This window comes from Hyphomicrobium zavarzinii ATCC 27496, from assembly GCF_000383415.1.
In the GTDB taxonomy this organism is placed as follows: domain Bacteria; phylum Pseudomonadota; class Alphaproteobacteria; order Rhizobiales; family Hyphomicrobiaceae; genus Hyphomicrobium_C; species Hyphomicrobium_C zavarzinii.
The window spans coordinates 1-54,977 of sequence record NZ_KB911256.1 but is presented as its reverse complement, the minus strand read 5'-3'; the positions used below and the strand labels follow the sequence as shown (position 1 = coordinate 54,977).

The 54,977-nt window shown below is 64.5% G+C and carries 55 protein-coding genes, 2 tRNA genes and 2 pseudogenes (1 of these 59 running past the window's edge); 32 read left to right on the top strand and 27 right to left on the bottom strand.

Features of this window, described 5'->3' with window-relative positions; genetic code table 11:
* Positions 1 to 831, bottom strand: the 5' portion of a protein-coding gene (locus tag F812_RS0104270) for a P-loop NTPase (RefSeq protein ID WP_020084721.1). It extends 687 nt beyond the left edge of the window; only the first 831 of its 1,518 coding nucleotides appear in the window; it begins with the start codon at positions 829 to 831; its stop codon lies beyond the left edge, outside the window.
* Positions 832 to 1,015: 184 nt separating this feature from the next.
* Between F812_RS0104270 and F812_RS0104265 the strand changes: the two genes are divergently transcribed.
* The 3 genes from F812_RS0104265 (at position 1,016) to F812_RS0104255 (ending at position 4,820) form a co-directional block, all read left to right on the top strand.
* The gene (locus F812_RS0104265; protein ID WP_245257630.1) at positions 1,016 to 1,633 is read left to right on the top strand and encodes a TRAP transporter small permease subunit; all 618 of its coding nucleotides are present in this window, start codon (positions 1,016 to 1,018) and stop codon (positions 1,631 to 1,633) included.
* 63 nt (positions 1,634 to 1,696) lie between these two features.
* On the top strand, positions 1,697 to 3,625 hold the full coding sequence (locus F812_RS0104260) for a TRAP transporter large permease (protein ID WP_020084719.1): 1,929 nt from the start codon (positions 1,697 to 1,699) through the stop codon (positions 3,623 to 3,625).
* A 445-nt stretch (positions 3,626 to 4,070) separates the two neighbouring features.
* Positions 4,071 to 4,820 (top strand): M48 family metallopeptidase, encoded by a 750-nt coding sequence (locus F812_RS0104255; protein WP_020084718.1) that lies wholly within the window; start codon positions 4,071 to 4,073, stop codon positions 4,818 to 4,820.
* Between the two features lie 17 nt (positions 4,821 to 4,837).
* Here the strand turns inward: F812_RS0104255 and F812_RS0104250 are convergent, their stop codons facing one another.
* Positions 4,838 to 6,610, bottom strand: a complete 1,773-nt coding sequence (locus F812_RS0104250; RefSeq protein ID WP_020084717.1) for a hypothetical protein — start codon at positions 6,608 to 6,610, stop codon at positions 4,838 to 4,840.
* 499 nt (positions 6,611 to 7,109) lie between these two features.
* On the opposite strand from F812_RS0104250, the gene F812_RS0104245 reads away from it, so the two are divergent.
* Positions 7,110 to 7,328, top strand: coding sequence for a DUF6894 family protein (locus tag F812_RS0104245; RefSeq protein ID WP_020084716.1), 219 nt, complete (start codon positions 7,110 to 7,112; stop codon positions 7,326 to 7,328).
* Between the two features lie 55 nt (positions 7,329 to 7,383).
* On the opposite strand, the gene F812_RS22525 is transcribed toward F812_RS0104245, so the two are convergent.
* Both F812_RS22525 and F812_RS0104235 read right to left on the bottom strand, forming a co-directional pair.
* On the bottom strand, positions 7,384 to 9,474 hold the full coding sequence (locus tag F812_RS22525) for a transglycosylase domain-containing protein (RefSeq protein WP_020084715.1): 2,091 nt from the start codon (positions 9,472 to 9,474) through the stop codon (positions 7,384 to 7,386).
* Positions 9,475 to 9,597: 123 nt separating this feature from the next.
* A complete protein-coding gene (locus tag F812_RS0104235; RefSeq protein WP_020084714.1) occupies positions 9,598 to 9,879 on the bottom strand; it encodes a hypothetical protein in 282 nt (93 codons plus the stop codon).
* A gap of 164 nt (positions 9,880 to 10,043) precedes the next feature.
* Here F812_RS0104235 and F812_RS0104230 point away from each other — a divergent pair, with 164 nt between their 5' ends.
* The gene (locus F812_RS0104230; RefSeq protein ID WP_020084713.1) at positions 10,044 to 10,481 is read left to right on the top strand and encodes a DUF4112 domain-containing protein; all 438 of its coding nucleotides are present in this window, start codon (positions 10,044 to 10,046) and stop codon (positions 10,479 to 10,481) included.
* A gap of 191 nt (positions 10,482 to 10,672) precedes the next feature.
* Positions 10,673 to 11,023 (top strand): hypothetical protein, encoded by a 351-nt coding sequence (locus tag F812_RS0104225; RefSeq protein ID WP_020084712.1) that lies wholly within the window; start codon positions 10,673 to 10,675, stop codon positions 11,021 to 11,023.
* A 69-nt stretch (positions 11,024 to 11,092) separates the two neighbouring features.
* On the opposite strand, the gene F812_RS0104220 is transcribed toward F812_RS0104225, so the two are convergent.
* On the bottom strand, positions 11,093 to 12,610 hold the full coding sequence (locus F812_RS0104220; RefSeq protein ID WP_020084711.1) for a DUF2779 domain-containing protein: 1,518 nt from the start codon (positions 12,608 to 12,610) through the stop codon (positions 11,093 to 11,095).
* Positions 12,611 to 12,835: 225 nt separating this feature from the next.
* Here F812_RS0104220 and msrP point away from each other — a divergent pair, with 225 nt between their 5' ends.
* The 3 genes from msrP to msrB all read left to right on the top strand — a co-directional run bounded on the left by msrP (position 12,836) and on the right by msrB (position 14,845).
* Entirely contained in the window at positions 12,836 to 13,786 is a 951-nt protein-coding gene (msrP, locus tag F812_RS0104215) for a protein-methionine-sulfoxide reductase catalytic subunit MsrP (RefSeq protein WP_020084710.1), read from the top strand.
* Positions 13,787 to 13,850: 64 nt separating this feature from the next.
* Positions 13,851 to 14,462, top strand: coding sequence for a protein-methionine-sulfoxide reductase heme-binding subunit MsrQ (msrQ, locus tag F812_RS0104210; RefSeq protein WP_083929118.1), 612 nt, complete (start codon positions 13,851 to 13,853; stop codon positions 14,460 to 14,462).
* A complete protein-coding gene (gene msrB, locus F812_RS0104205) occupies positions 14,459 to 14,845 on the top strand; it encodes a peptide-methionine (R)-S-oxide reductase MsrB (RefSeq protein WP_020084708.1) in 387 nt (128 codons plus the stop codon). The genes msrQ and msrB overlap by 4 nt, the downstream gene beginning before the upstream one ends.
* A gap of 222 nt (positions 14,846 to 15,067) precedes the next feature.
* Here the strand turns inward: msrB and F812_RS22520 are convergent, their stop codons facing one another.
* The 3 genes from F812_RS22520 to F812_RS0104190 all read right to left on the bottom strand — a co-directional run bounded on the left by F812_RS22520 (position 15,068) and on the right by F812_RS0104190 (position 16,805).
* Positions 15,068 to 15,634 (bottom strand): YcgN family cysteine cluster protein, encoded by a 567-nt coding sequence (locus F812_RS22520; protein ID WP_020084707.1) that lies wholly within the window; start codon positions 15,632 to 15,634, stop codon positions 15,068 to 15,070.
* A 3-nt stretch (positions 15,635 to 15,637) separates the two neighbouring features.
* On the bottom strand, positions 15,638 to 16,681 hold the full coding sequence (locus F812_RS0104195) for a P1 family peptidase (protein ID WP_020084706.1): 1,044 nt from the start codon (positions 16,679 to 16,681) through the stop codon (positions 15,638 to 15,640).
* A 37-nt stretch (positions 16,682 to 16,718) separates the two neighbouring features.
* A tRNA-Leu gene (locus F812_RS0104190) sits at positions 16,719 to 16,805 on the bottom strand.
* Positions 16,806 to 17,124: 319 nt separating this feature from the next.
* On the opposite strand from F812_RS0104190, the gene F812_RS22515 reads away from it, so the two are divergent.
* Positions 17,125 to 19,644: an autotransporter family protein gene (locus F812_RS22515; RefSeq protein WP_020084705.1), complete on the top strand. Its 2,520-nt coding sequence runs from the start codon at positions 17,125 to 17,127 to the stop codon at positions 19,642 to 19,644.
* 16 nt (positions 19,645 to 19,660) lie between these two features.
* On the opposite strand, the gene F812_RS0104180 is transcribed toward F812_RS22515, so the two are convergent.
* From F812_RS0104180 to F812_RS0104170, 3 genes are all read right to left on the bottom strand, one after another.
* Complete coding sequence (locus F812_RS0104180) at positions 19,661 to 20,011, bottom strand: hypothetical protein (RefSeq protein WP_020084704.1); 351 nt, start codon at positions 20,009 to 20,011, stop codon at positions 19,661 to 19,663.
* A 57-nt stretch (positions 20,012 to 20,068) separates the two neighbouring features.
* Complete coding sequence (locus F812_RS0104175) at positions 20,069 to 22,072, bottom strand: protein meaA (protein WP_020084703.1); 2,004 nt, start codon at positions 22,070 to 22,072, stop codon at positions 20,069 to 20,071.
* Positions 22,073 to 22,161: 89 nt separating this feature from the next.
* Positions 22,162 to 22,581 (bottom strand): hypothetical protein, encoded by a 420-nt coding sequence (locus tag F812_RS0104170; RefSeq protein WP_020084702.1) that lies wholly within the window; start codon positions 22,579 to 22,581, stop codon positions 22,162 to 22,164.
* Positions 22,582 to 22,863: 282 nt separating this feature from the next.
* Between F812_RS0104170 and ccrA the strand changes: the two genes are divergently transcribed.
* The gene (gene ccrA / locus F812_RS0104165; RefSeq protein WP_020084701.1) at positions 22,864 to 24,189 is read left to right on the top strand and encodes a crotonyl-CoA carboxylase/reductase; all 1,326 of its coding nucleotides are present in this window, start codon (positions 22,864 to 22,866) and stop codon (positions 24,187 to 24,189) included.
* Positions 24,190 to 24,292: 103 nt separating this feature from the next.
* Here ccrA and F812_RS22510 read toward each other — a convergent pair.
* The 3 genes and pseudogenes from F812_RS22510 to F812_RS0104150 form a co-directional block, all read right to left on the bottom strand.
* Positions 24,293 to 24,475, bottom strand: a pseudogene (locus F812_RS22510) (DMT family protein); the annotation flags it as partial.
* 18 nt (positions 24,476 to 24,493) lie between these two features.
* Positions 24,494 to 24,934, bottom strand: a complete 441-nt coding sequence (locus tag F812_RS0104155) for a lipocalin-like domain-containing protein (protein WP_020084699.1) — start codon at positions 24,932 to 24,934, stop codon at positions 24,494 to 24,496.
* A 107-nt stretch (positions 24,935 to 25,041) separates the two neighbouring features.
* A complete protein-coding gene (locus F812_RS0104150; protein ID WP_020084698.1) occupies positions 25,042 to 25,920 on the bottom strand; it encodes a YihY/virulence factor BrkB family protein in 879 nt (292 codons plus the stop codon).
* Between the two features lie 294 nt (positions 25,921 to 26,214).
* On the opposite strand from F812_RS0104150, the gene F812_RS0104145 reads away from it, so the two are divergent.
* The 4 genes from F812_RS0104145 (at position 26,215) to F812_RS0104130 (ending at position 29,918) form a co-directional block, all read left to right on the top strand.
* Entirely contained in the window at positions 26,215 to 27,894 is a 1,680-nt protein-coding gene (locus F812_RS0104145; RefSeq protein ID WP_020084697.1) for an acyl-CoA dehydrogenase family protein, read from the top strand.
* A gap of 190 nt (positions 27,895 to 28,084) precedes the next feature.
* Positions 28,085 to 28,531, top strand: a complete 447-nt coding sequence (locus F812_RS0104140; RefSeq protein ID WP_020084696.1) for a hypothetical protein — start codon at positions 28,085 to 28,087, stop codon at positions 28,529 to 28,531.
* A gap of 65 nt (positions 28,532 to 28,596) precedes the next feature.
* The gene (locus F812_RS0104135; RefSeq protein ID WP_020084695.1) at positions 28,597 to 29,406 is read left to right on the top strand and encodes an SDR family NAD(P)-dependent oxidoreductase; all 810 of its coding nucleotides are present in this window, start codon (positions 28,597 to 28,599) and stop codon (positions 29,404 to 29,406) included.
* A 137-nt stretch (positions 29,407 to 29,543) separates the two neighbouring features.
* Positions 29,544 to 29,918, top strand: a complete 375-nt coding sequence (locus tag F812_RS0104130) for a PilZ domain-containing protein (RefSeq protein WP_020084694.1) — start codon at positions 29,544 to 29,546, stop codon at positions 29,916 to 29,918.
* A 21-nt stretch (positions 29,919 to 29,939) separates the two neighbouring features.
* Here the strand turns inward: F812_RS0104130 and F812_RS0104125 are convergent, their stop codons facing one another.
* Positions 29,940 to 30,245 (bottom strand): hypothetical protein, encoded by a 306-nt coding sequence (locus tag F812_RS0104125; RefSeq protein ID WP_156827242.1) that lies wholly within the window; start codon positions 30,243 to 30,245, stop codon positions 29,940 to 29,942.
* Positions 30,246 to 30,412: 167 nt separating this feature from the next.
* Between F812_RS0104125 and F812_RS0104120 the strand changes: the two genes are divergently transcribed.
* From F812_RS0104120 to F812_RS0104115, 3 genes are all read left to right on the top strand, one after another.
* Complete coding sequence (locus F812_RS0104120; RefSeq protein ID WP_020084692.1) at positions 30,413 to 30,679, top strand: hypothetical protein; 267 nt, start codon at positions 30,413 to 30,415, stop codon at positions 30,677 to 30,679.
* A gap of 284 nt (positions 30,680 to 30,963) precedes the next feature.
* The gene (locus tag F812_RS26340; protein ID WP_156827241.1) at positions 30,964 to 31,251 is read left to right on the top strand and encodes a hypothetical protein; all 288 of its coding nucleotides are present in this window, start codon (positions 30,964 to 30,966) and stop codon (positions 31,249 to 31,251) included.
* A 268-nt stretch (positions 31,252 to 31,519) separates the two neighbouring features.
* The gene (locus F812_RS0104115) at positions 31,520 to 32,245 is read left to right on the top strand and encodes a GntR family transcriptional regulator (RefSeq protein ID WP_020084691.1); all 726 of its coding nucleotides are present in this window, start codon (positions 31,520 to 31,522) and stop codon (positions 32,243 to 32,245) included.
* Positions 32,246 to 32,339: 94 nt separating this feature from the next.
* Here the strand turns inward: F812_RS0104115 and ychF are convergent, their stop codons facing one another.
* The 5 genes from ychF to F812_RS0104090 form a co-directional block, all read right to left on the bottom strand.
* Positions 32,340 to 33,437 carry a redox-regulated ATPase YchF gene (gene ychF / locus F812_RS0104110; RefSeq protein WP_020084690.1) on the bottom strand — a complete coding sequence of 366 codons (1,098 nt, stop codon included), beginning with the start codon at positions 33,435 to 33,437 and terminating at the stop codon, positions 32,340 to 32,342.
* Between the two features lie 145 nt (positions 33,438 to 33,582).
* Entirely contained in the window at positions 33,583 to 34,167 is a 585-nt protein-coding gene (locus tag F812_RS25240) for an HdeA/HdeB family chaperone (RefSeq protein ID WP_020084689.1), read from the bottom strand.
* A 135-nt stretch (positions 34,168 to 34,302) separates the two neighbouring features.
* Positions 34,303 to 35,133: a hypothetical protein gene (locus tag F812_RS0104100; protein WP_156827239.1), complete on the bottom strand. Its 831-nt coding sequence runs from the start codon at positions 35,131 to 35,133 to the stop codon at positions 34,303 to 34,305.
* 68 nt (positions 35,134 to 35,201) lie between these two features.
* Positions 35,202 to 35,945, bottom strand: coding sequence for an aminoacyl-tRNA hydrolase (gene pth, locus F812_RS22500; protein ID WP_020084687.1), 744 nt, complete (start codon positions 35,943 to 35,945; stop codon positions 35,202 to 35,204).
* A gap of 68 nt (positions 35,946 to 36,013) precedes the next feature.
* Positions 36,014 to 36,751 (bottom strand): 50S ribosomal protein L25/general stress protein Ctc, encoded by a 738-nt coding sequence (locus F812_RS0104090; RefSeq protein WP_020084686.1) that lies wholly within the window; start codon positions 36,749 to 36,751, stop codon positions 36,014 to 36,016.
* A 288-nt stretch (positions 36,752 to 37,039) separates the two neighbouring features.
* On the opposite strand from F812_RS0104090, the gene F812_RS0104085 reads away from it, so the two are divergent.
* Positions 37,040 to 37,456 (top strand): Fur family transcriptional regulator, encoded by a 417-nt coding sequence (locus F812_RS0104085; RefSeq protein WP_020084685.1) that lies wholly within the window; start codon positions 37,040 to 37,042, stop codon positions 37,454 to 37,456.
* A 243-nt stretch (positions 37,457 to 37,699) separates the two neighbouring features.
* Here the strand turns inward: F812_RS0104085 and speD are convergent, their stop codons facing one another.
* Together speD and F812_RS22495 are read right to left on the bottom strand one after the other, a co-directional pair.
* Entirely contained in the window at positions 37,700 to 38,257 is a 558-nt protein-coding gene (gene speD / locus F812_RS0104080) for an adenosylmethionine decarboxylase (RefSeq protein ID WP_020665359.1), read from the bottom strand.
* A gap of 236 nt (positions 38,258 to 38,493) precedes the next feature.
* Entirely contained in the window at positions 38,494 to 40,704 is a 2,211-nt protein-coding gene (locus F812_RS22495) for an AsmA family protein (RefSeq protein WP_020084683.1), read from the bottom strand.
* A gap of 497 nt (positions 40,705 to 41,201) precedes the next feature.
* Here F812_RS22495 and F812_RS0104070 point away from each other — a divergent pair, with 497 nt between their 5' ends.
* The 4 genes from F812_RS0104070 (at position 41,202) to F812_RS0104055 (ending at position 43,714) form a co-directional block, all read left to right on the top strand.
* Complete coding sequence (locus F812_RS0104070) at positions 41,202 to 41,918, top strand: thermonuclease family protein (protein ID WP_156827238.1); 717 nt, start codon at positions 41,202 to 41,204, stop codon at positions 41,916 to 41,918.
* 284 nt (positions 41,919 to 42,202) lie between these two features.
* The gene (locus F812_RS22490) at positions 42,203 to 43,021 is read left to right on the top strand and encodes a quinoprotein dehydrogenase-associated SoxYZ-like carrier (RefSeq protein WP_020084681.1); all 819 of its coding nucleotides are present in this window, start codon (positions 42,203 to 42,205) and stop codon (positions 43,019 to 43,021) included.
* A gap of 165 nt (positions 43,022 to 43,186) precedes the next feature.
* The gene (locus tag F812_RS25925) at positions 43,187 to 43,360 is read left to right on the top strand and encodes a DUF1328 domain-containing protein (RefSeq protein ID WP_020084680.1); all 174 of its coding nucleotides are present in this window, start codon (positions 43,187 to 43,189) and stop codon (positions 43,358 to 43,360) included.
* Between the two features lie 156 nt (positions 43,361 to 43,516).
* Positions 43,517 to 43,714 (top strand): CsbD family protein, encoded by a 198-nt coding sequence (locus F812_RS0104055; RefSeq protein WP_020084679.1) that lies wholly within the window; start codon positions 43,517 to 43,519, stop codon positions 43,712 to 43,714.
* Between the two features lie 86 nt (positions 43,715 to 43,800).
* On the opposite strand, the gene F812_RS0104050 is transcribed toward F812_RS0104055, so the two are convergent.
* Positions 43,801 to 44,202, bottom strand: coding sequence for a hypothetical protein (locus F812_RS0104050; protein WP_020084678.1), 402 nt, complete (start codon positions 44,200 to 44,202; stop codon positions 43,801 to 43,803).
* 184 nt (positions 44,203 to 44,386) lie between these two features.
* Between F812_RS0104050 and F812_RS22485 the strand changes: the two are divergent.
* The 4 genes and pseudogenes from F812_RS22485 (at position 44,387) to F812_RS0104030 (ending at position 46,913) form a co-directional block, all read left to right on the top strand.
* Positions 44,387 to 44,861: pseudogene (locus F812_RS22485) on the top strand (adenine phosphoribosyltransferase).
* Entirely contained in the window at positions 44,862 to 45,092 is a 231-nt protein-coding gene (locus F812_RS0104040; protein WP_020084677.1) for a hypothetical protein, read from the top strand.
* A 16-nt stretch (positions 45,093 to 45,108) separates the two neighbouring features.
* Entirely contained in the window at positions 45,109 to 46,212 is a 1,104-nt protein-coding gene (gene mtnA, locus F812_RS0104035; RefSeq protein WP_020084676.1) for an S-methyl-5-thioribose-1-phosphate isomerase, read from the top strand.
* Positions 46,209 to 46,913: an L-fuculose-phosphate aldolase gene (locus F812_RS0104030; protein WP_020084675.1), complete on the top strand. Its 705-nt coding sequence runs from the start codon at positions 46,209 to 46,211 to the stop codon at positions 46,911 to 46,913. The genes mtnA and F812_RS0104030 overlap by 4 nt, the downstream gene beginning before the upstream one ends.
* A gap of 10 nt (positions 46,914 to 46,923) precedes the next feature.
* Here F812_RS0104030 and F812_RS0104025 read toward each other — a convergent pair whose 3' ends face one another.
* A complete protein-coding gene (locus F812_RS0104025) occupies positions 46,924 to 47,334 on the bottom strand; it encodes a YbbN family protein (protein WP_040497919.1) in 411 nt (136 codons plus the stop codon).
* Positions 47,335 to 47,476: 142 nt separating this feature from the next.
* Here F812_RS0104025 and F812_RS0104020 point away from each other — a divergent pair, with 142 nt between their 5' ends.
* The 4 genes from F812_RS0104020 to F812_RS0104005 all read left to right on the top strand — a co-directional run bounded on the left by F812_RS0104020 (position 47,477) and on the right by F812_RS0104005 (position 51,210).
* Positions 47,477 to 47,821: a cupin domain-containing protein gene (locus F812_RS0104020; protein ID WP_020084673.1), complete on the top strand. Its 345-nt coding sequence runs from the start codon at positions 47,477 to 47,479 to the stop codon at positions 47,819 to 47,821.
* Between the two features lie 126 nt (positions 47,822 to 47,947).
* The gene (locus tag F812_RS0104015; protein WP_156827237.1) at positions 47,948 to 48,259 is read left to right on the top strand and encodes a hypothetical protein; all 312 of its coding nucleotides are present in this window, start codon (positions 47,948 to 47,950) and stop codon (positions 48,257 to 48,259) included.
* A gap of 187 nt (positions 48,260 to 48,446) precedes the next feature.
* Positions 48,447 to 49,142: a hypothetical protein gene (locus F812_RS0104010; protein ID WP_156827236.1), complete on the top strand. Its 696-nt coding sequence runs from the start codon at positions 48,447 to 48,449 to the stop codon at positions 49,140 to 49,142.
* 169 nt (positions 49,143 to 49,311) lie between these two features.
* Positions 49,312 to 51,210: a hypothetical protein gene (locus F812_RS0104005; RefSeq protein WP_020084670.1), complete on the top strand. Its 1,899-nt coding sequence runs from the start codon at positions 49,312 to 49,314 to the stop codon at positions 51,208 to 51,210.
* A gap of 25 nt (positions 51,211 to 51,235) precedes the next feature.
* On the opposite strand, the gene F812_RS0104000 is transcribed toward F812_RS0104005, so the two are convergent.
* Positions 51,236 to 51,526 (bottom strand): GlsB/YeaQ/YmgE family stress response membrane protein, encoded by a 291-nt coding sequence (locus F812_RS0104000; protein ID WP_040497936.1) that lies wholly within the window; start codon positions 51,524 to 51,526, stop codon positions 51,236 to 51,238.
* Between the two features lie 204 nt (positions 51,527 to 51,730).
* Positions 51,731 to 53,566: a dihydroxy-acid dehydratase gene (gene ilvD / locus F812_RS0103995; RefSeq protein WP_026867830.1), complete on the bottom strand. Its 1,836-nt coding sequence runs from the start codon at positions 53,564 to 53,566 to the stop codon at positions 51,731 to 51,733.
* Positions 53,567 to 53,676: 110 nt separating this feature from the next.
* On the opposite strand from ilvD, the gene F812_RS0103990 reads away from it, so the two are divergent.
* A complete protein-coding gene (locus F812_RS0103990) occupies positions 53,677 to 54,558 on the top strand; it encodes a LysR family transcriptional regulator (protein ID WP_026867829.1) in 882 nt (293 codons plus the stop codon).
* Positions 54,559 to 54,614: 56 nt separating this feature from the next.
* Here F812_RS0103990 and F812_RS0103985 read toward each other — a convergent pair.
* Positions 54,615 to 54,690 (bottom strand) — tRNA-Ala (locus F812_RS0103985).
* Between the last annotated feature and the right edge of the window lie 287 nt (positions 54,691 to 54,977).

Below are 54,977 nucleotides of genomic sequence, written 5' to 3'. Positions count from 1 at the left end.
GACGATCACGGCGCCGGAGAGCGGCACCTGCTGGGCGATGGTGAGCTGCACGTCGCCGGTGCCGGGCGGCATATCGATCACCAGCACGTCGAGATCGCCCCAGAGCACCTCGCGCAGCATCTGATTGAGCGCGCCGACCACCATGGGGCCGCGCCAGACGATGGGCGTGCCTTCCTCGACCATGAAGCCCATGGACATGGCCTTGATGCCGTAACCTTCCATCGGCAAGAGCTTCTTGTCGGCGCTCGCCTCCGGCTTTCCGGTGATGCCGAGCAGGCGCGGCTGGGAGGGACCATAGATGTCCGCGTCCATGATGCCGGCCTTGAGGCCGATGGCCTGGAAGCCGAGCGCCAAGTTGGCAGCGACCGTAGATTTGCCGACGCCGCCCTTGCCCGAGGCGACGGCGACGATGTGCTTGACGCTGGGCACACCCTGCGTCTGGCGGACGGGCGCTGCGGCCTGCTGCTGCGAGGGGCGGTGGCCGGCATCGCCTGCGGTGCCACGGGCGCGTGCCTCGGTGACGCGCGGATGCTCACGGCCATTGCCAGAAGAGGGCTTGGGCTGAGGCGGCTCGCGGCCAGGAGCGGCCTCCGCGGTGAGCACCGCGACCACGCCCGCAACGCCCTCGATCTCCTTCACGACCTTCTCTGCTGCACCGCGCAATGGCTCCAGCTCCTCGGCGCGCGAGGCGGGCACGGTGATGGAAAAGTAAACGCGGCCGTCCTTGATCAGGATATCGGAAACCAGGCCGAGATCGACGATGTTGCCGTCCAGATCGGGGCCTTTGACGCGGCGCAACCGCTCCATGACCTGGGACTTCAAATCGGACATGCGGTGCTCCTGGTTTTTCCTTCGTGGGCGGCCGCAGGCGGCCTCGCGGGCGTCTGTGGCTGCCGGGACTCAAACGCTCTGGCTCTAAGTCATGCGGGAGAAACTCGCAATGGCGGAGTTCTCGCGCAGGCCCCTTTCGGATATAGGAAACCAGCCTATGCTCCGCCAGCGGAGACCGGCCAACATGGGAGAGATATCAATGGACGGACTGCTGGCGCTGAGCCGCGCGATCGACCGCGTCTCCGCGTCGATTGGACGCTCGGTCGCGTGGCTGATCGTGGCCGCCGCCCTGATCAGCGCCGTCAACGCCGTGGTGCGCAGACTCTTCGATTGGAGCGCGAACTCGCTGCTCGAAATCCAATGGTGGCTGTTCGCGGCCGTGTTCCTGCTCGCGGCGCCCTGGACGCTCGCGATCAACGAGCACATCCGCATCGACGTGGTGAACAGCCGGCTTTCCGCCCGGACGCGCAACATCATCGAGCTCGTGGGGCACATTTTCTTCCTGCTGCCGACTGCGGCGCTGGTCGTCTACACATCCTGGATCTTCTTCGCGACCTCCTTCGCCCAGAACGAGCAATCGCCCAACGCGGGAGGACTTGCGCTGTGGCCGATCAAGGCGCTGATCCCGGTCGCGTTCGCGCTGCTTTTCGTCCAGGGGCTTTCGGAGCTGATCAAGCGCATCGCCATCATGCGCGGAGACCTGACGGAAAAAGGGGAACACCAGGGCTATCACGACGACGCGGTAGCCGCGGGCACGGAGGCCCCGCACGGGTCGCACGACACGAGACGCCACGACCACTGAGACGGGCGGCAACAGGCTGAGCCTGAGCCTCAGCGCCAGACGACAACGGGGGAACGACGACGCATGACCGCCTTTCTGGCCCAGAACCTCGCGCCGATCATGTTCGCGTCGCTGGTGATCTTCCTGCTGCTCGGCTATCCGGTCGCGTTCTCGCTCGGAGCGGTGGGGCTGGTGTTCTTCGTCGTTGGCGTGGAACTCGCGCCGCACTCGGACGGGGTCATCACACTCTCCTGGCATCTCCTGCAATCGATGCCCGGGCGCATCTTCGACGTGATGCGCAACGACACGCTGCTGGCGATCCCCTTCTTCACGTTCATGGGGCTGATCCTCGAACGATCGGGCATGGCGGAGGATCTGCTCGAGACGGTGGGGCAACTTTTCGGCACGCTGCGCGGCGGCCTCGCCTACGCTGTGATCTTCGTCGGCGCGCTGCTCGCCGCCACCACCGGCGTAGTCGCGGCCAGCGTCATCTCCATGGGCCTGATCTCGCTGCCGATCATGCTGCGCTACGGCTACGACCGGCGGCTCGCCTCGGGCGTGATCGCGGCGTCCGGCACGCTAGCGCAGATCATTCCGCCGTCGCTGGTGCTGATCGTTCTCGCCGACCAACTCGGCCGTTCGGTCGACGATATGTACAAAGCGGCCATCCTGCCGGGGCTGACGCTCGCCGGTCTCTATGCGGCCTACGTGTTCATCGTCTCGATCATCCGTCCGGACGCCGCGCCGGGCCTTCCCGCGGAGGAGGTCGGGCATCGCGAGGCGGATGGGTCGCGCGGTCTCACCTCACTCAGCATCTTGACCATTCTCTCGGGATTGTTCGCAGCCTGGATGATGCACGGCTCGTCCTATTCGGGGATCGATCGCGGCATTCTCGCCATGGCCTGGGGCATCATGTTCGCGCTCGGCGCCGCCTTGCTCAACCGCGGTCTCATGATCGTCACCGGGCGCGGGCTGCTTTCGGCCATCGCCGAGCGCGTGACATTCGTGATGGTGCCACCGCTGCTCCTGATCTTCCTCGTGCTTGGCACCATTCTCGTCGGTATTGCAACGCCGACGGAGGGCGGCGCCATGGGCGCGGTCGGCGCTCTCATCCTCGCGGCTGCCAAGCGCTACAGCGATTCCGACGCCCGCCGCTTCAATTTCCAGATCGTGCGGCAGGCCGCGGAAGCCACCGCGAAGCTCGCCGCGTTCGTGATGTTCATCCTGATCGGGGCACGCATCTTCTCGCTCACCTTCTACGGTGTGAACGGCCACATCTGGGTGGAGCATCTGCTCACCTCGCTGCCGGGCGGCATGTACGGCTTCCTGATCGCCGTGATGATCCTCATCTTTCTGCTGGCGTTCTTCCTCGACTTCTTCGAGCTGTGCTTCATCCTGGTGCCGCTGCTGAAACCAGCGGCCGAAGCGATCTTCCGTACATCTCCAGAGGCCATCGCCATCGCCAAGAGCTTCGGCTTCGCCGTGCTCACCCGGACCGATAGTGCGGGGGTCGTGACGGAGATGGTTGCGGACGTGACACCTTTCGTGGTCTGGTTCGGTGTGCTTCTGGCCGTCAACATGCAGACGAGCTTCATGCATCCGCCTTTCGGCTTCGCGCTGTTCTATCTTCGCAGCGTCGCGCCCCGGGAAACCTATCAGGACAAGGTGACGGGGCGCCTGATGCCGCCGGTCACCACGAGCGATATCTATTGGGGCGCCGTTCCCTTCGTGTGCATTCAGCTCGTCATGGTCGGGCTGATCATGGCGATGCCCTCGCTCGTGATGCCAAAGCCGGGGGCTCACAAGGCTCCGCCGCCAACGTCCATTTCACGCCCGCTTTCCACAGCGCCTGTGGGCGATCGTGGATTTGCGCTGCCCGGCGCGCCGCCCGCGATCGAGGGCGCACCCGACGTTCCCTGGAGCGGCCCAGGCGCGCCAAGCCTCGACATGCGGGAGCTTCCGAGCTTCACGGCACCCGAGCGCACGCTGCCGCGGACTGCCCCCGCGCCTTGAGCAGATCAAGCGGATAAATTGCCTCCGCATGAATCCCGATGAAGGGTTTCTTTGCGCTGCACCGTCGATCCCCTATTCACGAGACCGCGCGTGCGTGCGATTGTCGCCCGCGCGTGCGAATAAGCATTTCGGAGGAGTCGGATTGCTTCTCGCGCGCGCATCCGCCGCTCCCAGTGAGACGCGTGGGCCTGCTCGCAAGAAGCTCGCTTCGAGCCGCGGGCGATACGCGAAAATATCATGGGGCGATTGCGCAACAGTGTGATGATCCGTTGCGCAACGTCACAATTTCACACTGGAGATGCTATTCACTCTCTTGCTAAGTGGGAGGCAGGATCGAGCTCGGCGCGAGGCGCGCCAGTCGGATGAACGCAAGCGGGGCATTCGATCCATTGCATCCATCACAACGTAGTGCGTCTCCAAAATCAGCGCGTTCCGAAAGTCATTCATGCGGAAGACAAGAAGCTTCGCGTCTCCGACGCTCAAGAACGAGAACATCGACAAGCTCGGAGCGCCTGTCGAGGTTCGCCGTCATCCCGGCGCACGCCGCCTCACGCTGCGCGTGAGCCGCACGCGGCGCACTGTGATCGTCACCCTTCCTGTTCAGTGCGACATCGACGAAGCCGGCTCGTTCATCACGCGCAACATCGACTGGGTGCGCGAGCGTCTGGACAGCCTTCCCACCGCCGTGCCGTTCCGTGACGGCGTGTTCATTCCGTTGCGCGGCGAAGCGCATCGCGTCGTTTTCTCCGGGCTTTCCCGCCGCGCACCGGTCGAGCGCAAGGTTTCCTCCTCCTATCCCGAGCTGTGCGTTTCGGGCCAGGCCGAGCATGCGCCGCGGCGCCTCAAGGACTGGCTCGCAAAGGAGGCGCATCGCGATCTCGAAGAGCGCGTCGCCTTTCACGCCAAGCGCCTGCGCGTCTCGCCTAAGCGCATCGCCGTTCGCGACCAGGCCAGCCGCTGGGGCTCCTGCTCGACGACGGGCGTGCTGTCGTTCTCCTGGCGGCTCATCATGGCGCCTGCGGATATTCTCGACTATGTGGCGGCCCACGAGGTGGCGCATCTCAAGGAGATGAACCACGGACCGCGTTTCTGGGCGCTGGTGCGCCAGACCATGCCTGGGCTCGACGAGGCCAAGCGCTGGCTGCAGATCTACGGCATGGACCTGCATCGCTACGGTGCGCTGGACGAGGCCTGAGAGTTGCGCGCCGCTTATTAGCCCCGGCGCTCGGATGCTTCCACAGCAGCGGCGAGATCGCGATAGACGCGCTGGATGACCTCTGCCTTCTCGGCATTTCCACACAGACGCGGGATCGTAACCTCCGCATAGTGGCGCGGATCAAGGGTGGGCCAGTTGACGCGCTGTTGCTTCACGTGGGCGACTGCGGTCTCCACATCACCGAGCTGCACGAGCGAGGCGGCGAGCCGATAGGCCGTGTAGGGTGTGCGGAAGACCTGCTCCGAGTGCCGCGCGGCCACGACTGCCCGCTCATAATCGCCGTTATTCATATAGACTTGGCTGATCCAAGCCTGGGTGACCCAGCGCACGGGGTTGTCGGGAGACATGGTCGTATCGAAGGCGATGAGATCGTCGATCGCGGATTGTGAGGCGCTGGCGCAGGTGAGCGGGATGGCCTTCACCAGAAAGCGGGCGAGCCCGTGGTTGGGGTCCAGCTCGAGCGTCCGTTTTGTCGCCGCGAGCGCTTCGGCCATGCGGCCCGCATGCCAGTGGTGGATCGATACGTTGAATATGGCATCGGCGTCGTCGGGCGCGAGCTCAAGCGCGCGGCGCGCGTGCGCCTCGGCTTCGGCCCGGGCTGCGGACGTATCCGATGACGGGTCGACATTCGCGAGATAGGAGAGCTTGTCGGCGAGGACGGAGTCCGCCTGGCCCATATCGGCGTCGAGGGCGAGCGCGCGCCGCGCCAGCGCAATGCGCTCCTTCTCCCAGGCGAGACTGTCTCTCGCCTCTCCCGGCATCCAGGTTGACTGGAGAAAGAGCTGCCAGGCCGTTGCGTTCTCGATATTGCCTTTGAGGGCTCGCTTGGCGGCTGTGTAGAGCTGCGGAAGAATTTCGGACACAAGCGTGGATACCAGCTCGCTCTGGGCGGCAAGGTCGTCCGTTGCGGTGGGCCGCTCGTAGTTCTGTGCCCAAACGGGGGCGCCTTTGGCCGCGTCGACGAGCTGGATGTTGATCAGCGTCCGCGTCTTGTCGCGCTGGAGACTGCCTTCGAGGATGTAGCTCACGCCCAACTCGCTTCCGACACGGCGCAGATCTGTGGCCTCGCGAAACTGGAACGCGGAGGTGCGCGCAGAGAGCGCGAGGGATTTCACGCGAACGAGCGCGGTCGTGAGCGCGTCGGTGAGGCCGTCGGCCCAGCGGGTGTTCGGCTCGTCCTTCGACATGTCGGTGAAGGGAAGCACCGCCAGCGTGATGGCATCCACCGCCTTATGGGGCGTGGCGGGTCCTCTCAACACAGGAGCAGGGGCGACATCTCGCGTCGACGGCGCCGCGGCCCAGAACGCGACCAGCACGAGCGCAGATGCGACGGTAAGAAACGCGGGCTTGGCCGCCCAGGAGCGCCATATGGGTGGCGCGGCTTCCGGCGTGTCCGGCTGGCTCTCGTCCGGGCCGGACAAGGCCAGCTGCTCCTCATCGGCGGCGTTGAACTCGACTGCGTAGCCGCCCTTGGGGATGTCGATGCGGATCGGATCGTGCCGCCCGGAGGTCAGATAGTAGTTGTCGAGAAGCTTGCGCAGACGGCCGGCCTGCACGCGCACGATGGGATCGGTGCCGGGGTCGAACTCGGCGCCACGCTCGAAGACGTCCACGCCGATGGCATAGCCCTTCAGCCGCTCAACCTCGCCCCCCAGCGTGGCGTCGACCAGATAGCGCAAGAGCGCGCGCATCTTCGGCGCGGAGGCGAACTCCTCCGAGGCCAAGATCGCTTCGAGCTGCTTTTCAACGTCGACCCGCTCTCGAGTCATCCCCTTTTTTCATCCGACCGAGTTCGCCACGCAGAAAATTGAACGCCCGTCACTGTCGGCACTTGCGGGCCCGAAGAAGAATTGGAAGGTCCGTGAGGAGGATATGTTCATTTCGCCGCACAGCGCGGAATAGCTGAGCGAATTCAGCGCGAGCGGCGTGATCTTGTGACGTGATTTAACGGTAAATTGCGGTGACATACTACCGGGTTCGCGGAGCGCAGCCTAGTATTTGCGCAGATTTGTAACTGGCTTGGGCGAGGCGAGCGTTTGCTGCTGCCTCACGATCACGAGGGCGTTAGCCCGATCGAGCTTCTCCCCCGCGCAATATCCCGAACCGCTGCTTTATTTCAGCGTGCTTCAAGCGCCGCTCGATCCTGCTGCGTCCCCGCGAGCCATCTTCTCCGGCGAGCCCCATAGCCGGCGTTCATCCCCGAAACAACGTCGAGACCGGGATGCCGCCCGAACAGCGGCGCCGCTCGGCCGGCAAGCGGAAAAGGCCATGCGGTACTACTTCCACCTCGTCTGCGAGACCGTCATCTGCATCGATCACATCGGCCAAGAACTCGAGAGCCTTCGCGAGGCCAAGGCGGAGGCGGCGCGCATCGCGCGCGAGCGTGCGACGAGCGAACCGGGGGCCCGCTGGGCTGTATCGGTCGTCAACGACGACAACAAGGAAGTCTTGCGCCTGCCCGTCGCCGACGCGGCGCTGACAGGCTGAGCGCCTTCCGGCGCACGCCGCCGGCGTTCAGACGTTCAGGCCGGCATCCGGGCGTTCACCGCACGGGCGGGCGAACGATGATGCGCCCTTCCGACGTAACCGTGGTTTCGCCCCGGGCGGACGCAGGCGCGCTCTCCTCGGCGGAGGCCCGCATGAGAATTCCGGCGATGGAATCTTCCCTGGGTTGCTGCTTCTGCGGCGAGCGGCTCAAGGCGTCCGCAACAGGCGGGCCGCGCCGGGTAACAGCATCCGGCAGTGAGAGCGGCGCCTTTCCGTCATGGGCCGCCAGCATGACATCGTGCCAGATCTCGGCGGGCAGCGTTCCGCCCGCTACCCTGTTCATGGTGCGGCCGTCGTCGTTGCCGACCCAGACGCCCGCCGTGAGATACGACGTATAGCCGACGAACCAGGCGTCGCGGAAATCCTGCGATGTTCCCGTCTTGCCGGCCACGGTGTGGCCGGGGATCGCGGCGCGGCGTCCGGTGCCGGTCGCCACAACGGACTGCAGCATGTCGTTCATGGCGGCAACCGAGCGGAGCGGGATCGCGGGGTCCGATTTGGCGTCGATGCGCTTGAACAGCACTTTTCCCGCGCCCGTCCGGATGCGGCGGACGGCATAAGGCTCGTTCACGTAGCCCCCGTTGGCGAACGCGGCGTAAGCACCCGTGAGATCAAGGAGCGACACCTCGGACGTGCCGAGCGCGAGGGAGGCATCGGCGCGCAACGGCGACTTCATACCGAGGCGGCGTGCTGTCGCCGTGACCTTGCTCACGCCCGCATCGAGCAGAAGCCGCACGGCAACGGAATTGATGGAGTTCGCCAAGGCATAGCGCAGCGTGGTGGCGCCGACGTAGCGGTTGTTCTCGTTCTTGGGCGACCAGCGGCCTGCGGTGACCGGCGCATCCTCGACGATGCTGTCGGGTGTCAGCCCGCTTTCCAGCGCCGTGAGATAGACCACGGGCTTGAAGGCGGACCCCGGCTGGCGATGGGCCTTCACCGCGCGGTTGAACTGGCTGTCGGCATAAGAGCGTCCGCCGATCAGCGCGCGGATGCCGCCGTCCGGCGCGAGCACGACGACCGCGGCCTGGCTCGCCTCGAGCGGACGGCCCTTGCCGGCCAAGGCGCTCTCCACAACCTCGCCCGCGCGGCGCTGCAGGTTCGCGTCCAGCGTCGTCTCGATGACGATCTCGTCGCGATCGGCATCCTCGAAGGGCGCGGCCACATCCAGCACATAGTCGACCGCATAGGCCATGTCGGCCTGCTCAGGCACGCGCATCATCGAGGAGAAGCGGATCTCGGACGCGCGCGCCCGATTGGCCTCCTCCTCGCTGATCAATCCCGCCTCGACCATCTTGCCGATGACGACCCGGCCGCGGGCGATGGCCTGTACGGGGCTTGCGCTCGGTGCATACTTCGAGGGTGCCTTGAGGAGACCGGCGATGACGGCCGCTTCCGCGAGCGTGAGCTCACGCGCGGACTTGGCGAAATAGCGTTGGGACGCCGCCTCGATGCCGTGGGCGCCGCCGCCGAAGTAGACGCGATTGAGATAGAGCTCGAGGATATCGCGCTTGGAGAGCTTGAGCTCCAGCCAGAGCGCGAGCACCAGCTCCTCAGCCTTGCGGGAAAACGTGCGCTCGGAGGAGAGGAACAGGTTCTTTGCGAGCTGCTGCGTGAGCGTCGAGCCGCCCTGCGTCAGGCGCCCGGCGCGGAGATTGGCGATGGCCGCGCGCAGCATGCCCAAGGGATCGAGGCCGGGATGCTCGAAGAAGCGGCGATCCTCGGTCGCAACCACCGCATCGGCCACCTCGCGCGGCAGCATGTCGAGCGGGATGTAAGCGCGTGAGACGCCGCGCTCGGCGACGAGGCTGCCGTCGCGTCCCAGTATGCGGATGACGGGACCTGTCGCCTTGGGCCGCATCGAGAGCGGATCGGGAAAGGTGACGGTGTAATAGATGAAGAGCGCGCCGACCGTGATCGCGATCAGTGAGAGCGCCGCGACAGGGGCGAGCAGCAGAAAGCGGATGAAGAAGGGAAGCTCGGAGCGGCCACGGCCGCCGTCATCCGGCGTGGCATAGGATTGCCAGTCGTGCTGGTGCGGCGGATCCGGCTGATGCGGCCCCCTGTAATCTCGGCCGTCGTACCCCATGCTCTCTCGAGCCCCACCGCGCCGCCGATATCCGGCTCTCCCAAAGGCCCGGCGAAAGCGCGGCCTCGGAAGATTATGGGGAGGGTTTGGCTAACGCTGCGTTAACCCGCCGGCACGCGCGGCTCAGCGGCTCGTGAAGGGCGCGGCGATGATGGCGAGCAGAATGCGGGCCGCGATGGTGAAGAACATGAAGAGCAACTGCCGCTCCTCGAGCAGAAGCTCCACCCAGATATTGTACTTGGGATCGATGCCGGTGCTGGTGATGAGGCTCTTGAGATCGCGCGCCCATCCCAACATCATCGAGAGCGTCTCCGGCGAATTGTAGCCGACCAACGCCAGCGCGAAGGCGCCCAGGATCAGAGACAAAAAGATCGTGCTGGTGCCCACCAGAAGACGCAGCAACATGGTCGCTCTTCCCTTCCCGCGCTTCGCGCGGTCTTGACCCCACCCCCTGCCGTCACAACATGACGGAAGCCCCGGAAGGTAAATCCTGAGGGGAGAGCGCACAAGCTTCCGTTTTTCCGAGGCGCGCGTGCGGTTTTAGCGTCGCGCCGTTGCGAAAGAGAGAGATGACGAAGAGCACAGTCGAACGCTACTCGGACCCCGCCATCCAGGCCGCCGTGGCCCGCATCGAGGCGGTTTCGCGGCTAATGGACGACCTTTTCGTGATTCCTGGAACGAAAGTGCGCGTCGGCCTCGACTCGGTGATCGGACTCGTGCCGATCGTGGGCGATCTCATCTCGCAGGCGATCTCGAGCTACATCATCTGGGAGGCACGCCAGCTCGGCGTTTCGCGCCTCGTCATCGGGCGCATGATCGCCAACACGGCCGTGGATACGGTGATCGGCATCATTCCGTTCGCGGGCGATGCCTTCGACGTGGCCTTCCGCGCCAACATGAAGAACCTGGCCCTCCTCAAAGGCCACCTTGCAAAGCACGGCCACATCCGCCGCGACGCGGCGGGTACCGGCCCCGTCATCGACGTGCGCGCGACGCGCGTCGGCTGAGTCCGCCCGGCAGGTGCATCATGTGGTGCCAATACGCGACACTTGCAGTCGCAAGTCACGCTAACCGCTGTGGATTCCGTGGTTTGCCCATAGAGCTGGGCAGGCGACTCAGGGAATTAGTCAGTTTGTAGTGAAGCCGCATGTCGCGTTTCTGGTGTTGCGTCGGCTCTAAGCCCGTCACAAGGATCGCAATGCCGAGACTCTTCCAAGCCGCAGCTCTTGTTTTCGCCCTGACGTTCCTCGGTGGCTGCTGCCGCGATACGATCCGTGAAATGTCGTCTCTGAAGGACACCCCGCTGCGTCCGCAGCACCAGCGGAGCGCAAAGGCGGCATCCCAGCCGGCGAGCGAGGCCAAGTCCGCACGCGTCGACCGCGACGACGACGAGGACACCAGCCGGATCGAAACGGGCTCCGTTGCCAAGCCGGATTGCCAGGGTCAGCACATCGCCTATCAGGCGACGAAGGAATATCTGAAGAACTTCGGCCCCAAGCCGCCGGATGAGCCCGGCGAGCGCGGTCCGTGCAAGCCCGACGCGAAGTAACCTCGCTTCCTCTGCTTCACCAGATCGAAACGCGGGGCCGCATCATTGCCTCGCGTTTTTATTTGCCGATCAGCCGGCCTCGCGATATTCGCGGGCTGCGGCGATGCCGAGCAAGGCGCGCCAGATCTCGACCATCGCCAGGGAATCGAGGCCGCAATAGGCGAGCAGGTTGTCCCGTGCCGCTCGCGCCTCATCCAGCTCCAGCTCGCCGGTGACGATGGCGTTCCACGTCTCGCTCGCGGTGGCGCCTTCTCGGATCGCGAGGGTCTTGTAGGAGAGGCTCGGCACCAGGGCCGGCAGCACCCATTTGATCGATGTCTTGCCGCGAAATGCGGGGTGCACGACCATCTGCGCGGTGAAGACATCCATGAGATCGACGACGCGCTCGTTCACACCCGCGAGATAGCTCTCCTCGGCCGGCAGGCGCTCGGCGAGCTTGGCGTTGATGCCCTTCTCGAAGGGCTTGTTCCACACGACGATGGATCCCTCGGCGGGCAGCGAGGCTTTGAGCGCGGCGACGAACGGCTCGTCCGGGCAGGTGGTTTCCGTGAACAGGAACTCGCGGTGGATCGCCTCTCCGCCCGGCCTCTCGACCACGTGCAGCGAGAACTGGAAGGGGACGTGGTTGAAGGGGCCGTAGCCCGCAAATCGCGGGAGCGCGCAGGGATAGGTCTCGTAATCGAGGAAGGCTGCGGGATAGCGAATGTCGTCGAGAAAGGCCGCGAGCGGGGCAATCTCGACGAACGGGCGGCGGCGCTTCGCGGCATTCACCTGGTTGCGCTGATTGTCCGTCAGCTCCGCGCTGTCGGGCACGTCCTCGATCGCCAGAACGCCACTATCGACGAGCGCGCGCAGCTTCTTCGGTGACTGCCCGATGCGCGTGAGATCATGTACGCTGTAAGCCGGAACGTTCGGGTTGATGTAGCCGAACGTGGTGCATTGGCTGCTGCGGCCCTTGTAGATGCAGACACATGGCGCGGAGGGAAGCGCGGGGAGCTGCAGAAGATCATGGGCAGCGTCCATCTCCACGGCCACCGCATCGAGAAGCGGCGCAACCCGGTCCGTGAAGTCCTCGCGCGTGAAGAGGCGGTCGAGATCGAGCGTGCCGTCCGACACGTAAGAGCTGTCGAGACGCACGAGATTGAGGCGGCCGAGCGGGACGCCGTTCTCGCGCAGCACCAACGCCTGGAAGGCGATGTCGTGGGCGTAGAGGTCGTCCTTTGCCTTGCGATCCTCGCCACTGGTCGACGCCTTCACCTCGTAAAGGTCGTAGGCGGTGAGCGCGTCGTTCCAGACGAGAATGTCACAGGCGGTGGTGTAGCGACCGGTCTCGAACACGGGCTGGTACAGGATGGGCGTGCGCGCATCCGCCAATTGCGCGGTGCCCACCGCGTCGCCGCGGCGGATCAGAACGCCGCCCGGGAACAACTCGCGGGCCCGCACGTCCACATCATTGCCGATCTCGATGATCGCCTGCTCGAACACCGACAGCGGCTCGGCGTGGTAGACTTCGGGCTTGTGAACCTTCACCCAGGCGTTGTGGGCGCAGTCGCGGTAGACGAGATAGTTCGTCTTGCTGAGCTTCATCCCCCATACGGCCGCTTCTCTGGGCCGCCCCCATGTTCGACCGCGCCCTGCCGGGCTCCAAGGCCTTCTGCGCTCCAGGTTCTCGGCCGGCCGCATTTTCTTGCGACGAACCGGCCTCCACTTCCCCGGAAAATGCTCTAGGCTCGGTGATACTTTGAAACCAAGGTGCGGGGTGGAACGTACAAAATGCACACTGGTCCGCCAAACCCTGAATGAGGTTTCCCCGTGCTTATCCGCAAGGCGTCCGACATTCCGTCTTCTGAGATCACGCCGCGCGCGATTTATCTGAAGCGGCGCGAGCTTTTGCAGGGCGGGTTGGCGTTGTCGGCGCTGGCCGCGCTTCGCCCGCAACAGGCCCGGGCTGCCATGCTGGCGTTCACCAAGAGCCCGTTCTCGACCGACGAGACGCCGACGCGCAAGGCCGACGCCACGAGCTACAACAACTTCTACGAGTTCGGCACCGACAAGGCCGATCCGGCCGCCAAGGCGCATACGCTCACCACTGCGCCCTGGTCCGTCAAGATCGACGGGCTCGTCGGCAAGCCCGCCACCTACACGCTCGAGGACATCCTGGGCCATGCCAAGCTCGAGGAGCGCATCTACCGCCTGCGGTGCGTCGAAGGCTGGTCTATGGTCATCCCCTGGGTGGGCTTTCCTCTGGCGGATCTCCTGAAGCGCGTGGAGCCGCAGGGCAGCGCGAAATACGTCGCCTTCGAGACGCTGGTTCGGCCTGACGAGATGCCCGGACAGCGCGGCATTTTCCAGCCGCTGCCGTGGCCCTATCTCGAAGGGCTTCGGCTCGACGAAGCCATGCATCCGCTTACGATCCTCGCGACCGGCATGTACGGCGAGACGCTGCCGAACCAGAACGGGGCGCCGCTTCGGCTGGTGGTGCCGTGGAAGTACGGCTTCAAGAGCATCAAGTCGATCGTGCGCATCTCGCTCGTCGAAAAGCAGCCGCCGACGACGTGGCAATCGCAAGCCGACAACGAGTACGGCTTCTATTCGAACGTGAACCCGGAAGTCGATCATCCCCGCTGGAGCCAGGCGACAGAGCGGCGCATCGGCGAAGGAAGCGGACTGTTCGCGAAGCGGCGGCCCACGCAGATGTTCAACGGCTACGGCGAGCAGGTCGCTCACCTCTACGCAGGATTGGATCTCCGTGCCAACTACTGAGACCCTCGCCAAGGTTAGCGACCGGCCGCGGCCGCACGCCGCGCGGGCTCTTTGGCCGTCGTGGATCGGACCTGGAAGCTGGGCGCTCTACGGGCTCGGACTCGTGCCGGCGGCCTGGACGTTTTATCTCGCCGTTTCCGACCAGCTCGGCGCAGACCCGCTCAAGGTGCTCGAGCGCTCGCTCGGCCTCTGGGCGCTGCGCTTCCTGGTTGCCGGGCTCGCCATCACGCCACTTCGCCGTCTCGGAGGCCCCAATCTCATCCGCTACCGGCGCACGCTCGGCGTGCTCGCGTTTCTCTACGCGCTCTTTCACGTCGCGGTGTACGTCGCGCTCGATCAAGGCTTCGACCTCCACCTCATCTTGAAAGACATCCTCAAGCGGCCTTACATCACGATCGGGCTCTTGAGCTTCCTGATCCTCATTCCGCTGGCGGCGACGTCGAACGCGACGATGATCAAGCGGCTCGGCGGCGCGGCGTGGCAGCGGCTGCATCGCTGGGTCTATCTCGCTGCCTTGGCGGCGGCGGTGCATTTCATCATGCTGGTGAAAGCCTGGCCGCCGGAGCCCCTCGTCTATGCAGCGATCGTCGCGATGCTGCTGCTCTTCCGGCTTGCGGATCGCGGCCGCAGAACCACATTCACTCCATATCCGAACACGAAGCGAGGAAACCCATGACAGATACCGAGGAGTACTGGCGTCAGAAGCTCACGCCCGAGCAGTATCGCGTGCTGCGCCAGGGCGGAACGGAGCGGCCATTCACCGGCGAGCATCTCAACACGCACGACCACGGCAAGTTCACGTGCGCGGCCTGCGGCAATCAGCTTTTCGCGTCGGATACGAAGTTCGATTCCGGCACCGGCTGGCCGTCGTTCGATCAGGCGCTTCCCGGCGCCGTGGCTTATCACCGGGATGCCTCGCATGGCATGGTGCGGACGGAGGTGACTTGCGCGAAGTGCGGCTCGCACCTCGGCCACGTGTTCGACGACGGGCCGACGGGCACAGGCAAGCGCTACTGCATCAACTCGGTGTGCCTCAATATCGAGAAGGACGGCGCCTAGAGCGACGGAGCGCTTCTTATCGCCGGCAGGTGCGCTCTCAACGGGCGCATCCACTTTCAACATCGGTCCGCACAAAAGATCGGTCCGCACAAAAGGCAGACCCCGCCGTGAAGCGTTTTTCAGCTCCAGAGCGGGGCAGCACCTTTCGGCGCCTGACGTTCGCCGGGTGATGGCGCCCGTCTGGTTATTGAACGCGCCAGAACGAAACAGGTTCCCAAAAAATCAGGTTGCCTCGCCGATGATGTAGCGCTCGATCTCATCCTCGGGGATGCCTTCCTCGCTGCGAACCCAGCCGCGCACGGAAACGCCAGCCTCGTGAACTGTTTCCGGATCGCCGGAAATAAGCGGGTGCCACCAGGCGAGACCGCGTCCCTCGTCCAGGCGGCGATAGGCACAGCTTTCGGGTAACCAAGACAACGTGCGAACGCGCCGCAAATCGATCTTCAGGCAATCCGGCATCTTCTCGAAGCGGTTCTCGTAATCCTTGCAGCGGCACGAGCCGATGTCGAGCAGACCGCAGGCGAGCCGCGTCAGATATACGGTGCCGGTGTCCTCCTCCTCGATTTTCACGAGACAGCACTGCCCGCATCCGTCGCAGAGCGAATCCCACTCCTCCGCCGTCATCTGCTTGAGGGTCTTGATTTCCCAGAAGGGCTTTTCCGCGCCTTCCGGCGCCCACACGGCCTCGTCCGATATGGCGCGCCGCGCGGGGTTGGCGCGGCTGCGGGGGGCGCTCTTGCGCGGCGTCCGCTCGCGCTTCTCTGGTTTGGGCTTGGAGCTTTTGCTCACGTCTCAATCTCTCGCAGGGTATCTCGACCGATAGCACGCCGCCTCGCCCAGATCAGCCGCCGCGTACACACCGCGAGCCACGGCGCGCGCCACGCAATCGGCGGCGACGGCACCCAGGCGCAGGAGCTGCATCAGGCGCGCGCTTGCGTCCTCCGCCAGCGCCACGTGCCCGCTCGCCAGCACGAACAGCGTATCGCCGTCGACGTGCGAATGGATCGGCCGCACGGCGCGCGCAAGGCCGTCCTGCGCCATGATGGCGATGCGCCGCGCCTCCGATTTCGTCAATATCGCGTTGGTCGCGACAAGCCCTATGGTGGTGTTGGTGCCGGGCGCGGCCGGCGCGATGTCGAACCGGCTGCCGCGGACCGGGTCCTCGGCGGACACGGCCGGGATCGGGCTCGGCCAGCCCCGGCCGCCGAACTCATTCTCGAGCTCGTAGGGCGCGGCCCAGAAATGCCCGGTGCCGGGGATCACGGGCGAACCGAACGGGTTGACCGCGATGAGCGCACCGATCTGGATCTCGCCGTCATACGCGCTCGCGGAGCCAAGGCCGCCCTTCATGTTGCCTGCCATGGCGCCCATTCCGGCGCCAACGTTGCCAAGCTCGAAGTGGCTGTCCGCGCGCTCGCACGCCTCGATACCCCAGGCGCGGTAAGGCGGCATCTCGCCCCACGCCTTGTCGCCGCCGTTGGGAAGATCGAACAGCACAGCGCCGGGCACAACGGGCGAAACGTGCGGCGTCTCTCCCAAGGCGAAGCCGCGTTTTCTCGCCCCGAGCCAGGCGACGGCCCCGGACACGGCCTCGAGGCCGTAAACCGAGCCGCCGGAAAGGACGATGCCGTCGACCGCTTCGACTAAGCAGGTCGGGTCGAGCGCGTCGGTTTCGCGGGTGCCCGGCGCGCCTCCGCGCACGTCGCAGGCCGCAACCGCGCGCCGCTCCGGAAGCACGACCGTGACGCCGCTACGCACCGAAGCGCAGTGGGCATTGCCGACAGCAATGCCGTCGACGTCGGTGATGAGATTGCGCGGGCCGGGACGGATGGTCATGTCGCTGCGTGACTCGTCCGGACAGAGATCAGGAAAATGGTGCCCCTGGCCCGACTCGAACGGGCACGTCATTGCTGACAACAGATTTTGAGTCTGCCGCGTCTACCGATTCCGCCACAGAGGCTGTGAGGCTTTTCAATCGCTTCGTCCTCAGCCTCTACCTGGGCTCAGGCGGGGTTGCAAGCCTTGCTTTGCGGGGCGCTCTGTTGAAATCTCGGACGTAAATGTGGCTGCGACGCTACAGAACGGCACTATTCACCGCTCCCTTTGCCCCTAGGGACGGTCCGGGCTTCGGGTGAGCAGCGGCATCCGTTACGCTGTCACATCGGATCATCTGTATCGGGACAGGTTGCGCCCGCAAGATAGATCAAAGACTTGTGCCGCGTATTCCCGTAGGGAGACCTCACGTCATTCGCGGTATCGCTCCTCCGCTCCGTGGCACCTTGAGCCTCGCTGCCTGCCTGCTGGCGGGAAGCGGCGGAGCGGCATGGGCCATCGACGTGACCACGCCGGTCGTGATCAACGATGCCTCGGTGCTCGGCACCGACGACATCAACATCGAAGGCGGATCGCTGCATTTCAACATCAGCGCGGCGCTCGAGAACAACCTCGGCTTCTTCGACGGAAAGACGGGTACGGTCACGGCCGCGCCGGGGCAGATCGTGGAGTTCGGGCCGAGCTTCCTCGGCACCTTCATCGGCATCGATGCGGACAGCACGGCGGTGTTCGGATCGTCCACGGCAACGGGCACCATCCTCATCAATACCGATTTCGGATCGTCGCATCCGGATGGCCGCGTGGTGGTCGCGGGCGGCACGCTCGGCGGCGATATCGGCCTCGTCATGCTCCTCGCGAGCGCGGCCTCCACCACCGTGGAAGCGGGCGCAACGCTCGATCTCAACGGCCCCATCGCCTACGTTCACAACCTCAAGGGCAGCGGCAGCGTCGTCACCCACGGCGGCGAGCTCGGCCTGATCGTCGACGACGGATCGAGCACGGAGTTCTCCGGCACGATCAGCGGATCGAGCGGCGTCGCGATCATGAATGCGGGTTTCACCAACGGCACGATGATCCTGTCGGGCAACAACACCTACACGGGCGGCACGCTCGTCTGCGTGTGCGCGACCTTGCAGCTCGGCAACGGCGGGGCATCAGGCTCCATCATCGGCAACGTGACCAACGGCGGCGTGCTGGCCTTCAACCGCTCCGATATCTACGTGTTCACGGGGTCGATCGAGGACGATGTTTTCGATGCCGGCTCGGTGGTGCAGATGGGCACCGGCACGACCGTGCTGACGGGAACGCACACCTACACCGGCGATACCCTCGTCGAAGCGGGCAAGCTGGTGGTGAACGGCTCGATCGCTCAGTCCGACGTGACGGTTCAGAGCGGAGCGACGCTCTCCGGCACGGGCACACTCGGAGACACCACTGTGCTCGCGGGCGGCGTCCACGCGCCGGGCAACTCCATCGGAACGCAGACCGTCGGCGACTACATCCTCTCGGCGGGCGCGGTGCTCGAAGTGGAGATCAACGCGGCGGGCCAAAGCGACCGCGTGGTCGCGACAGGAACGGTCGACCTCACGGGCGCGGTGCTGCGCGTGATCACAGAGCCCGGACGCTACGTTCCGGGCATGAGCTATCTCATCATCGACAGCGCGGGCGGGCCGATCTCCGGCTCGTTCGCGACGTTCGTCAGTCCGTTCGCCTTTCTCGATCCCACCGTGTCGTTCGCGGGTGGCGGCAGCCAACTGGAGCTGACGCTCAGCCGGAATGCGACCGCCTTCGCCGACGTCGCGCTCACCCCGAACCAGCGCAACGTCGCAGGCGCGATCGACGGTCTCGCGAGCAGCGATCCGACCTATCAGAGCGTGGTGGGGCAGACGCGCGATGGCGCACGCGCGGCCTTCGATGCACTTTCGGGCGAGGTGCACGCGACGCTCGGCGGGCTTCTCGTCGAGGACAGCCGCCACGTGCGCGACGCGCTGCTCGGGCGTCTTGCACAGGCGTTCCATAGCGGCGGCTCCCCCATGCTCGGCGGCAGCGGCCCGGCTATCGTCGCCGATCTCGCGCCTCCCGGGCGCATGGCCCTCGGCGCAGGCCGTGGCAGCGCGGAGCCCGCGCCTGCGATCAACCGGGGGCTCACCTTCTGGACACACGGCTACGGCTCCTGGGGCGACTACGACAGCGACGGCAACGCGGCTGCGGCCGAGCGCGCGCTCGGCGGCTTCGTCTCAGGCATGGATGCCGCCATCGGAGCATCCTGGCGGGCCGGTCTCGCCACGGGCTACGCACACGCCAACTCCTCGATCAACGCACGCCGCTCCACGGCCGAGGTCGATACCTATCACCTTGCCGCCTATGCGGGCGGCCCGGTGGGGGCGCTGGCCCTCCGGTCCGGCCTCGCCTGGTCGTGGCACGAGATCGATACGAGCCGCGCCATCGTGTTCCCCGGCTTCACCGAGCGAGCGGACGCGAATTACGACGGCGACACGGGGCAGATCTTCGCCGAGGCCGCCCTGCCGTTCAGCTCCGGGCGCCTGGCGATCGAGCCGTTTGCCGGGCTCGCTTACGTTCACACGGACACGGACGGCTTCGTCGAGACCGGCTCATCCGCCGCGCTTCGCTCTTCCGGCAATACGGAGAGCGTGACCTTCTCGACCCTCGGCTTCCGCGCGGCGACGCGCTTCGATGCGGGCGGCCTCGAGGTGATGCCGCGCGTCTCGGTGGCGTGGCAGCATGCCTTCGACAGGGTCGCGCCGGGGCTCGCGTTGTCGTTCGTCTCTTCGGGCGCAGGGTTCGGCGTCAGCGGCGTGCCGCTCGCCGAGGATGCGGCGCTGATCGAAGCGGGGCTCGACCTTGGCCTCAGCGCCGATGCGACGCTGGGAATTTCCTACACGGGCCAGCTTGCCGGAGACACCGAGGATCACGGTGTCCGGGGTACGTTGCTCTGGCGATTCTGAGGGGCTCCGGGAGCCTTTACTTCCAGGAGAAGGTGGTGCGGCCGGTGCCGTGGATGTGCTCGGCGACCTCTACGTGGTCGCCCACGTGCGGATCGGTCTTCTTGAGTGCCATGACGTGGGCCACGCGGCCGTCCGCCAGCTTCACGTCGACGGCGAGGCCTTCCTCGATGGCGATGCTCTTGGCGCCGACAAGCGGGCCGACATTCTCGACGACGCCCGCAACGCGGCGCGTCTCGACGTTGGCATCGAGGCCGGTCAGCCAGAACCCGCCAGCGACGCAACCGGCCGCGGCCACGCCCGCGCCAATCCACTTCAGACGGTCGTAGAAGAGCTTCTGGTCCAGCCTGCGTCTGGTTTCGTCGCGCATGTGCTCATCCCTCGAGGATCCGGCGGGCCGACACGAGGCTTCGCCGCACTTGACTGCTCAAGCCGCCTTCTCGTGCCCTTCGACCAGGCGCACGATGTCGGCCATGATGTCGTTCAACTGGAAATCCTTCGGCGTGTAGACTGCGGCCACGCCGAAGCTCTTGAGCTTGACCTCATCCTCGGGCGGAATGATGCCGCCCACGACGACGGGAATGTCCGCAAGCCCTTCCTTGCGCATGCGATCCATCAGCTCTGACACCAGCGGCACGTGCGATCCGGAAAGGATCGACAGGCCGACCACGTGGGCGCTCTCGTCCACGGCGGCGCGCACGATCTGGGCGGGCGTCAGGCGGATGCCTTCGTAGACAACCTCCATGCCGACGTCGCGGGCGCGCACGGCGATCTGCTCGGCGCCGTTGGAGTGGCCGTCGAGGCCCGGCTTGCCCACCAGGAACTTGATGCGCCGGCCAAGCTTGTTCGACACGGCTTCCACGGAAGCACGGACGCCGTCCAGCTCCGTGCTCGCACGCTCGGGCGCCGCCTGGGCCACGCCGGTCGGCGCGCGGTATTCGCCGAACACGCGGCGCAGCGTGGTGCCCCATTCGCCCGTCGTCACGCCGGCCTTGGCGCAGGCGATCGAGCTTTCCATGATGTTGCGGCCTTCTTTCGCCGCCGATTCGAGATCGGACAGGGCCTTGTTGACGGCCTTCGCGTCGCGCCCTTCGCGCCAGGCCTTCAGGCGGCCGACCTGCTCTGCCTCGACCGCGGGATCCACCACCATGATCGCGCCTTCACCGGCTGTGAGCGGCGACGGCTCTGTCTCGGTCCACTTGTTCACGCCGACGACGATCTGCTCGCCGGTCTCGATCTGGCGCACGCGCGAGGAGTTGCTCTCGACGAGGCGCCGCTTCATGTAGTCGATGGCCGCGATCGCGCCGCCCATGCGCTCGATGGTGGCGAGCTCGGCCTTGGCCTGCTCCTTCAGCTCCTCCACCTTGCGGGTGATCTCCGCCGAGCCGTCGAAGATGTCGCCGTACTCGAGAAGGTCGGTCTCGTAAGCGACGATCTGCTGCATGCGCAGCGACCACTGCTGATCCCAGGGACGCGGCAGACCCAGCGCCTCGTTCCAGGCGGGAAGCTGCACGGCGCGGGCGCGGGCCTTCTTCGAAAGCGTCACCGCCATCATCTCGAGCAGGATGCGGTAGACGTTGTTCTCGGGTTGCGGCTCGGTGAGGCCGAGGCTGTTGACCTGCACGCCGTAGCGGAACATGCGGTTCTTGGCGTCGGTGACGCCGTAGCGCTCACGCGTGATCTCATCCCACAGCTCACCGAACGCCCGCATCTTGCAGATCTCGGTGATGAAGCGCATTCCGGCGTTCACGAAGAAGGAAACGCGGCCGACGACGGTGCCGAATTCCTCATCCGGAACCTCGCCGGAGGCCTTCACCGTATCGAGCACGGCGATGGCGGTGGCGAGCGCGTAGGAGAGCTCCTGCACCGGCGTCGCGCCGGCTTCCTGCAGATGGTAGGAGCAGACGTTCGTGGGGTTCCACTTGGGAACCTCGCGGTAGGAGAAGACGATCGTATCCTTGATCAGGCGGAGCGAGGGCTCGGGCGGGAACACGTAGGTTCCGCGCGAGAGATACTCCTTGATGATGTCGTTCTGAATCGTGCCGGTGAGCTTGACGCGCGGCGCGCCGGTCTCGTCGGCCGTGGCGATGTAGAGCGACAACAGCCACGCCGCGGTGGCGTTGATCGTCATCGAGGTGTTCATCTGGTCGAGCGGAATGCCCTCGAGCAGGCGGCGCATATCGCCCAGGTGCGAAACCGGCACGCCGACCTTGCCGACCTCGCCCCTGGCAAGCTCGTGGTCCGAATCGTAACCGGTCTGGGTTGGCAGGTCGAAAGCGATCGAAAGGCCGGTCTGCCCTTTGGCCAGGTTTTTCCGGTAAAGCTCGTTCGACTTGGCAGCCGTTGAGTGGCCCGCATAGGTCCGGAAAAGCCAGGGCTTATCCCGAACCGGACCCTTGCCAGCCGAACCCCCACCCGATTTTTCCGACATTCTCAAACCCCTCGCGCGCATTCACGATTTCCCATAGCGTACCGGCCGGCACGCGCAAGGCAAAAGTCTAATTCGTCACGGGGATAGCGTCAGGCGCGCAGGCGCTTGGGATCGTTGGTCAGAGGCGTGCGGATGCGGGTCGCGGCCTCCACCAGACGGGTCAGCGCCAGCATCACGAGGAGGGCCACGATCATGCCCAGCCCAGCCTGCACGACGATGTTTGCGCTTTTTTCGGTGCTGACGGAAAAGCCAAGGTGGTTCAAGGCATAGATTCCGGTGAGGCCGCCCCAGAAGATGGCGGGGGCAAACACGGCCGCCAACCCCTTCACCGGGAGCATCGCGCGCATCACCATAAAGACCAACAGGGTCAAGGCGGCGACGATCCAGTAGCTCATGCTGTCGGCCATGGCGATGTCGTCCAGAACCTTGAAAACAGCCTCGTGCCCCATGGAAGCTCCCGTAAAATGCAGCTCGAACCCTGAAACCCGCCATTGATAGCGCGCGTTCATTAACTCTTCGTATGAGTTGCCGGGGCTTCGCGGTGTGGCCCTCCCGTTTCCGGGTCCCGCCACGGCCGGGGTTTCAATTGAGGATCGTCTCCAATGTCGCCGCGACAAACTCTTTATTGCGGCGCCAAAAAGTGCTTGAAACGAGGCCGACGGTACGGAGGCGCTTCAAAAAGCCGCCTCCACTGACCGGTTAGGGCCATGGTTTCTGGGACATCCGGTCAACGGGATCCAGCACAATCATGGACCGCGGGACCCTTCTTCGCGTCAGGGAGAGACGAGAGCATGTCGAGCCAAAGCGCCGCAACAAAAGGCAGCACCACGGTCACTCCGGCTGCGCCTGCAATAGTTGCTGCCAAGAAAGACCTCTACGAGATCGGTGAGATCCCCCCGCTCGGCCACGTGCCGAAGAACATGTATGCGTGGGCCATCCGCAAGGATCGCCAGGGTGAGCCTGACAAGGCGATGCAGGTCGAGGTCGTGCCCACCTGGGAGCTCGACAGCCACGACGTGCTCGTTCTCGTGATGGCGGCCGGCGTCAACTACAACGGCGTCTGGGCCTCGCTCGGCACGCCGATCTCTATGTTCGACGTCCATAAGCAGCCCTTCCACGTCGCCGGGTCGGACGCGTCCGGCATCGTTTGGGCCGTCGGCTCCAAGGTGAAACGCTGGAAGGTCGGCGATGAAGTCGTCATCCACTGCAACCAGGATGATGGCGACGACGAGGAGTGCAACGGCGGCGACCCGATGTTCTCGCCCTCCCAGCGCATCTGGGGCTACGAGACGCCGGACGGCAGCTTCGCGCAGTTCTGCCGCGTGCAGGACCGCCAGCTGCTCGAGCGCCCGAAGCATCTCACGTGGGAAGAAGCGGCCTGCTACACGCTGACGCTCGCCACGGCTTACCGCATGCTGTTCGGCCATCGCCCGCACGTGCTGCGTCCGGGCCACAACGTTCTCGTCTGGGGCGCGGCCGGCGGTCTCGGCGCGTTCGCCGTGCAGCTCTGCGCGACGTCGGGCGCCAACGCGATCGGCGTCGTCTCGGATGACGACAAGCGTGACTTCGTCATGCAGCTCGGCGCCAAGGGCGTCATCAACCGCAAGAACTTCAAGTGCTGGGGCCAGCTGCCGAAGGTGAACTCGCCCGAGTATCACGAATGGCTGAAGGAGATGCGCAGCTTCGGCAAGGCGATCTGGGACATCACCGGCAAGGGCGTGAACGTCGACTGCGTGTTCGAGCACCCGGGTGAGACGACGATCCCGGTCTCCGTGCAGGTCGTGAAGCGCGGCGGCATGGTCGTGATCTGCGCCGGCACCACCGGCTACAATCTCACGATGGATGCCCGCTATCTCTGGATGCATCAGAAGCGCGTGCAGGGCTCTCACTTCGCTAACCTCCAGCAGGCCTCGCAGGCCAATAAGCTGGTGGTCGAGCGGCGCATCGATCCGTGCATGTCGGAAGTGTTCTCGTGGGCGCAGATTCCCAAGGCCCACATGCGCATGATGCGCAACGAGCACAAGCCCGGCAACATGGCGGTGCTGGTTCAGGCGCCCACCACGGGCCTGCGCACGTTCGAGGACGTGATCGAGGCCAGCCAGGCTCGTCACGGCTAGCTCGCCAAAAGCAGCGCGAGAAAGATCGGGGCGCGGCAGGTTTGCCGCGCCTTTTCTTTTAGGCCGCAGTCGGACCCAGTGGGGGCGACGAGTGGCCGTCGCGCGTCTCGGGCATGGCGAGGGTGTAGACCGCGAGGCCCAGCCGATTGGCCGGGACCGCGAAGCAATATTCGGCGAGCGCGATGGACCAGCTCGCGAGAATGACAATCCAAAGCGGTTTGTCGGTAAACTTCAGGTGGCCGTACCAAGCGAGCGTCATGAAGACGTTGGACGCTGCGAGCAGCAGGACCGGTGCAACAGGCTTCTACTTCTGCCGGACAAGCTCGGCGCATCCGGCCGTCGCTTCCTCGCCAGCCTCCACGTAGCAGGCGCCGATGCGATCCGGTCCCAGGATCCGGCCGTGGTTGTAGCCCTTGGCGTTCGGCGCGACCCAGGTGAAGGACAGGTTGTCCGGATAGATCACGCCGAAGAAGTTCTTGGTGCCGTCCGCATACGTGAAGTTGCCGCGGAAGCGGCGATCCTGCTGCTCGGTGATCACAACCTTCTTCTCGCTCCAGGTCTTGTAACCCTTCTTGTCGGAGATAGTGCGGTTCTCGCCGACCCAGGTCCCGACAAGATTGGGAATCGCGCTGTCGTCACCTGCGCCCGCCGAGGACGAGACGCCAACCATTGCCGCAAGCGAGGCGAGCGCGATGCCTCGGCGTCCCGCCAGACCCGGACGGGCATTCTGCTTTCGATGTTCCATAAACTCTCCCTTTGTGCCCTCGCGGGCTCGAACCGCTCCGGGCTGAGGGGAGATTCTATTTTCGAATCCGGCGAAGTGAAATTCACGCCTTCGGGATGTGCGCCCGGTCAGGCCGCGTTTCGACGCGGCTCGCTCTCGTGCTTGCCGTTGGTCAGCTTCTTCAGTTCCATGATGCCCCGGTTGACCTCGGCGCCGAGCAGGATGATCACGGCTGTGACCTGGAAAAAGATCATGGCGACCATCAGCTGGGAAAGGCCGGCATAGAAGCGCGCATAGTTGCTGATCGAAAGATAGTACGAATAGAAGCCCGCGATGGCGAGCCAGACCACGACGGAAAAGGTGACGCCGGGCCACACGTCCGCGAGGCGGCGCTTGCCAGCGGCGAGCCAGAGATGGAACGCCAGGAGCTGCGCGCCGATGACGGCCGCGCCCAGCATGTATCGCACGGCGGGCGCCAGCCACGTGGAATCGAGGATCGACCGGATCAGCGACGGCTCCACCCACGAGGGCCCGAATTGCGCGGCGAGCGCGGGGCCGACCACCACGGCCCAGGTCAATACCAGCATCGAGGCGCCGCTGATCAGGACGAGAAGCATGCTGAGCGCCAGACAGACCGGATAGGGCCGCGTCTCATGCACGCGATAGGCTCCGTTGAGGGCCGCGCGCAGCGTCTCGACCGCGCTCGTCGCGAAGAACAGCGCGAGAAATCCGCCGAATGTCAGGAGATCTATGCGGGTCTGGCCCATGATGGCATCGACCTGAGGTGCCAGAGCCTCGGCCACCGCCTGCGGCAGGTTGTGGAAGAGCTGCGAGACAGCCTCCGCCGCAAGCTCCCGGCCGCCGAACAGGCCCGCAAGCCCGCCCAGGAAGATGCAGAAGGGGAACAGCGATACCACGAAGGCAAACGCCACAGCACCGGCCATGGCGAAGCCCGAATGCTCGTAGAGCCGGTAGAGGGCAGACAACAACGTGCGGTAACGCTTCATCGGCAGGCAGTCTGGCGGGTGTTTGGTCTAATGTCGAGCCGGGACCCTAGTCCAAAGGGTCCTCCGAGGTCCATGTCCCCGGGGCAACTCTCGACATGAAATGCCCTGCCTCGTTAACGATCGCAACGGATCGTGGCGTAATGCCCGTCAGGCCCCGTGCGTTCCTGTCGCTGGGGCACGAGTTTGTCTTGACGGCAAGGCTCGGAAATTTGCAGATGACGTCCTGAAATGACGGGTCCGCGACGGGCCCGGGGGACGAATTGCGCCCCAAAGCCGGTGGGAGGATTCAAATTCATGTCGACCGTTGATCTCAAGTCCGGAAGCGACCTTCTGGCTGCCGGACCGCAGCGCCTGATCGAGAAGACCGCCGAGGCCGTGAAGGCCGCCGATCGGGTGCTGGACCTCGCCAAGGCAGGCGTGCGCGCCAGGATCAAAGAGGTCGGCGGCGTGGACGAAGCCCAGCACGCCGCGCACGGCCTCGCCTGGCTCGCCACCACGGTCGAAGCTCTGCGGCAAATGAACCTGTGGGCGGCGCGCCTCAAGGAAGAAGGCAACTTCGGCGAGTTCGAGCAGCTTCTGCTCCTCGCGGCCTTCGCCGAGTACGGCGCACAGATCGCCGGCGGCATCCCCATGAGCCAGCTCGAGATCATCCGCCCCGAAGCGCTCGGCGTCTCGAAGGCCGACATCCGCAAGTACGAGGATGCCGTGGCAGACGTGGTCGCGGCGGGCAGCACGGAGACCGTCAAGGCCAAGCTCGCGGAGTTTATCAAGCACGCGCAGGGTGCGACGACCTTCGGCAACTCCGGCCTCGACGAGACCATGTCCGCGATCCACGAGCAGATGCGCTCGTTCTCGGAAGCGGAAGTGGTGCCGCATGCGCACGAGTGGCATCTGGCGAACGCCTACATCCCGATCGAAATCATCGGCAAGGTGGCTGAGCTCGGCGTCTTCGGTCTCACGCTGCCGGAGGAATTCGGCGGCCTCGGGCTCGGCAAGCTCGCCATGTGCGTCGTCTCGGAAGAGCTGTCGCGCGGCTACATCGGCGTCGGCTCGCTCGGCACGCGCGCCGAGATCGCGGGCGAGTTGATCCTGCACAACGGCACGCCCGAGCAGAAGCAGAAGTACCTGCCGAAGATCGCCACCGGCGAGATCCTGCCGACGGCCGTGTTCACGGAGCCCAACACGGGCTCTGACCTCGCCTCGCTCAAGACGCGCGCCGTGAAGTCGGGCGACGTCTACAAGATCACCGGGCAAAAGACCTGGATCACGCATCCGGTTCGCGCGGATATCATGACCGTGCTGACGCGCACCAATCCGGACGAGAAGGGCTACAAGGGCCTTTCCATGTTCATCGCCGAGAAGCCGCGCGGCACGGACGAGAACCCGTTCCCGGCCAACGGCATGACGGGCGGCGAGATCGAGGTGCTCGGCTATCGCGGCATGAAGGAGTACGACATCTCCTTCGATGGCTTCGAGGTGCCGGCGGAGAACCTGCTCGGCGGCGTCGAGGGGCAGGGCTTCAAGCAGCTCATGAACACGTTCGAAGGCGCGCGCATCCAGACGGCCGCGCGTGCGGTGGGCGTGGCGCAGTGCGCCATGGACCTCGCGCTCAAGTATGCGCTCGAGCGCGTCCAGTTCGGCAAGCCGATCTACTCGTTCCCGCGCGTCGCCAACAAGGTGGTGATGATGGCCGTCGAGACCATGATCGCACGCCAGCTCTCCTATTTCGCCGCACGCGAGAAGGATGAGGGCCATCGCTGCGATCTCGAGGCCGGAATGGCGAAGCTGCTCGGCGCCCGTGTCGCCTGGGCCAACGCCGACAACGCGCTGCAGATCCACGGCGGTAACGGCTTCGCGCTGGAATATCCCGTGTCGCGCGTGCTGTGCGATGCGCGCATCCTCAACATCTTCGAGGGCGCAGCCGAAATCCAGGCGCAGGTCATCGCGCGCCGCCTGCTCGAGGACAAGGGCTGATCCTTCCTTTTGGCTCAGACGATCATGTGGAGGGGCAGATGCGAGCATCTGCCCCTTTTTCCTGGTGGCGACCGGCTCTCCGCAGCGGGCTAAGGCCAACTCCCGAATAGTTGATTTTTTCCAGCCGAACCGGACAGTTACACTCGCAGCATCAGCTCCAGTCCTTCCCGGAACACCAGGATAAATTCTGATGCCCCTGCTCCTCCGCTCGCTTGCGGCCGCGCTTCTGCTCGCCGGTTCCGCTCACGCCCAGGACATTCCGGCGGAGGTGCCGCCCGCCAGCGACTTCGCACCCGGTTCGGGGCGTGTGTGGTTCTCGTCCTGCACGTTCGAGGCGGAGCGCTATGTCTCCTGCAAGGATGCGGCGCGCCCCGCCATCGAGGCCATCGCCAAGCCGGGAGACGGCACGCCCGGAGAGGCGCTCCAGGCCTTCGTGAAGAAGCTCTTCACCGACAAGGGCTGCACCTTCGATGCTCCGCCGGAGAGCTTTCGCGTGAACGGCATCTTCCTCTCGTTCGATTCAAAGGCCGCTCATCAGATCGCGTGCCAGGGCCAGAAGGCGGATCTCGTATTCAAGCCAGGCGTGATCATTCTTCTGAATACGCTCTATTTCGTTGCGGGCGATCCGCCGCAGTAAGGGCTCGCACCTTCCCTTCCGGCCGCCGCACCGTTATTCCTCGGCGGATGACACAAAAATCCATTTTGATCACGGGAGCTTCGTCCGGCATCGGACTGGCCTCGGCCCGGCTCCTCAGAGGGCACGGATGGCGCGTCCTCGCGACCGCGCGCACGCAGCAGGACGCCGACATGCTCTCGCGCGATGTCGGCGTGGAAGTGCTCTATCTCGATCTCGCCGATCCGAACTCCATCGCATGGTGTGCGGAGCAAGCGCTCCGGATGACGGACGGACAGCTCACCGCCCTGTTCAACAACGGCGCTTACGGACAGGTTGGCGCAGTGGAGGATCTTTCGACCGATCTCCTGCGCCGTCAGCTCGAGGTCAACGTGATCGGCACGCACGATCTCACCCGGCGGCTGATCCCCTCCATGCGGGCGGCGGGGGGCGGACGCATCGTGCAGTGCTCCTCCGTGCTCGGCTTCGTTTCCGTTCCCTATCGCGGCGCCTACTGTGCTTCGAAGTACGCGCTGGAAGCGCTCAGCGACGCGCTCCGGCTGGAGCTCAAGGGTACGGGCATTCATGTCTCCATCATCGAGCCCGGACCGATCCGCACGCGTTTCGTGGAAACGGCGCTCGCCAATTTCCGTGCGACGATCGACATCGAAAGCTCAGCCCATCGGGACGTCTACCAGGCACGCCTCAGCGCAATGGAGCAGGGTGGGAAATCGACGTTCAAGCTGGAACCCGAGGCCGTTGCCTGGAAGCTCGTGCATGCCGTCGAGAGCAAGTCTCCGAAGCGGCGCTACATGGTGACGGTGCCGACTTACGCGGCCGCCGCGGGGCGGCGTTTTCTTCCTGCGCCTCTCGCCGACTGGCTCGCGCAGAAGATCTAAGGCCGCTCATTCACAGGTGAGTTCACCTTTCTTCAACCTTGGACCTCTATCGTGTGTCCACTGATGTTATTTCGAGCGCGCAGTTCGTGCGAAGCATCGGGACTGCGCCATCAACATTTTGAACGGTTTGATTGGCCATGCCGCTCCTGGAGACCATCACGAGCGTACTATTCGGCGGTAAAGACACTGCCCGACGCCGGGCCGCCGCCGCCCAGAAGCCCGAAGACCTTCGCACCGTCGTGCGCGTTCCCCAGCGCATGCGCAGCGGATATCTCTGGACCGAGAAGCTGATTTCGCCCCGCGCCTGCATGATCAAGGACCTGTCGGTGAAGGGTGCGCGCGTCGAGATCATCGGCGACCCCGTGAAGCACAGTCTTCTCGCCGACGGCGTGCGTCTCTACTTCGATACGGAGAAGCACGAGATCCAGAGCAAGGTGGTCTGGTCCAAGGGACAGATGCTGGGATTGCGTTTCGAAGGAAAGCCGCGACCGCCTTCGCGCACGTATCGCTAAAGCATTCTCCCGCGAGGTAAATCAGTTCGCGCGGCGCTTGTGAACAAGGCCCTGCTTGCAGCCGGCCTTGAACTCCATGTTGGAAATCTTCCGATCGCGATTGGTGTCGACGGCTTCGAAGCTGTCGATATAAGGCTCCGCGCCAGCGGGCGAGAGATCGCTACGTCCGGCCGCCAGATTCCAGATCGCCCTGCAGTCGTCCTCGTTCAACGCGGCGCCTGGCGGGGTCTCGCGCCCGGCATCCCTCGACGGCTCTTCCGCAACGGCCAAGCTTGAAACGAGGACGAACAGGGCTGCGCACGCGTAGACTTTTTTCCTGGTGTTCATCATCAAACTCCCCGGTGTGCACTTCTCTCCTCGACCTTACATTTTCGTAGAGAAGCCTCGCATGCCTTGTCTCGCGGCGCCGGAAGCAACACGTCGTCTCCCTATACAGCGGGTTCCGCAGGTCCCGACCCCGAGGGCCTGACCATCCCGTAACAGGAGTAGATCACATGAACCGCACCTTCATCAAACTCGCCGCTGGCTGTGCCTCGGCGCTCCTGCTCGCCGGTGCGACGAGCTCGGCAAACGCCAACTACCTCGGTTATGGCAACGGCGATCCTGGAAACTGGAGCTTCTGGGACGAGCAGAACGGCGGTCCGGTGCACGAGACGCCGCCTCCAGCGCCTCACATCAGGACCGTGCACCATAGTTATGTGCACCACAGCACTCATCATCTGCCGAATATGCCGAAACGGCCCGACTACCGGCACTCCTGACCGTAGCGGCTCGGCTTCAGGCGGAACGTGGCCTCCACGGCAGACGTTCCGCCGTGCGGCTATTCATAAAAAATGCCGTCAACACGCACAAACTGAACACCGAAATTAAGCTGGTGAAATAGACTTTCACCTGGCGAAACATGTCGATTAAAAGCCAGACGCAAAAATACCGGTGAAAAACCCATACGGACATATGTATAAGTACGTACTCTTGTCGCCAGCCGTCACGAATCATGACTGGTTATCGCAAATTCACGACTCACTGCCTCGGTCGGAAAAGTGTGATGGCAAAACTCCTATTCGACTATCCTCTGGCGGAACGCGTTTTTCACAACGCGCTGGCAGCTGCGTGCATCGCCAGGCTCGAGGAAGAAGGCGAAGCTCCTGAGATCTCCGACTGCAGGGCTCTGATCCTTGCTGCTGTTATCACGGGCGTTCGCAGCGGCGAGCGCGACCCCGACACGTTGCTGGCGTTCGCTCTCGGACTGCTATTTCGCTTTTTTCCTCATGACAGCAGCCCAGCAAGTTCCAATTTTACTTTAGGACATCGTCCAAATCGGCGCCCGCTTTAAAAAAGCAACGCTCCGCTATTGCGGATTCATTTGTAAATAAAATTATTTCGCAAACATATGCCGACGCTAGGCATAGGTCATAGGATAACGATCAACCTTTGTCCTCTTTGTTTCAGTGTCGGGAAATCCACAACGACATTCAACAAATTACGTATCCACAATGTCGATGTTTTCATACCCCGTGTAAATATGGATATATTTGAAGCACGAGTATATGCGTGTGTATCGCTAGCGTTCTGATCTGATGCTTCGTCGATTATGGGGGTGCATGATGACGGACTTGAACGCACGGCTTTCTGTGCGGCCACTCTATATCCAAGTGCGCGACGCTCTCGTTCAGAAGATCACCGGAGGTGACTGGAGGCCGGGGGCCGCCCTTCCGAACGAGACCCAACTGGCCCAGTCGCTTGGAATTAGCATCGGTACTGTTCGCAAAGCTCTCGACATGATGGAGATCGAGCGCATCGTGACGCGCAGGCAGGGCCGTGGAACTTTCGTAAACGACTATGCTTCCAGTGATACTCCATTCCCCTTCTCAACGATCCGCAACAGCGAGGGGAAACGTGTCAGCGGCGAACGACACGGCAGGTCCGTCACGCGCGTTCAAGCCAGCGTGGAGGAGGCCAAGCGTCTGGGTGTCCGTCCGGACGACGAACTCATTCGTGTCGACCGCTCGAGAAGCCACAACCGGCTGACGTTTATGGTGGAGACCTGCCTGCTTCCAGCAAAGCACTTTCGCCGGCTGCCGGAGGAGCTTGGCCGCTATCGGCTATCGGTTCTGGCCCAGCAGAACTCCATTCTCCTTGGCCATGCGGACGAAAAGGTCGACATCGTACCGGCTAACGAGGCCGATGCCCGAGAACTCGGCGTCCCCGAACTCACCCCACTCCTGAGACTGGATCGCGTGATTTTTTCCGACAACCACGACGCTCTCGAATGGCGCGTCGGACGCTGCTTCCTGCGGCACCTGCATTACACAGTTCAGTTCACGTGATACTCCAAGCCGATGATGCCCCCGCCGTTCTTGCAGAAAATATCTGCACGGCCATGCTTGGGGCCTGGGCGTTCCGGCGCAGGACTTACAAAGCTCAGTTGGCGAAGCGGAAGTGCATGATGTCACCGTCCTTGACGACATACTCCTTGCCTTCGAGGCGCATCTTGCCGGCTTCCTTCGCGCCCACTTCGCCGCCGCCCGCCACGTAATCCTCATAGGCGATGGTTTCGGCGCGGATGAAGCCCTTCTCGAAGTCGGTATGGATGACGCCCGCGGCCTGCGGAGCCTTGGTGCCGCGCGCAATAGTCCAGGCGCGCGCTTCCTTGGGGCCGATGGTGAAGTAGGTGACGAGGTCGAGAAGCTCATAGCCGGCGCGGATGAGACGATTGAGGCCGGGCTCGGCGAGCCCCATCTCGGCCAGAAACTCGGCGCGATCCTCCGCGGGAAGCCCCGCGAACTCGGCTTCGATCTTGGCCGAGATGATCACGCACGCCGCGCCTTCCGCCTTGGCCCTCTCTTCGACCTTCTTCGAGTGGGCATTGCCGTTGGCGGCCGATGCCTCCTCCACGTTGCAGACATAAACGACGGGTTTCGAGGTGAGGAGCTGAAGGGCGAGAAACGCGGGCTTCTCCTCCGACGTGATGTCGGCGAGCCTCGCAGGCTTGCCTTCGCGGAGCGGCACGAGCGCTTTCTCCATCACGACGAGCTGCGCCTTGCTCTCCTTGTCGCCGCTCTTGGCTTTCTTCTCGAGCGCGCCGATGCGCTTCTCGAGGCTCTCCATATCGGCCAGCATCAGCTCGGTCTCGACGACCTCGGCGTCCGCAAGCGGATCGATGCGGTTCTCGACGTGGGTGATGTCGTCGTCCTCGAAGCAGCGCAGCACGTAGGCCACGGCATCGACCTCGCGGATGTGCGAAAGGAACTTGTTGCCGAGCCCTTCGCCCTTGGATGCGCCGCGCACGAGGCCCGCGATGTCGACGAAGGTGAGGCGCGTCGGGATGATCTGCCCGGACTTGGCAATGCCCGCGAGCTTCTCCAGGCGCTCATCGGGAACGCCGACCTCGCCGACGTTCGGCTCGATGGTGCAGAAGGGATAGTTGGCCGCTTCCGCCGCAGCCGTCTGCGTCAGCGCATTGAAGAGGGTGGACTTGCCGACGTTCGGCAGGCCAACGATGCCGCACTTGAAACCCATGGGGAAAGTCTCTCGAATTGTTCGAGGCTCGCCCTACACCGCCGCCAGCCGCCGATCAATGTAAAACGGCAGAACGGGCAGAGGTGTCGCGGCACCTCCGCCCGAAATCACGGCCTGGCGGCGAAAAATAGCCAGACGAGGACAGTTATTCGTCCTCCTCATCCAGCACTTTCTCGGTCGCGGTCAGGAGGCCCACGCTCGGGTTGGTGCCGCAGTATTTGCCGACCTTCTCCATGTTGGATACGAAAGCGTCGGTATCGAAGATCTTGTCCTCGGAATCCGAGGCGTGATAGCCCGCGATCCACATCAGGATGAACCCCAAGCCTTCCTCGTCCTCCTTGCTGGAGTTCACAGCGGCCTCGCAGGTCATGGTGGCGAGGTCAATCGCCTCGGCGCCATGGGCGGTTGCATTCTCGCCGAGCAGCTTGGAAGCGATGGACAGCACGCCGACCTTCGGGCGCTCCTTGCATCCGGCGAGGATTTTCTCGAAGTCCTTGCCGAGAGCGTTGAAGTCGACCACGGAGCCCTGCTCCTCGGTCACCGAGTAGCCGGCGATCCAATAGAGGATGCCGCCCATGCCGGACTTGTCGTTCGCAGAGCCGGAATCGATGGATTGAATGAGCTGGCTGCAGCTCACTGTCGACACGTCGATCTTTTCCGCCATGGCGGCGGTGCTCAAGCCCACAACTTGCAGCAGCACTGTGGCAAGGATGGAATAAAGGCGCCGCATATATGTCCCCCGGGTTAGCCCACTTCCGCACGGCAGCGCGATCGGCGCGCATCGGTGCACCATCGATCGCTCCTAATGCGGATTGCTTTACCGAGCCTGACCACGGCTCCGTAACAGGACCGAGGGGCGCCGCACTCAGCGGATTTTCGTGAGCTCGAAGGCGGAGTAGCTCGCCGGGCTCGGCAGCCTTTCCTTGCCGGTCATGGCATCGGCCAGGGCCTCGGCAACAACCGTCCCCTCCTCCAACTCCTTCACCGCGATGACCATGAAGGGGCGCTGCCAGTTGGTGCCATCGGCATCGCAACTGACGCAGCGCTCGCGATACTGGCCGAGGTTCAGGCTCGAGATCGGGATGGACGCGTCGATGGCGCCCGACACCAGTTCCGCCGTGCGGGTGGCGCGGCGGGCGGCGCGCTTCTTCTCCTCGACGGGGTTGCCTTCCTGGGACGCCGTGCCGACGGCGACGATCTCGCGTGCGCTGGCAAGGCCGTCGCGCACCTCCTGGTCTAGAACGTCGCCTGCAATCTCGGCGCCCGAGATCACGCGGCCGTCCCTCTCCAGGTCCTCAGCACTCCCGCGCACCCACAGGAACTGTTTCTTTGCGACGACGACATCGAACGTTCCGCGCCGGCCCGCCTTGTCGCGCCCCTCGATCTCGAAAATCAACGTGCCCTTGGTCTGGCGCATGGGCTCGGCGGCCGACAACGGGGCAATCTCCGTCGGCACGTAGGGCTCGGCGTAGGGATCGACGACGACGTTATGGACGACGACGGCCGCGGTGGTCAGAACGGCCGTGGAGCCGAGCGCGGCTGCGGCGCCTGCCTTGGTCTGCAGGAACGTCGACAGCCAGTTGTACCAATCCTGCCAGCCACGGATGCGGTCGAACCATTTGTAGGTGCTCCACGCGCGGCGCACCTTCTTCGATTTCTGGAATTGCTCCTTGAGCTTGTCCGTCCCGAGCGGCATCCGGCGCATCCCCCTTTCGAATTGTTACGTGCAGGATAGCGCGAATTCCAATCAGAAAAGAGACGAACTCACTCGCTCGGCTTGCGGCCCGCCAGCCATTTCTTGAGGTTCTCCGCCAGCGCGTTCGCGCTCTTGCCCGCGCGCTCGCCCGCCGGATGGGCGCGCTGCTTGGGAGCGGGCCTCGAGGGCGGGGCTGCGGGCTCCGCCTCAGCCGCGCGGCCGCGCTCCTTGCGCGGGTCGGGGCTCTCTCCCAGCGTCTTCGCCACGTCTGTCAGAAAGCGCGACTGGTCATCTTTCGCGAGGCGCGGGGACGCCTGGGCAATGGCCGCGAGCAGCGGCTCGAGCCAGTCCTGGTCTGCCTTCGTGAAATCGTTCAGCACCCAGCGCGCGACCAGCTCCTTTACGCCGGGATGGCCGACGCCGATGCGTACACGCACATAGTCATTGCCGAGATGGGCGGAGATGGAGCGCAAGCCGTTGTGGCCCGCGTTGCCGCCGCCGGTCTTCACCTTGAGCTTGCCGGGCGCGAGGTCGATCTCGTCATAGAAGACGACGATGTCGCCTTCCGCGATCTTGAGGAACCGCGCCGCCTCGCCCACGGAGCGGCCGCTCTCGTTCATGTAGGTGTCGGGCTTGAGAAGAAGCACCTTCTCGCCGCCGATCTCGCCGTCGGCCGCGTAGCCCTGGAACTTGCGCTTCCAGGGGCCGAAGCGATGCGCCTCGGCAATGAGATCCACCGCCATGAACCCGACGTTGTGGCGGTTCCGGGCGTATTCGCTGCCAGGATTTCCGAGGCCGACGAACAGCTTCATGGCTCAACCCTGAATAAGAAAAAGGCCGGCACTCGAAAGCGAATGCCGGCCTTTCGCGTCGAAGCGACTTACTTCTTGGCCGCGGGCTTGGCGGCCGGAGCCTTGCCACCCGCTGCGGGAGCAGCTGCGCCCTTGGCGGCAGCCGCACCAGCCTTGGCGGCTGCGGGAGCGGCGGCCTTGGCATCGCCTGCTGCGGGAGCGGCACCTTCCGCTGCGGAGGCGGCACCCTCGTCGTCGTCCTTCTTGGCACCGGCAATGGTGGCGACCGTGAAGTCGCGGTTGCTGATGACCGGGCTCACACCCTCCGGCATGCCAACGGCGGAAATGTGAATCGAGCGACCGATCTCGAGGCCTTCGAGGTTGATCTCGAAGAAGGACGGGATCTTGTCGTAGGGGCAGAAAATCTCAACCTCGTGGCGCACGATGTTGAGCACGCCACCGCGCTTGAGGCCCGGAGACAGCGCGTGGTTGGCGAAGCGGATCGGCACGAAGACGCGGATGATGCCGTCCTTGCCGATGCGCAGGAAGTCGACGTGGATCGGGTGATCCTTCACGGGATCGACCTGTACGTCGCGGGGAATGACGCGGATCTTGTTCGAGCCGACGGCGATGTCGAACACGGACGAGGTGAAATGACCCTTGATGAACTGCTTCCAGAGATCGTTGCCGTTGATGGCAATGATTTCGGCAGGCTGACCGTCTCCGTAGATGACGGCGGGAACATTTCCTTCGCGGCGAGCTTGACGTGCGGCCCCCTTGCCTGCACGCGGGCGCGCCGTGGCTTTGATCTCAACGATCTCAGACATGGCATTTTCTCCAATGAAAAAAGGGCCTTAACAGGCCCATCCAACTGCAACCGGCCTCCAAGGGTGCCGGGCAGGTCTCTCGCAGGTGCTTGAGATGGGCGCGTTATAGCTGCGGCGGGGGCCGTTGGCAATCGACGATCGGGTGGCAAATCCGGCCGGAACGCCCCATTTTACGGGCGATTAACCTTTGGAGACCCGATCTGCGGGGCGATGCCTCCCCGTAGCCTTCGGACGGTATGCTACACTCTTCAAAATCGGTGGCCCCGAATCCCTGGACCAGAGAGCTCGATGACCCGGAAAGTCACTAAGCGCCGCCCGGCGCAGGAGCAGGACAAGCTCATCTTCACGGCGCTGCAGGAGTCCGGCCGCCCGGTCTCGGCTTACGAGATCATCGACCAGCTTCGCGACCGCGCGACGCTCGCGCCGCAGACCGTGTATCGGGCGCTCGACCGGCTGATCGCGTCGGGCTCGGCGCATCGGCTCGAATCGCTCAACGCCTTCGTCGCGTGCTGCCAATCGACCCACAAGGGCGCCGGTGCGGCGGTGTTCGCCATCTGCGACGACTGCGGAACGGTCTCGGAGTTTGCCGAGCCGCGCGCCGTCGAGGCGCTGGCGAGCTGGGCCAAGAAGGCGAAGTACACGGTTCGCGCGATGACTCTGGAATTGCGCGGACGCTGCTCGGCCTGCACGGCGCGGATGGCGTGAAGCGGGCAGTAGGCAGTAGGCAGTAGGCAGTAGGCAGTAGGCAGTAGGCAGTAGCGTTGCGATCTGGGGCAGCACGCGCAACCGCTCTCATGCCTTCCCCGAGACAGACCTCGCTCAGAAAAGAAAACGGGCGCGTGTCCGGTTGGGTCGGACACGCGCCCTTGTCTGTCTGCCAGTCAAGGCACCCTAGTTCGCAGTCACTTGAAACAGCGCGCAAGGCCCGCGGCCTCGCGCAGCGTCGTCTCAGGCGGCTGCCTTCGCCTTCCTGATGGTGCGGGAGCGAGCCTGCGCAGGCTTCTCAGCCTTGCGGATTCGTTCGCTGTTCTCCCCTGGCGCCGCGCCCCGGCGATGCGTCTTGACGACCACCTCGCCAGCCTCGAACGCCTCCTGGAGAACAGGGATGGCTCGTGCGGGATCAGCCGTCCCGCTCATGAACACGTCGAGCGCGGCATAGCCGGTCTCCGGCCAGCTATGGATGGAGATGTGACTCTCCGCCAAAACCGCAACTCCCGTGACCCCGCCCGTGGGCTTCAGGGGGTGAAGATGCATGTGCAGGAGCGTCGCGCCCGAGGCTTCGACACAACGTTTGAGAGTCCGCTCCACGTGCTCGATATCGTCGAGCTTGCGCGCACCATATAGATCAATGATCAGGTGCCGGCCGGCATAACGGCCCGCGCGGTCCTCACTCGTGTCCTCAAGAGCAACGCGCGCACCCTGCGTCGCGTGCAGATCTTCCTTTTGGGCGGGGCTTGAACGAGTCAAGTCCATCCCCAATTGGAAGAGGGTGTCATTAAAGGCCATATGACCCACTCCCCAACCAGCAGACAGATTCAACCCGAACGCTCCTTACCTTGGGGGTGTGGGGATGGAAGTCCTTGACCTTAAGGGCAGGTGGACGAACGGAGACGACGGATATGATGCAAGTGCCCCCCCGTCGCAAGAGAAAAGTGACCCTCTGGGGCTAAAAATTTTGGCCGTAACGTCACACCCTTCCAGCACGATACAGCAGCGGCCGTTTCGAGCGCCTCAGCGCGGCGTCACTGCGGGTTCAGGAACTGCTCGAGCAGCTTCTTGCCTTTCGACTTGCCGCTCTCTCCGTTGCCGCCGCCGCCCAGGAGATCGTTGACGATCTCATCGGCCTTTTTGCCTTTGAACTGCTTCCCGATCTCCTTGATCGTGTCGACCGCTTTGGGGTCCTTGAGGACGCCAGCGAGATCGGGCGAGTATTTCGGGTTCTCCCAGGAGCCGTGCACGCGAACCGGAATCTCGATGCCCGAGACATCCTGCGTGCTGCCTTGTCCGGCAAGGCTCGCCACCAGCTTCGGACGCAGCATGTAGTCGACCTCACGGGTCGGCAGCGTCACCTTGCCGGAGCCGGTGAGGCGCAGCAGCGGGCTCACGAGTTTCAGATCCTGATTCTCAGCAGTGCCGGAGCGCACCGTCCAGGTGGACGTCATTTCGCTGAAATCGGTCTTGTCGGTCGGCGCGGTGCCGAGACCGCCGAAACTCCCCTTGCCGATACCGCGCACCATCTCCGCCACGTTGACGCCGATGATGGCGCCATCGGCAAAGGCCAGCTCGGCCTTTCCGGACAGCGTTTCGACGATCTGGCGCTCGCTCGCGCCTTGGCCCGCGAGCGCGAACGCGAGGCGTCCGGTGCCGGTCAGCCGATCGAGGTCAGCCGCGTCCGTGAGGAGAGGCTGGGCGGAAATGCCGTCGAGCGTGATGTTGGCTGCGAGGCTCGCCGTGTTGCCGGCGGTGCCATCGAGCGTCACCGTGCCATGGCCGCGTCCATTGTAGAGGCGCACCTCGTCGAGCGTGGTCTTCATCACGCGGTTCTTGAGGGCGACGGTGAGATCGGACTGGTCGAGGTGGATGGTGCGGACGGTCAGCCGCCCGATCGAGAGCTTTGCGTTGGCATCGATTGCACCGAGACCGTCGAGGTTCAGCGGCTCCTCGTCCCAGCCGTCGCGCTTGGTGTAGCCCTGTACGCGCGGACCAGGAGGCGGCCGCTCGCTTTCCTGCAGCAAATCCTCGATGGACTGCGCGCCGCCACCGCTGCTCTCGCGGGGCTTCGCTGCGGGCGCAGATCGCACGCCGTGGGACGCATACGTGTTGAGGTCCAGCTCCGTGAGCTTGAGATTGGCTTTCACGTAAGGCCGGGCGCCGCGCGTATCGAGACTGATCTCGCCGCGCGCCGTCGTCTTGTCGAGCACGATCTCCGCGGTCGAGAAGCTGAACTGGTCCGGCGCGCCGCGGAAGAGCCCCTTGGCCGTCATCGGGCCAAAACCTTCGGACGGCGGGATGTCCGTGCCGAGCCAGGCCGCGAGGGAGCGCGCCGAGGACGACTTAGCGGACAGGATACCTTCGGCGAGGAGCGCATCCTTGAAGTTCGCCGAGCCCTCGAAGGTGGCATCGAGCGCGTTGGCGGCGAGTGTCAGCTTGAGCTTCGCCGGCCGGCTTTCCATGACTTCCGAGAGCGACGTCAGCGCGCTGTCGAAGGTGACTGTCTGGCCTTTCCACGCGACGTTGCCTTTGGCGAGCAGCGGCTCTGTGAGAGCGGCCAGTGCCATGTCGACGTTGATCGCGGAGAGCCGAGAGGAGCTGCCCGTGCGCGCGTCTTGATAATTGAGCGTGCCGTTGTCGATGTGCACGTCGTCGAGCTTCAGGTCCCCGAGGCGCAGGAAGGAGCCGTTCCGGCGCGCGGGCAAGGCGGGCGCGTCGGAGGCAGGCGCACCGGCCTGCGCCAGCCTGATGCGCGCCGCGCGATCATCGAGTGCTGCGAAATCCCACGATTTGCGGCCGTTGCGGTCCACCTCGAGATTGAAGACCGGCTCGCGCAGGCGCAGCGTCTTGACGCGCACCTCGCGCTGGATCAACGGCCAGAGTGCGACGCTGACGTCGAGCGACTGCATGCTGACGAGGGGCTTCGCGCCTTCAAAGCCGGGAGCGCCGGACAGCGAGACGTCCGCCAGAGAAATGCCGACCGAAGGATAGAGCGTGAACGAGGACGGCCCGGCGATGACGAGATCGCGCCCCGTCTTCTCCTTGACCGCCGCGATCACGCGGTCACGCACGAAGTTGGCGGGAAGCGCCGCGACCGCGAAGGCCGCTGCGCCGGCCGCCATCGCAATCAAACCCAGCACGCCATAAAACAGGAACGACCGCACACCCGAGCGCTGCGGCTCACCGTAGGGCGGCGGATAGCCTCGCTCCTGATAGGGCGCGGGACCACGCGACGCCGACATCGGAGGATAGCCGGGACCTTGCTGCGGCGGATAATGCCCCTGCCCTTGCGGCGGAGGGCGGCCTGGCCTGGCAGGCGGCGCGCTCCGCTCCTCCGCAGGACGATAAGTCTCCAAACGGGGCGGTCTCCCCTGCGGAGGCGGGGTTCTGCTCGTCATCGGGCTCCTGACCTCGTGACTGGCCGTAACTCAAGAACGCGCACCTCTGACGTTTCGGCCGTAACTTGCGCTCATAAACGGCAATTGTGTCAGGGCGCGGCCCGTTTCGCGCGCCCTGCAGCAGATTTATCCACGCTTTGGCGCAGCGGCCAGCGAGCGCCTTACTTCGCCGTTGCCTCGCAAAATTACAACTTTTACGCGAAATTCACTTGTGCGACTCACGAGTTGTATTTAATTCAAATTTAGCGAGCCTTATCCGTCATTTCTCAGACTCGTTTCGGGCATCTTTGCGTCACCCCAGGGTCTGCTTTTCGACATCCCCATCTGTCATATCTCAACCTATGAGCGAGAAATACCGTTTTGTCCGTCCGCTGCTTCCGGTGGCGTTCGCGCTGGCCGCATCGGTTCATCTCCTTAGCCCTCCCACAAGCGCGGCTCCTCCGCCCGGCGGCTCGGCGATCCTGAGCGGCAAGGCGACCGTCATCGACGGCGACACGCTGGAGATCGCGGGCGAGCGCGTGCGGCTGGAAGGCATCGACGCGCCAGAGAGCGACCAGACCTGCGGTGGTGGCTGGTTCGGGAGCTGGAAGTGCGGACGCGCGGCGACAGCGCAGCTCAGATGGCTGGTCGGCGGACGGCGCGTCGATTGCGAGTCCGGGGGGCGCGACAAGTACGGCCGCGTGCTCGGATGGTGCTCCGCCGACGGGCGGGACATCAATGCGGAGATGGTGCGCACGGGCCATGCCTGGGCGTTCGTGAAGTACTCCACGCGCTACGAGACGATCGAAGCTGAGGCGCGCAAGGCGAAGGCTGGAATCTGGCAGGGCGAAGCGGAGCCGCCGTGGAAGTTTCGCGAGCGCCGCTGGGAGGTTGCCGAGACGGCCGCTCCCAAGGGCTGCGCCATCAAGGGCAACATCACCGCGAACGGGCACATCTATCACATGCCCTGGAGCCCCTGGTACGCGAAGGTGAAAGTGGAGCCGGGGAAGGGCGAACGCTGGTTCTGCAGCGAGGACGAGGCTGCCAAGGCCGGGTTCAGGCCTGCGATGGGACTTTGAGCCCACTCAGGGTTCACGAGATTTCGCGGGCCGTGCGGAAGCGCCGGCCCGCTTTCCGTTTCAGTACGCACGTTCCCTCATCCGAACATTGCGCTGCAAGATAGTTGGCAGGTTGACTTCCCATAACGGAGGGAAGACATTCCCGTCCCGTCCATGTCGAGGAGCGAGTCACGGGAGCATCTCCCGCCGTCTCCTGCTCGCCGCGGCCTCGCTACGCCCTCCAATTTGGTGGCGCTGGCCTCATTGTTCTTGCGGTCTCGGGTCTCGAGAAGGGAATACCCCCAATGGTCCGTCCGAACCTTCAGCGCTTGCCGGCCATCCTCGCCGCCGCCGTGCTTTCGGCCTTCGCGTCTCTGCCTGCACTTGCGAGCGACAGTTGGCCCGGCATTCACGCCGAAGCCTTCGCGGGGCGGCCGCTGCACGACGCCCGTGGGATCGTGAAGCTCACCGCACCCTATCGCCCGGACGACGTGCGCAGCGTTCCGCTGGAAGCGGACATCTCCGTCGGAGAGAACCACACCATCAAGACCGTCTCGTTCGTGGTGGATGAAAACCCTTCGCCGGTTGCCGCGGTCTTCCGCATGGGAGAGGGGCGCAGCAAGGCGCACCTCGTCACGCGCATTCGCCTCGATCAGCAATCCGACGTGCGCGTCATCGTCGAGACCGACGACGGAACGCTCTACATGGCCGAGCAGCTCGTGAAGTTCGCAGGCGGGCAAGCCTCATGCTCCGCGCCTCCGGTTGGAGACCCGGCCGAGATCGCCGCCAACATGGGCAAGATGGATTTCGCGGCAGTGGGCGACAAACCCAACGGATCGCATCAGGTCGCGCGGGCGCGCTATGCGCTCAACCATCCGAACCACACCGGCATGGTGCTGGACCCAGTCTCGCTGCTCTATATCCCCCTGCTGATGGTGGAGCACATCGAAGCGTGGCAGGGCGAAGATCTGGTGTTCGAGATGACGGGATCGATCACGCTCGCGCAGAATCCGGCCATCGAGTTCGACTACGTGACGAACGGTGCGACGGAGATGACGGTGATCGTGCGTGACACGAGCGGCGGCACGTGGACACGCCGTTTTCCCATCGGCCCGGCCGGCTAAGGCGCGTTCACACTCTCCTCACAGTCCGCTTCTTTGAGCGCGCCCGAACGCGGCCGCATGGGCGCGCCATTCTGAAATGCGTTTACCGGGCGCGCCAGCTACGGAACCAATCTTCCAACGGAACGTTACTCCCCCGTCAATGACCTAACGTTTCGGAGGAGGATAATGGGCAATCTGTTGCACTGGGCCGTTGTTTTCCTCGTGGTTGCACTTGTCGCGGCTTTTCTGGGCTTCGGCGGCGTGGCCGGTACGGCGATGGAAGGAGCGCGCCTCCTGTTCTGGGTGGCGATCGTTTTCCTCGTAATCTCGCTGGTACTCGGACTGATACGCCGAGCTTAGTTTCTCACGCGCGAGCATTGCCGCGAGGCCGTGTCCGCACAGCTTTCCTACCTTCAGGTTCAGCCTCTCGATTGCTCCGGTCAAGCGCCGGAGCAGAAGGATGCGCATGGCCTGATGGCACTACCACTACGTTTCAACCAGCTATAGGAGTTCGCAATGAACTGGGATCGCATTGAAGGCAACTGGAAGCAGTTTTCCGGCAAGGTGAAGGAGAAGTGGGGCAAGCTCACCGATGACGATCTTGCCGTGATCAACGGCAAGCGCGATCAGCTCGAAGGCAAGATCCAGGAGCGTTATGGCTACGGCCGCGATCAGGTGAAGAAGGAACTCGACGACTGGTCGAAGTCGCTCTAAGCGGGTCCTCATCCGCTAACGAAAAATCCGTCGGCGAGCCTTTGCTCTCCGACGGATTTTTTTATGTTTTGCTGGGGGCGCCCCGATCAGCCGCCGGGGAAGGTGATCATGATCTTCATGCGCACGAGCTCGGGGAAATAAGCTTCGAGGCCCTTGCCCGCGAAATAGAGAACGACGCCAAGCAGCATCAAGGCAGGGATGGCCGCGAGGGCCGCCTTCAGGAAAAAGACCACGAGACGCCCGAAGGGAACGTCGAAGCTGCGAACGGAGGCGGCCACCGGCTCGCTGTCGTAGGACGTAGGCGTCGACCGTGCCCGTGAAAGATAGGACGGGGGATCGCCGAGGGCCGCGTCCATGCCGCGTCCTTCGCGGGCGCGCTGCTCGCGCTCCCTCGCCTCCCGTGCACGGGCATCGCGTTCCCGCCTCAGCGTGCGGGGCAAGTCGTCAAAATCGCTATCCGCCGTCAGCGGAAAGTTCGCATCTGTCATCTCGTCACCATGGGTCCACAAGGGCGTCTCGCCACGAAGTACTCAGCGTCCGCCCCGGCGCGGGTCCTCCTATCCTGAGGACAGTGTTATTGCTAAGTTGCGCCGCGATTTTGACGGGGAGGTGTTCTTGAGCTCGCTAAAAGATCTAATCCGTACAATTCCGGACTACCCCAAGCGCGGCATCATGTTCCGCGACGTGACGACACTGCTGGGCGATGCTCAAGGCTTCAAGGCGGCTATCGCGCAGATGGCCGAGCCGTTCCGAACGCAGCCCATCGACGCAGTGGCGGGCATCGAGGCGCGCGGGTTCATCCTGGGCGGCGCCATCGCCGACCGGCTCGGATGCGAGCTTCATCCCGATCCGCAAGAAGGGCAAGCTTCCCTGGAAAACCATCGGCCAGGAGTACTCGCTCGAGTACGGCGTGGACGTGATCGAGATCCACGAGGATGCCTTGACGGCCGGCCAGCGCATCCTGATCGTCGACGACCTGATCGCAACGGGCGGCACGGCGGAAGCGGCCGCGAAGCTCGTGCGGCGCTCGGGCGGCACCATCGTGGGGGCGACCTTCATCATCGACCTGCCGGATCTCGGCGGCAGCAAGCTCTTGAAGAGCCACGGCATCGACTGTCATGTTCTTGTGGCTTTCGAAGGACATTGAATGGGCTTTTCCGCGGACGAGATGAAAGCCGCGCTTCACTCAATCGCGCGGTGGCGGGCAGACCCGGAGGCTCCGCTCGCTTGTCCCCGCTGCGGAGAAACCGGTCTTTCGCTCGCCGACCATTCGGCGCGGCCCTATACCGAGTGGTATCAGCTCTCCTGCCGGGCTTGCGGGCTCGCGGAGATGGTCCACATTCCACTCGGGCCGCCCGTGATGGGCGGGCTCGACTGAGCCTCTGCGAGAACCCATGAAAATCAACGGCAAGGCAACGCGCACGATCTGGCCCGAAAGCGGCAGCGCCTCGGTGGCGATCATCGACCAAACCCTGCTGCCTCACCGTTTGGAGACCGTCTCGCTCGAAACCGTCGAGGATGCGGCGCGGGCCATCCTGACGATGCAGGTGCGGGGCGCGCCCCTGATCGGGGCAACCGCCGCCTACGGCCTTGCGCTGGCGCTGCGGCAGGATGCCTCGGATACGGCGCTCGCGGACGCCATCGCGCTGCTCGCCAAGCAGCGGCCGACGGCGGTCAATCTCCGGTGGGCGCTCGAGGAAATGCGCCGCGCACTTGCGGGGCTCGCTCCTGAAGCGCGTGCGGCCGCTGCCCTCGCCAAAGCCGCTGCTATCGCGGACGACGACGTGGAGACCTGCCGCCTCATCGGCGTGCACGGCCTGCCGCTCATCGAGGCCATCGCCAAGACAAAGCCAAAGGGCGAGCCGGTCAACATCCTCACCCATTGCAATGCCGGCTGGCTCGCGTGCGTCGACTGGGGCACGGCGACGTCTCCGATCTACCAGGCGTACGATGCCGGCATTCCCGTCCACGTGTGGGTGGACGAAACCCGGCCGCGCAATCAGGGTGCGTCGCTCACCGCGTTCGAGCTCGGCAGCCACGGCGTGCCGCACACCATCGTGGTGGACAACGCGGGCGGCCATCTGATGCAGCACGGCAAGGTCGATCTCTGCATCGTGGGCACGGACCGCGTGGCGGCCAACGGCGACGTTGCGAACAAGATCGGCACCTACCTCAAGGCGCTCGCGGCGCACGATACCGGCGTGCCGTTCTACGTGGCGCTCCCCTATTCGACGATCGACTGGTCGCTCGCCTCCGGCCGCGACATCCCGATCGAGGAGCGGAGCGCGACGGAGGTTTTGGCCATGACGGGACGTCTCGCGGATGGATCGGTGGTGACCGTCGACATCGCGGCCCGAGGGTCACCCGCGGCCAATCCTGCGTTCGACGTGACACCCTCCCGGCTCGTCACGGGCTTCATCACGGAGCGAGGCGTTGCGCCCGCCAGCCGCGACGGGCTTCTTTCGCTCTATCCGGAACGCAACGAGAGCGCAGCATGACGAAGGGCGAGGCCAGCAAGCGCGACAGGGAGAAACTACGCAAGCCGCAGAGCCGCAACGAGACGCGGCTGCGCGAACTCGTCATCGAGACCGCGCTCTCCATGAGCCGCAGCGGCCTTTCGCCGTGCCGCTCGGGAAACGTCTCCTGCCGTTTCGAGGACGGCATGCTGATCACGCCCACTGGGCTCGCCTACGAGGACCTGGGCGCGAAGGACATCGTGTTCGTGGCGGGTGACGGCTCGGTGCCCGGAAAGCAGAAAAAGCCGTCCAGCGAGTGGCACTTCCATCTCTCCGCCTACGCTGCACGCCCGGATATGAATGCCGTCGTCCACACGCATTCGCTGCACGCGGTGGTGCTGGCGTGCGCGGGGCGGGCAATCCCAGCCTTTCACTACATGGTGACGGTGGCGGGCGGCGACGACATCCCCGTCGTGCCCTATGCCACGTTCGGAACGCCGGAGCTGGCCGAGCACGTGGCGCGCGGCCTCCAGGATCGCAAGGCCTGTCTGATGGCGCATCATGGAGCGATCGCGCTCGGCGAGACGCTGCCCAAGGCGCTCGAGCTTGCGCATGAGGTCGAGGTGCTGGCGGAGCAGTACTACAAGCTGCTCTTGCTCGGTCCGCCGGAGCTGCTCTCCGACAGCGAGATGGCGCGCGTGATCGAGAAGTTCAAAAGCTACGGGCAGAACGCCCAGAGCTGAGAGGCGCGCCTCACTCCGCGGGCAGCATCGTATCCAGCATATGGTGCATGTTCTCGCGGCCGAAATAGCCGCTGATGCGGCCGATCTCCACGCCGTCGCGCACCAGCACCAATGTCGGCACCATTGTCACGGGGGCCGTGAGCTTGAAGCTGTCGGCTGCGCGATCGTTGATGTCCACGAACCGCAGCGGGGCCGCCCTTCCGGCGCGCGAGGCGGCATAGGACGGCACTACGTCCCGGCGAAACACCGGGCAATAAATGCAGCCCGGCGCCTCGAACGCGATCAGCTCTATTCCCGCCGGAGACGCGCTACTGGTCGCGTCCTGATCCGGAGCGGCGCCGGCTGAACCGGGGAGCGCGAGCGCCAGCAGTCCCATTCCGAGACACCTGGATTTGGCGAGAATGAAGGTTCGTATGCTCATGGCCCCGGCGCTGCAGCTTCGGTGCCATCAGGCGGAGCGCACTGGGCGGCCTGCCGTGTTCCGTCATTCACGGTAAAGACTGCCGCGAACCCAGAGCGCTCCCGCTGCGTTGTAGGTGACAGAGAGCGAGGAGGCCGGTGTCATGAAACGCGCAGCCGTAGCCTACGAGGCGGGATTTCATGTTCTCACGGGGGATGCGCGTTCTCAGGCGGCATCCATGGTGATCGAGCCGGGCGGCACGGAGGGCGGCGCGGACAATCGCCACCGTGGGGCAGACCAATGGCTCTATGTGGCGAGCGGCCATGGGGAAGCGCTGGTCAACGGCCACGTCTATCCGCTGAAGGCTGGAGCGCTGATGTTGATCCAGCGCGGGGATACGCACGAGATCCGCAACACAGGAGAGAGCGCGCTCAAGACCCTCAACGTCTACGTTCCACCCGCCTACAGCGCGTCCGGTGACGAGCTTCCGCCCGGAAAAAGCGATTGACGAGAACGGTTTCGCCGCTGCTTCCTATCACTTAAGAACTATCCCGTAAGGGACTGAAGAGATGGAACTCAGCGTTAATTTCGATGTTAGATTTGTGAAATTCTAAACAAGTTCCGGGTGCTCACGGTGCAAGACGAAACGACCAGCCTTCCCTACCTGCTCTCCGGATCGACCCTGATCCTCGTTCTGGCCGCGTTCTACGTGGGCCGGTCTCTGTGGATCGCGCGCCGTGAATGGCCGCAGTGCAGCACGGACACCAAGGTGCTGTATCTGCTCGTGGCTCCGCTGCTGACGCTCGCGGTCGACGTGCTCGAGGTCACCGATCGTCTGTTCTGGAGCGGCCGGAAGGGCAAGCCGCAGGTTGCGAAGCGGATGGTGAAAGCGCCGCTCGGTGTGATTCCCCTCAGGCCCAAGTCAGCCCTTCGCTCGGAAGGCTAAGCGCATTCCACGCCTATCGATGCTCGCTCGCTTCCCTGCCCGGGGCGGCGGGCCTGTTCGCGCGTGCGTGGCGCTTTTGCCGTAAACGGACGATTAAGCGAGCAACCGCAATTCGCAGCGGCAAATCAACGTCGTTTGAGGTCCTTTGGGGGACAATCCGCTGATTACCTTCCGTGCGGGGATCTCCATGACGCTCAAGACGTTCGGGCAGCGCAACAAGGACATGGCATCGGCCGCCACAAGGCCCACACCTGCGCCCGCCAAGACGGGGCGCCCATTCCTCAAATGGGGGCTGGGCGTGACAGTCGCCCTCCTGACGCTGGTCTACTTCAGCAAGGACCTGTTCGAGCGCTACACGGCTCCCCGATGGGCCGACGAGGCCGTCACCGCGCAGACGCCGTTCCACACTTACTTCAAAGACAAGGACTTCTCGCGCCCGCCCGGCTTCCTCGCGCTCGACGCGACGATGATGATCTACGCGGGAGCGAAGGCCTGCAACGACACGCCGCGCGCCAAGGCCGCCTGGGACCGCATTCCGAAAATCTATGAGCTGCTGCTGCTCGAAAGCTCGGACAAGGCGAGCATTTCGGTGGTCGAGGACGCGTTCGAGCGGGGCTACGAAGACCTCAGCAAAAACCTGCCGGCCAGCTTCTGCGAGACGAGTTACTATTACCTCATCCACGACCACAAGATTTACAGCGCTCGTATCGCAGACAAGCTTCAGGTGAGCATCGCCCAGAACGAGGCGAACATCCGGCAGCTCACAGCGAGCCAGGAGTCCGTGGAAGCCTGCATGAGGCACTACATCGCCTATCGGTTCCACACGAGCGAATGCCTGCGGCTGACGAAGAGCCTCCAGGACCGCCGCGAAGCCTCGCCCTGAAGCCCTCCGCTTGTCACGCGCGGAACATCGGGTCTCGCACGGGCACGTCATAACCAGCGCCGAGCCGCCCAACGGCCCCCACCTCTAACCTTCCCTCATCTGGCTCCTGCGCGACGCCCGCCGACGCGGCCGCTTCCGCCGCCAGACACCGACACCGGAGACGACATCGATGCGTGGCATCACACTGGGACTCATGCTGGCTGTTGCGACCTCAGCACTCGTAGCCGTTACCGAGCCGCTCACGACGCCTGCGATGGCAGCTGACATCACGCTCGATACGAGCAAGCTCGCACGCCTTCCGGGAGCAAAAGAGACCTACGCCAGCCCGGCCACGACCATTTTCACGAGCCCGGATTCCGTGCCCGCCGCGGCGGATGCCGCCGCCAAGCTTCTCGCCGCCGACGGCTGGCAGCGCTACGAGGATCCCTTCTCCGCAAGCGCCGCCAATCCCAACCTCTCCATCATGACGTTCAAGAAGGAGCGGCAGGGGCTTTCCGTGTTCGTCACGCTAGCGCCTGCGCAGGGCAACGCGACGAGCGTTTCCTACACGGCCAATGCCATCGTCGACGACCTGCCGTTTTCCAAGGATGCCTCCGAGATCAAGTATGCGCCGGAGCGGCCGCATCTCGCCCTCGTCACGCAGGCTCCGCTCGAAGAGCAGCTCTCCTTCTTTCGCCGCGAATTGACCGCGCGGGGGTGGCTGCCCTACTCGCGAAGGGAAAACCGCAAGATGACGGCGGACGACGACACGTCCGAGCCCAACGAGCGCGGCAAGTTCGCGTTCTTCGTGCGCGATAACCATCGCCCGCTCATGCTTCGCCTACAGAACCGCGAAGACGGCCGCCTCGACGTCGTGATCGAGGCTGTGCCGCAAAAATTGCTGACGCTGCTCGTTGAAAAAGAAGAACCTGCCGCACCTCCGGCTGCGGCTGCAGCTCCCCCGGCGGAGAGCGAGCCACACAACGAGACCGCAAAGGGCATGGATGCAAACGACGCCTTCAACGCCATCGCCGGTGAAATCCTGAACGAGGTGCGCAAGGCGACCAAGGACGCGATGGCCGATCTCAATCGCCCCGCATCGCAGGCCTCCGGCTCACCCGCCGCAACAGAAACGCTCGCCGAGCTTGCCGACGGCAATGCGCCGATCCCTCTCCCGGCAACGGCAGAGGAGATCGACTTCGACGGCGGACGCGGTTCGCTCGAGTTCGAAAGCGCCTCCAGCGTCAAATCTGTCGCGGCGTTCTATCGCGACGTGATGAAGCGCGGCGGATGGAAGGCCGATCGCTCGGTCATCGACAAGGACAACATGGTGGTGCTGCGCTTCTCCAAGGCTGCGCAAGACCTCTCGCTCACGATCATGGCGTTCGGCAAGAAGACGCGCGTCACGGCCTCGGGCTCGGCGCTCGCAACCGCCGAAGCAGAGCCTGCGGAAAACGCCTCGGAAGAGAGCCACGCGGAGGCAAAGCTCGTCACGGAGCTGACCGCCGAAGAGCGGAGCGGCTTGCCTGTTCCTGCGCCGCACTCGGTCAGCGGCAGCGAGAAGAGCCTGTTCCGCCTGTCCGTCAACGCGACGGTGCCTGCGTCGACCGAAACCGTTCTCGCCTTCTACCGGCGTGAGCTCGCCAAGATCGAGTGGAAGGAACAGGCGGGTAGCGCTGTCCTTTCGGCGGACCGCGCGGACGTTGCTTTCACGTCGCCGCAAGGGCCTGCCCGGCTCGTGCTCACGTACAAGAACGGCGAGACGACCTCGGTTCTGAGCTTGCGCAAGACGGAGGAGGCCCGCAAGTCCGGCCTGCTGCCGCCGGACGGCAAGATCAAGCTGCTTTTCGGCAATATGCTGGAGCAGGACGCCGTGCTCACGATCGGCAAGACGACGGTAAAGATCGGCGCTGGACTTGGCAGCAAGAAGCCGGACGGCCCGACGCTGGAGATTGCGCCCGGCAAGCACACCTACTCGCTGAAAGTCTCCGGACAGCCGGCGCAGACGGACGCGTTCGAAGTCACGGCGGGCGACATCTGGGGCCTCATGATCGGACCCGGCGGCGTGCTGCCGTTGCAGATGTACTGAGAGATTGACGGCCGACGCTCTCACATCAGGGCGTCGGCGCCGTCCTCTGCCGGATCCACAGCACGAGAAGCACGAGCGCGGAGCCGATGATCGCCGAGACGACGTCGCGCAGCGAAATCGTGATCTGATCGAGATTGGGGAACAGCCCCAACAGACGGAACAGGAGGCCGCCAACCAGCGCGCCTGCCAGACCGAGCGCGAGGTTCTGGAACAGGCCAAACCCCTTTCGCTCGCGCCTCACGATCAGGCCAACGAGGCTCCCGCCGATCAGCCCGATGATGGCCCACACGAAAAACTGAGCGAACGAAAAGGACATGCCACTTTTCTCCGTCTCTGTGCCCTCGCCGCCTGCCAGCCCAGCATCCGGGAGGCGCGGCATTCCTTCCCTATAGCACCCTTGCAGACCGAGGCACGCGAGTTCCGCGCAAATGGGTTGATCGGCGGTTGATCGCCGCCATCAAGGAGCATCCTGGGAAAAAGAGCAGCCGGACACAGCGGACACGCCGCGCCCGGCTCAAGATCACTCCGGCAGGATACGCACGGCGCCCTTGTCGGCGCTGGCGGCGAAGGCCGCATAAGCCTTCAGCGCGGTGGTGACATTGCGCTTGCGGGGCGCGGCCGGCTTCCAGCCGAGCTTGTCCTGCTCGGTGCGGCGGGTGGCGAGTTCCGCTTCGGAGACCGCAAGGTTGATCGTGCGGTTCGGGATGTCGATCTCGATGATGTCGCCCTGGCGCACGAGGCCGATGGCGCCACCCTGCGCCGCTTCCGGCGAGGCATGGCCGATGGAGAGGCCCGAGGTGCCGCCCGAGAAGCGTCCATCGGTGATGAGCGCGCAAGCCTTTCCGAGACCCTTGGATTTCAGGTAGCTCGTCGGATAGAGCATTTCCTGCATGCCTGGTCCGCCCTTCGGCCCTTCGTAGCGGATGACGACGACGTCGCCAGCCTTCACCTCGCCGCCGAGGATGCCCTTCACGGCTGCATCCTGGCTTTCATAGACGACAGCGGGGCCCGAAAACTTCAGGATCGATTCATCGACGCCGGCCGTCTTCACGATGCATCCGTCGAGGGCGATGTTGCCGGAGAGAACGGCAAGGCCACCATCCTTCGAGAACGGATGCTCGACGGAGCGGATGACGCCTTTCTCTCCGTCCGTGTCGAGGTCGTCCCAGCGCGCCTCCTGACTGAAGGCGACCTGGGTGGGAATGCCGCCAGGCGCGGCGCGGAAGAAGGTGCGCACCATCTCGCTGTTGGTGCGCGTGATGTCCCAGCGGTCGACGGCGTCACCCAGCGTTTCGGCGTGCACGGTCGGCGTGTCGCGATGGAGCAGACCGCCGCGATCGAGCTCGCCCAGGATGCGCATGATGCCGCCTGCGCGATGCACGTCCTCCATGTGCACGTCCTGCTTGGCGGGCGCGACCTTGGAGAGGCACGGCACCTTGCGGGACAGGTGGTCGATGTCGTCCATCGTGAAGTCGACTCCGCCTTCGTAGGCGGCCGCCAGGATGTGGAGCACCGTGTTGGTCGAGCCGCCCATGGCGATGTCGAGCGACATGGCGTTCTCGAAGGCCTTCTTGTTCGCAATGCTACGCGGCAACACGCTCTCGTCGTTCTGCTCGTAGTAGCGGCGGGCGAGATCGACGATCAGGTGGCCGGCCTCGACGAACAGGCGCTTGCGGTCGCCATGCGTCGCGAGCGTGGAGCCGTTTCCGGGCAGCGACAGGCCGAGGGCCTCAGTCAGGCAGTTCATCGAATTGGCGGTGAACATGCCGGAGCAGGAGCCGCACGTCGGGCAGGCCGAGCGCTCGATGACCTTGACGTCCTCGTCCGACACCTTGTCGTCGGCGGCGGCCACCATGGCATCGACGAGATCGAGCGCGTGGGTCTTGCCGTGGAGGACGACCTTGCCGGCCTCCATCGGTCCGCCGGAGACGAAGACGGACGGGATGTTGAGGCGCATGGCGGCATTCAGCATGCCGGGGGTGATCTTGTCACAGTTCGAGATGCAGACCATGGCGTCGGCGCAATGCGCGTTGACCATGTACTCGACCGAGTCCGCGATGATCTCGCGCGACGGCAGCGAATAGAGCATGCCGTCGTGGCCCATGGCGATGCCGTCATCGACGGCGATCGTGTTGAATTCCTTGGCGACGCCGCCGGCCGCCTCGATCTCGCGCGCGACCAGCTGGCCGAGGTCCTTCAGGTGGACGTGGCCCGGCACGAACTGGGTGAACGAGTTCACCACCGCAATGATCGGCTTTCCGAAATCCGCGTCCTTCATGCCGGTCGCGCGCCAGAGGCCGCGGGCACCGGCCATGTTACGGCCGTGGGTGGTGGTTCGGGAGCGATAAGGAGGCATTGTTTGGGATCTTTCTAATCTCTTCCGATACCGCCCCGTACGACCTTCCCAGACGGTTGTAAAATATATTATTGAGAACACATTAGGTCGTACGGAGACTTTATGTCATGTTGGACCTGCGCCAGCTCCGCCATTTTCTCGCCGTCGCCGACACGCTGCATTTCGGGCGGGCCGCGGAACGGCTGGGCATGACCCAGCCGCCGCTCAGCCAGTCCATCCTGGCGCTCGAGCGGCAGCTGGGAGCCGCGCTTTTCACCCGCTCGAAGCGGAATGTGGCGCTGACCGCGTTCGGGCGGCAATGGCTCGAGCATGTTCGCCCGGCCGTGGAGAGGATAGCGGCGTTGCCCGACATCGCGCGGCGGATCCGCGACGGCACGGTTGGACAGCTCGGACTGAGCTTCGTCAGCACGGCGGACTACAGCCTGTTACCCGCGCTGGTCCGCCGGTATGCGGCGCGCTTTCCGTCCGTGGAGGTCAACCTCACCGAAGCGACCAGCGACGTGCAGATCGAAAGTCTTTTGGGCGGACATGGCCATGCCGGGATCATCATCCCGCCCGATACCGCGCTGCCGGAGGCGCTGGCCTATATGCCGTTGCTGCGCGAGCCTTTGGTTGCGGCCGTCCCGGAGGCCTGGGTTTCGGACGGGCGCTCTTCGGATGGGGACTGGCTGGACCAGCCGCTCATTCTCTTTCCGCGGCGCGTGGCCCCTGTCTTTCACGACCTCGTCACCGGCTACCTCGCCAGGCGAAGCGGGTCCTTGCATGTGAGGCAGGAGGCCATCCAGATGCAAACGATCATCAGCCTCGTCTCGGCCGGCATGGGCTTCGCGCTGGTGCCGGACTCGTTGCGGAACCTTGCCCGGACAGGCGTGCGCTATCTGGAGCTGCGGGAGCCGCCGGTGCTGGAAACGGGCCTCGCGTGGTTACGCGAGAACGACAGCGCGACACTCCGAGAATTCCTGAGCGTTGCCGCAGACGTCAAAGCCGCGTGAGACCCGGCGCGATGCGCGCTGCTCGGCGGAATTATCTTTCTATTTCAGGGAGTGGTTGGTGGAGCCAAGCGGGATCGAACCGCTGACCTCTTGCATGCCATGCAAGCGCTCTCCCAGCTGAGCTATGGCCCCTTACCATGGGTTCTTGCGTGTTGGGGAACCGAAGCTCCCTTTCGCAAGCGGGATCCTGAGGCGTGTGCCGCGCTGGTGCTTGCGGCGCCGTCAAGATCACGAAGACCGGCTCATTAGGCCGATCGCCTCAAAACTGCAAGAGCGAAGTTAGCGCATGCACGCCAAAAAGATACGGACGTGCCACCTTCGCCTTCCTTGCGCCTCGCAGGCCGCGAGTGACGCGCCAGATGGCAGGATCTGGCGCGATCGTGGTCACTGACTGGACCGACGATTCACGCGCCAGATGG

Bases quoted from the DNA above. Each gene is read 5' to 3' on its own strand.
- F812_RS0104265 (WP_245257630.1), top strand. From the start codon at position 1,016: ATGGGAGAGATATCAATGGACGGACTGCTGGCGCTGAGCCGCGCGATC.
- F812_RS0104260 (WP_020084719.1), top strand. From the start codon at position 1,697: ATGACCGCCTTTCTGGCCCAGAACCTCGCGCCGATCATGTTCGCGTCG.
- F812_RS0104255 (WP_020084718.1), top strand. From the start codon at position 4,071: ATGCGGAAGACAAGAAGCTTCGCGTCTCCGACGCTCAAGAACGAGAAC.
- F812_RS0104250 (WP_020084717.1), bottom strand. From the start codon at position 6,610: ATGACTCGAGAGCGGGTCGACGTTGAAAAGCAGCTCGAAGCGATCTTG.
- F812_RS0104245 (WP_020084716.1), top strand. From the start codon at position 7,110: ATGCGGTACTACTTCCACCTCGTCTGCGAGACCGTCATCTGCATCGAT.
- F812_RS22525 (WP_020084715.1), bottom strand. From the start codon at position 9,474: ATGGGGTACGACGGCCGAGATTACAGGGGGCCGCATCAGCCGGATCCG.
- F812_RS0104235 (WP_020084714.1), bottom strand. From the start codon at position 9,879: ATGTTGCTGCGTCTTCTGGTGGGCACCAGCACGATCTTTTTGTCTCTG.
- F812_RS0104230 (WP_020084713.1), top strand. From the start codon at position 10,044: ATGACGAAGAGCACAGTCGAACGCTACTCGGACCCCGCCATCCAGGCC.
- F812_RS0104225 (WP_020084712.1), top strand. From the start codon at position 10,673: ATGCCGAGACTCTTCCAAGCCGCAGCTCTTGTTTTCGCCCTGACGTTC.
- F812_RS0104220 (WP_020084711.1), bottom strand. From the start codon at position 12,610: ATGAAGCTCAGCAAGACGAACTATCTCGTCTACCGCGACTGCGCCCAC.
- msrB (WP_020084708.1), top strand. From the start codon at position 14,459: ATGACAGATACCGAGGAGTACTGGCGTCAGAAGCTCACGCCCGAGCAG.
- F812_RS0104195 (WP_020084706.1), bottom strand. From the start codon at position 16,681: ATGACCATCCGTCCCGGCCCGCGCAATCTCATCACCGACGTCGACGGC.
- F812_RS0104180 (WP_020084704.1), bottom strand. From the start codon at position 20,011: ATGCGCGACGAAACCAGACGCAGGCTGGACCAGAAGCTCTTCTACGAC.
- F812_RS0104175 (WP_020084703.1), bottom strand. From the start codon at position 22,072: ATGTCGGAAAAATCGGGTGGGGGTTCGGCTGGCAAGGGTCCGGTTCGG.
- F812_RS0104170 (WP_020084702.1), bottom strand. From the start codon at position 22,581: ATGAACGCGCGCTATCAATGGCGGGTTTCAGGGTTCGAGCTGCATTTT.
- ccrA (WP_020084701.1), top strand. From the start codon at position 22,864: ATGTCGAGCCAAAGCGCCGCAACAAAAGGCAGCACCACGGTCACTCCG.
- F812_RS0104155 (WP_020084699.1), bottom strand. From the start codon at position 24,934: ATGGAACATCGAAAGCAGAATGCCCGTCCGGGTCTGGCGGGACGCCGA.
- F812_RS0104150 (WP_020084698.1), bottom strand. From the start codon at position 25,920: ATGAAGCGTTACCGCACGTTGTTGTCTGCCCTCTACCGGCTCTACGAG.
- F812_RS0104145 (WP_020084697.1), top strand. From the start codon at position 26,215: ATGTCGACCGTTGATCTCAAGTCCGGAAGCGACCTTCTGGCTGCCGGA.
- F812_RS0104140 (WP_020084696.1), top strand. From the start codon at position 28,085: ATGCCCCTGCTCCTCCGCTCGCTTGCGGCCGCGCTTCTGCTCGCCGGT.
- F812_RS0104130 (WP_020084694.1), top strand. From the start codon at position 29,544: ATGCCGCTCCTGGAGACCATCACGAGCGTACTATTCGGCGGTAAAGAC.
- F812_RS0104125 (WP_156827242.1), bottom strand. From the start codon at position 30,245: ATGAACACCAGGAAAAAAGTCTACGCGTGCGCAGCCCTGTTCGTCCTC.
- F812_RS0104120 (WP_020084692.1), top strand. From the start codon at position 30,413: ATGAACCGCACCTTCATCAAACTCGCCGCTGGCTGTGCCTCGGCGCTC.
- F812_RS26340 (WP_156827241.1), top strand. From the start codon at position 30,964: ATGGCAAAACTCCTATTCGACTATCCTCTGGCGGAACGCGTTTTTCAC.
- F812_RS0104115 (WP_020084691.1), top strand. From the start codon at position 31,520: ATGATGACGGACTTGAACGCACGGCTTTCTGTGCGGCCACTCTATATC.
- ychF (WP_020084690.1), bottom strand. From the start codon at position 33,437: ATGGGTTTCAAGTGCGGCATCGTTGGCCTGCCGAACGTCGGCAAGTCC.
- F812_RS25240 (WP_020084689.1), bottom strand. From the start codon at position 34,167: ATGCGGCGCCTTTATTCCATCCTTGCCACAGTGCTGCTGCAAGTTGTG.
- F812_RS0104100 (WP_156827239.1), bottom strand. From the start codon at position 35,133: ATGCCGCTCGGGACGGACAAGCTCAAGGAGCAATTCCAGAAATCGAAG.
- pth (WP_020084687.1), bottom strand. From the start codon at position 35,945: ATGAAGCTGTTCGTCGGCCTCGGAAATCCTGGCAGCGAATACGCCCGG.
- F812_RS0104090 (WP_020084686.1), bottom strand. From the start codon at position 36,751: ATGTCTGAGATCGTTGAGATCAAAGCCACGGCGCGCCCGCGTGCAGGC.
- F812_RS0104085 (WP_020084685.1), top strand. From the start codon at position 37,040: ATGACCCGGAAAGTCACTAAGCGCCGCCCGGCGCAGGAGCAGGACAAG.
- speD (WP_020665359.1), bottom strand. From the start codon at position 38,257: ATGGCCTTTAATGACACCCTCTTCCAATTGGGGATGGACTTGACTCGT.
- F812_RS22495 (WP_020084683.1), bottom strand. From the start codon at position 40,704: ATGTCGGCGTCGCGTGGTCCCGCGCCCTATCAGGAGCGAGGCTATCCG.
- F812_RS0104070 (WP_156827238.1), top strand. From the start codon at position 41,202: ATGAGCGAGAAATACCGTTTTGTCCGTCCGCTGCTTCCGGTGGCGTTC.
- F812_RS22490 (WP_020084681.1), top strand. From the start codon at position 42,203: ATGGTCCGTCCGAACCTTCAGCGCTTGCCGGCCATCCTCGCCGCCGCC.
- F812_RS25925 (WP_020084680.1), top strand. From the start codon at position 43,187: ATGGGCAATCTGTTGCACTGGGCCGTTGTTTTCCTCGTGGTTGCACTT.
- F812_RS0104055 (WP_020084679.1), top strand. From the start codon at position 43,517: ATGAACTGGGATCGCATTGAAGGCAACTGGAAGCAGTTTTCCGGCAAG.
- F812_RS0104050 (WP_020084678.1), bottom strand. From the start codon at position 44,202: ATGACAGATGCGAACTTTCCGCTGACGGCGGATAGCGATTTTGACGAC.
- F812_RS0104040 (WP_020084677.1), top strand. From the start codon at position 44,862: ATGGGCTTTTCCGCGGACGAGATGAAAGCCGCGCTTCACTCAATCGCG.
- mtnA (WP_020084676.1), top strand. From the start codon at position 45,109: ATGAAAATCAACGGCAAGGCAACGCGCACGATCTGGCCCGAAAGCGGC.
- F812_RS0104030 (WP_020084675.1), top strand. From the start codon at position 46,209: ATGACGAAGGGCGAGGCCAGCAAGCGCGACAGGGAGAAACTACGCAAG.
- F812_RS0104025 (WP_040497919.1), bottom strand. From the start codon at position 47,334: ATGAGCATACGAACCTTCATTCTCGCCAAATCCAGGTGTCTCGGAATG.
- F812_RS0104020 (WP_020084673.1), top strand. From the start codon at position 47,477: ATGAAACGCGCAGCCGTAGCCTACGAGGCGGGATTTCATGTTCTCACG.
- F812_RS0104010 (WP_156827236.1), top strand. From the start codon at position 48,447: ATGACGCTCAAGACGTTCGGGCAGCGCAACAAGGACATGGCATCGGCC.
- F812_RS0104005 (WP_020084670.1), top strand. From the start codon at position 49,312: ATGCGTGGCATCACACTGGGACTCATGCTGGCTGTTGCGACCTCAGCA.
- F812_RS0104000 (WP_040497936.1), bottom strand. From the start codon at position 51,526: ATGTCCTTTTCGTTCGCTCAGTTTTTCGTGTGGGCCATCATCGGGCTG.
- ilvD (WP_026867830.1), bottom strand. From the start codon at position 53,566: ATGCCTCCTTATCGCTCCCGAACCACCACCCACGGCCGTAACATGGCC.